Consider the following 44,878-nt stretch of genomic DNA (forward strand, 5'->3'; position numbering starts at 1 on the left):
GCGGTGTGGAACATCGACTCCTTCGACCAATGGGGCGTCGAACTCGGCAAGGTCCTCGCCAAGCGCGTCGAACCCGCCCTCACCGAGGGCGCGGACGTCCCCGGTCTCGACCCGTCCACGGCCGCGCTGGTGGCCGCCTACCGCAATCTTCGGGAAGTGAACTGACATGCAGATCGGTCTTGTGGGTCTCGGCAAGATGGGCGGCAACATGCGCGAGCGCCTGCGCAACGCCGGCCACACGGTCGTCGGCTACGACACCGACCCCGAGAAGTCCGACGTCGCCGGCCTGGCCGAACTGGTCAACGCGCTGGAGGCGCCCCGGACCGTCTGGGTCATGGTCCCGGCCGGCGGTGCCACCCAGCACGTCATCGACCAGCTGGCGGGCCTGCTCAAGCCGTACGACACGGTGGTCGACGGCGGCAACTCCCGCTGGACGGACGACGAGAGGCACGCCGAGGAGCTGGGCAAGCGCGGCATCGGCTTCGTCGACGCGGGTGTCTCGGGCGGCGTGTGGGGCCTGAAGAACGGCTACGCGCTGATGGTCGGCGGCGAGAAGGAGACCGTCGACCGGCTGCAACCGATCTTCGACGCGCTCAAGCCGGAGGGCCCCTACGGCTACGTCCACGCCGGCCGGGTGGGCGCCGGGCACTTCGCCAAGATGGTCCACAACGGCATCGAGTACGCCATGATGCAGGCCTACGCCGAGGGCTGGGAGCTGCTGGAGGCCGTGGACTCGGTGGACAACGTCCGCGAGGTGTTCCGGTCCTGGCAGGAGGGCACCGTCATCCGCTCCTGGCTGCTGGACCTCGCGGTCAACGCCCTCGACGAGGACGAGCACCTGGAGAACCTGCGCGGCTACGCCCAGGACTCCGGCGAGGGCCGCTGGACCGTGGAGGCGGCGATCGACAACTCCGTCCCGCTGCCCGCCATCACCGCCTCGCTGTTCTCCCGGTTCGCCTCGCGGCAGGACGACTCGCCGCAGATGAAGATGATCGCGGCGCTGCGCAACCAGTTCGGCGGGCATGCCGTCGAGTCCGCGAAGAAGGCGTAGGCGTGGGCGATCTGCTGCTGGTCCGCCACGGCGAGACGGAGTGGAGCCGGAGCGGACAGCACACCAGCTTCACCGACCTGCCGCTCACCCCGCGCGGTGAGAAGCAGGCGGCGTCGCTGGCGCCGCTCCTGGCGGACCGCTCCTTCGCCCTGGTCCTCACCAGCCCGCTCGGCCGTGCCGTGCGCACCGCCGAGCTGGCGGGGGTGACCGGGGCGGAGCGGGACGCGGACCTGCACGAGTGGTACTACGGCGCCTACGAGGGCGTCACCACCGAGGACATCCACCGCACCCGCCCCGGCTGGGACCTGTGGACCGACGGCGGCCCGCCCGGGCCCGACGGCGAGCCGGGCGAGTCCCCGCAGGAGGTCGGCGCCCGCGCCGACCGGGTGCTGTCCCGGGTGACGGACGCGCTGCCGGGCGGCGACGTGCTGCTGGTGGCGCACGGCCACTTCCTGCGCGTGCTGACCGCCCGCCGGCTGGGCCTGCCCCCGGCGGAGGGCCGGCTGTTCCGGCTGGAGACGGGCACGGTGTGCCGGCTGTCGACGGAGCACGGCCGTCCGGTCGTCGCGGAGTGGAACACCCGGCCGTGACCCCCTCTCGCCGGAGGCGCACCACCGCCTCCGGCGAGACGCCCTCCGTCGGGACCGGGCAGGCCCCTTCGCTGAGGGAGAAAAGCCCGCCCGGGCTGGGTAGGCCGGTTCTGACCTCGACGGACGCGACGGAAGAGGAGCGATGGCACAGCTGCGGCAAGAGGTCGGACCGGAGGCGGCGGGGCTGGATCCGCGGGCCCTGGACCGGCTGGACGGGCACCTCGCCCGCTTCGTGGACGCGGGACGTCTGCCGGGCTTCCTGCTGTCCGTGGCCCGCGGCGGGCGCGTCGCCCACCTGACCACCCACGGCCTGCGCGACATCGCGGCCGGGCTCCCCGTCGAGCCGGACACACTGTGGCGCGTCTACTCGATGACCAAGCCGGTCACCGCGGTCGCCGTGCTGCTGCTCGTGGAGGAGGGCCGGCTCTCCCTGGACGACCCGGTCGCCACCCACCTGCCGGCCTTCGCCAACCCCCGGGTGTACGTCGGCGGCTCCGGCCCCGACGTCACGACCCGCCCGGCCGACGGCCCGATCCGCATCCGGCACCTGCTGACCCACACGGCGGGCCTGACCTTCGGCTTCTACCACACCCACCCCGTCGACGCCCTGTACCGCGCGGCGGGTCTGGAGTCGTCGGTGCCGCCGGGGGCCGACCTGGCCGGGACGATCGAGGTGTACGCGAGCCTGCCGCTGCAGTTCGAGCCCGGCACCCAGTGGAACTACTCCGTGGCCGCCAACGTCCTGGGGCGGGTCGTCGAGGTGGTCTCCGGGCAGCCGCTCGACGCGTTCTGCGCCGAGCGGATCTTCGGTCCCCTCGGGATGACCGACGCGGGCTTCCACGTCACGGACGAGCAGGCCTCCCGGCTGTGCGAGATGTACGGGGAGAAGGAGGGCGGCGGCATCGAACCGGCCCCCGGACTGCCGTTGCGCGGCCGGCCCCGCTTCCTCTCCGGCAGCGGCGGCATGGTGTGCACGGCGTACGACTACCACCGCTTCATGGAACTGCTGCGCCGCCGGGGCGAGGTGGACGGTGTGCGCCTCCTGGCCCCGGCGACGGTGGACCTGATGACGCGCAACCACCTGCCCGGCGGCGCCGACCTGCGTGCCTTCGGCAGCCGCCCCGCCCACGACGAACCGGGCAACGACGGCATGGGCTTCGGCTTCAACTGCTCCGTGGTGATCGACCCCGCCCGCACCCGGGTCCCGTCCGGGCCCGGTGCCTACGGCTGGAGCGGGGTGGCCACGACGACCTTCTGGGTCGACCCGGGGCGCGACCTGACGGTGCAGTTCATGTCGCAGGTGCGGCCCAGGACCTCGCACACGCTCTTCCAGGACCTCAGGCGGCTCGTCCACGAGGCCCTGACGGACTGAACCGCCGACGGCCGCCCGTCCGACGGGTGCCCGTGTCACTCCTCCCGGTCGAGGCCGTGCGCGCGCACGGCCTCGCGGAAGCGGTCCAGGCAGCGCCCCCAGGGCCCGGACACGCCGAAGTCGAGCAGGAGGGGCAGGAGAGCCGCGGAGAAGTCGGTGCTGGACTCCAGCGGCAGCAGCGAGGGCAGGTTGTCGATGGCGATGAGGTCCAGCGGCGGGGTGTCGCGCAGTCGGCGGGCGGGCGCGTCCCAGTCGGTGGTCTCGTCGTAGACCGGCAGGACGTTCAGCGGTGAGCCGACGTCGCAGGTCACGTCGCACAGCGTGCGCAGGCGCCGGCCGGGGTCGTCGAGGTCCGGCTCGCGGACGAAGGGCGGGACGGGGGTGGTGGCGAGCACCGCGTTCACCATCACGTCGTGCCGGAGCAGCGCCGGGCGGTCCAGGTCCCGGGTCTCGGCCAGGTCCCAGCAGGTGGGGTCGGTGCCGGCCGCCGCGAAGGCCAGGCGGGCACCGCGACCGCTGCGCCCGAGCGCACCGACGACCAGTGCGGTGAACTCCTCGTCGCCGGCAGCGGGTTCCAGCCTCTCGTCGAGTTCCTTCTTCGTCGTGGGCGTCAGCGGCGCCCGCAGCCGCCCCCGGTGCTGCAGGACGGCCAGGGCGGCCCCCAGGTACCCGGCCCAGAAGCCGAAGGCCGCCAGGCGCCGCCCGGTGTCGTCGACCAGGTACTCCAGGTCGTACAGCGCCCCGCCCCCGGCGGTGAAGCGGCGCAGCAGCCCGGCCGCCTGGGGCTGGCCCTTGTAGGCGTGACCGAAGAAGACGTGCCGGTGGGTCAGCTCGGCCGGCTCGTCGGGCAGTTCCTTCAGTCCGAGCACGACGGCGTCCGGGGGCGCCGACACCCACGAGCCGGCGGGTGCCACCCGGCAGCCGGCCGCCGCGTAGTCCTCGATCGGGAAGACGCGCTGCGGGGACTCCTCAACGGTCAGTGCCGCACCGTTCCCGACGAGCCGCCGGGCGTCGTCGGGAACGATCGGTGTGCGTCGCTCGGTCGTGCGGGCCTCGTGGCGCAGCCACAGGTGGAGCTCGGTCATACCGGGTGGGCCTCCGGACGTGAGGTGCCGGCCGCGGCGAGGCCGGCGCTCAAGGGGCGGACGTCCACGAAGCGTACGCGGCCGGGCCGCCGGTCGCGTGCGGATCGAACCAGGTCGCCCGGCGTGCCCGGGCCCGCCCCTCCGGCCGGTCAGGAGGAGCTGACCACCGCGTCCAGGTGGGGCAGGTGGTGGTCCAGCCGTTCCCGCTTGGTGCGCAGGTAGGTGATGTTGCTCTCGCACGGCGGGATCAGCAGGGGCACCTGCTCGGCGACCGCGATGCCGTGGTCGACCAGTGCCTCCCGCTTGCGCGGGTTGTTGGACATCAGCCGGACCGAGCGCACGCCCAGGTCGTCGAGGATGCGGGCGGCCACCCCGTAGTCGCGGGCGTCGACCGGCAGCCCGAGGGCGAGGTTGGCCTCCACCGTGTCCAGGCCCTCCGCCTGCAGGGCCATGGCGCGGAGCTTGGCGAGCAGGCCGATGCCCCGGCCCTCGTGCCCTCGGAGGTAGACCACGACCCCGGCGCCCTCCGCGGCGACCGCGCGCAGGGCGGCGTCCAGCTGGTCGCCGCACTCGCAGTGCTGGGAGCCGAACGCGTCACCGGTCAGGCATTCCGAATGCAGACGGACCAGGACACCGTCCGCGCCTATCTCACCGTGGACGAGGGCCACCTGTTCGTCCCCGCGGTCGTGGTCGAGATAGCCGACGGCCTGGAATTTCCCGTAGACGGTGGGCAGGGGGGCATTCACGACGCGTTCCACGCCGGTCCGCTGCGGGGACTTCTTGCCGAGTACGCCCATTTTTTCTGTCATGATTCTCGAGTTCCTAAGCAGAGACGAAAGGCCGTGACGTGATGAGTGATCTGGTGCCGGCGGACACCACGGAAGACGTACGGATGCGGGGAGCCGGTGTCTCACGGCAGGTCGCGGTGCTTCCCGTGGGGAGCTTCGAGCAGCACGGTCCGTACCTCCCGCTGGCGACCGACACCCTCGTCGCCTGTGCCGTCGCGCGGGAGATAGCCGGCGCGTACCCGGTGCACCTCCTTCCTCCGGTGACGATCTCCTGCTCGCACGAGCACGCGGCCTGGCCGGGGACGGTGAGCATCTCGGCGGTGACCCTCCACGCGGTGGTGCGGGACATCGCGGCCTCGCTGCGCCGCTCCGGGGTCGAGGCCCTGGTGGTGGTCAACGGGCACGGCGGCAACTACGTGCTGGGCAACGTCGTCCAGGAGGCCTCCGCCCGCGGGGAGCGGATGGCCCTCTTCCCGGCCGCGGAGGACTGGGAGGCGGCGCGCCGGCGGGCGGGCGTGGTCACCTCGCTGCTGACCGACATGCACGCGGGGGAAATCGAGACGTCCGTCCTGCTGCACGCTCATCCCGAAATGCTCCGGCCCGGATATGAGACTTCCGATTTCGTCGCTGACGACCGTCGCCATCTCCTCACCCTCGGCATGTCCGGCTATACCGATTCCGGTGTCATCGGGCGGCCTTCACTGGGTTCGGCGGAAAAGGGGAAGGAACTCCTGGCGAGCCTGGCGGAATCCTTCGGGACGTATTTCTCGATGATGACCTCCGACGCGTAGCCGGCCGCCGGGACGCGACCGGGCACCGGGTCCGCCGCGGCGGACCGGGTCCCGGCACGCAGTCCCGCGCACCAGCGGCCGACGAGCACGACGACGCCGGGCAGGCTCGCCACGAGGCTCAGCACCCCGTAGACCACCGCGACGGCGAGCCCTCGGCCGGCACCCAGGCCGGCGGCGCCGAACGCCCAGGCGGTGACGCCCTCCCGCGGGCCCCAGCCGCCGACGTTCAGCGGCAGGCCCATCGCCAGCAGGGCGAGGACGGCGAGGGGCAGCAGGACGGCCACGGAGGCGGCGGTCCCGGCGACGCGGGCGGCGAGGACGAACATGGCGACGTAACCCGCCAGCACCACCACGGAGGAGACGACCACCGCGGGCCCGTTGCGCCGGGACAGCAGCCCTTCCCGGGCCCCGGCGAGCGTCGCCCGCAGCCGTCCGCCCCGGCGCGGGGACCCCGCGCGGTTCATGCGCAGGGCCAGCACGACGGCGAGCGCGCCGAGGGCGGCCAGGCCCGCGAGCGGGGCGGTGTGCCGGGCCTCGGCCAGGACCGGAGACGGCATGGTCAGCAGCACCACGGCCCCGGCGGCGAACAGGGCGACCTGCCCGGCCGCCCGCTCCAGGACGACGGCCTTCACACCCCGCCGTAGGTCGCCCTCGCTCTGCCCGTGCCGCACGGCCCGGTGCACGTCGCCGAGGATGCCGCCGGGCAGGGCGGCGTTCAGGAACAGTGCCCGGTAGTAGTCGGCCACGGCCGTCCCGAACGGCAGCCGGATCCGCAGCCCCCGGGCCACGGCCGTCCACCGCCAGGCGCTGCACACGGTGGTGACGAGCCCGATGCCGAGCGCGAGCATCACGGCCCCGGCGTCGATCCGCCGCAGACCGTCCAGGAAGACCCCGGTGCCCAGGCGCCAGAACAGCACGCCGAGGATGGCGACGCCCGCGGCGGTGCCGAGGTGCGTACGGACCCTGGGCGAGGCCAGACGCGCCAGGGCGGCACGGAGGGGCCGCGCCATCGCAGCGGCCCCGCCCGACGGCACCGCGCGTACTCCCGGGGCCGGTGCGGTCATGACGCTCCGCCCACCGGAGGGCACAGGGCCAGGAGGTCGGTGTGGTGGACGGTGACGCTCAACTCGCCCGCGGCGCACGCCTCCAGCCGGTCGGCCAGATACGCGTCGGCCCGCGCCTTCAGCCCGGGCCGTTCCTCGACGGCTGCGCCGACCCAGCCCCGAAGCCACTGCTCGGTCAGCGCGGCCTGCTCCGGCCCGAGCCGCCAGGGGCTCGGATGCAGCCGGACGGTCGCGCCGTGCTCGGAGAACGCCTCGGCCGCCGCCGTCACCGCGTCGGGGCCGAGCAGGCCGTCCCGGCGCTGGTGGTCGTTGAACGCCTGCGCGATCTCCTGGTCCAGCGGGTGCGCCGGCGTCAGCTCCACGCGTCCGGCGACGGACAGGGTCAGCAGGGCGGGGCACCCCGCTCCGGCACACGCGGCGGCGAGCGTTTCGATCTCCTCGCGCGTGAGGACGTCGAGCAGGGCGGACGCGGTGACCAGGGACGCCCCCTGGAGGGCGTCCGGGGTGAGGCGGGCGACGTCGCCGCGCCGCGTCTCCACCGAGACCCGGCTGCCGTCGGCGGCCGAGCGCGGGGAGGCCACGGCGGCGAAGTGCAGCAGGTAGGGGTCGCGGTCGTGCAGGATCCAGTGCTGCGCACCGTCGAGGCGGGGCGCGAGCCAACGGCCCATCGAGCCGGTGCCGCAGCCCAGGTCGTGGACGACGGCCCCGCCCGGCCCGCCGGGCGTGTCGGCGAGCCGGGTCCGCAGCGGGTCGAGCAGATCCTGCGCCCGTGCCGCTGCGTCGGCCGGTTCGCGCAACTGCAGCCACTCCGGCGCGTAGCGCGGCGGGTCGTCGGGGTCGGCCTCGCGCAGCTTCACAGTGGGCCGCGAGCCCGGCCTGCCGCTGGGGCCGGCGCCGGGGATGACCCCGCCGGGGGTCGTCCAGGGGACGGCGGGCAGGGGGCCGTGACCGGCCTCCGCCCGCGCGGGGCCCTCGCCGCCCGCGCTCTCGTCGTCCATCGCCTCGACCGCCTCCCCGGGGCCCGGCCGCGCCGGTATCGTCCCGCTGTTCCGGGTCGTCGTCGGGTTCGTCATGCGGCCCTCCGGGGCTCGGTCGGCAGCCGGCGCAGCACCGCCGCCAGGCTCTGTGCGGTGGTCGCCCAGCCGCCGAGGGCGGCGCGACGGCTGCGGGCCGCGGCCTTGAGCCGGCGCCGTACGTCCACCTCACCGAACCAGCCGCGCAGTTCGGCGGCGATCGCGGCGGGGTTCTCCGGCGGCACCAGGATGCCGGGCACCCCGCCGTCGGGAGCGCGGCCGACCGCCTCCGGCAGCCCGCCCACGTCCGTCGCCAGCACGGGGATGCCCCGGGCCAGCGCCTCGGTCACGGCCATGCCGTACGTCTCCGCGTAGGAGGTGAGGACCATCAGGTCGGCGGTGGCGTAACTCGCGTCGAGCGCGGCGCCGGTCCTCGGCCCGGCCAGCTCCAGCCGGTCCTCCAGCCCGTGGCGGGCGATCAGGGACCGCAGATGTGCGACGTACTCCGGGTCCTGGTTCAGCCCGCCGACGCACACGCAGCTCCACGGCAGGTCGGCCACCGCGGCCAGCGCCTCCACCAGCCGGTGCTGGCCCTTGCGCGGGGTGACGGCGGCCACGCACAGCAGCCGGGACACCCCGTCGGTGCCGGGTGCGAGCGGCGCGATGTCGGCACCGGGGGCCGCGACGTGCACCCGCTCGGGGGGCAGTCCGTGGTGCGCGACGAGCCGGCGGACGGCCCAGTCGCTGGTGGCGACCACCGCGGGCACCGCCCGCAGCACGGTCCGCTCCCGGGCGTCCAGTTCCGCGGCCACGACCGGGTCGAGACCGGTCTCGTCGCCGAGCGGCAGGTGGACGAGGACGGCCATGCGCAGCCGCTCCGTCTCCGGCACGACGATCTCCGGCACCCCGCAGGCCACGAGCCCGTCGAGCAGGACGACGGCCCCGTCGGGCAACGCGGCCAGCGTGCGGGCCAGTTCCGTACGGGCCTCGGCCCCGGGCCGGGGCCACTCACCGGCGACCGCGTGCTTGGTCGCCTGCCAGCCGAATCCGGGCAGGTCGAGGCAGACCCGGCGGTCGTAGGCGTTGCCGCCGCTGGGCGCCGCGGGGTCGTCGACGCCGCCCGGCAGCACGAAGTGCACGGTGCGCAGGGACATGGGGATGATCTCGGCGTTCTTCAGGGGGGCGTGCTGCACGGGAACATAATTCAGCCGCGCGGGCGCCGGCCCGCTCTGCCCGGGCCGTTCGACGGTCGTGTCGGTCACAGCGCACGCTCGTAACTCGCCCAGGCGATGTGCGACTCGTGCAGGGTGACCGCGAGGCCGGCGATGCCCTTGGCGCCCTCGCCCAGGGCCCCCTTGTGGATCCGCTCGGCGAGCCGGTCGGCGATGACCTTGGCGAGGAACTCCGTGGAGGTGTTGACCCCGGCGAAGTCCGGTTCGTTGTCGAGATTGCGGTAGTTCAGCTCGCTGACGACCGCTCCGAGTTCCTGGGTGGCGAGCCCGATGTCGACGACGATGTTGTCCTCGTCCAGCTGTTCGCGCCGGAACGTGGCGTCGACGAGGAACGTGGCCCCGTGCAGGCGCTGCGCCGGTCCGAAGACCTCGCCGCGGAAGCTGTGGGCGATCATGATGTGATCGCGGACGGTGATGCTGAACAACGGACGACCCTCCAGGTGCGGCGCGTCTGCTCCCCCGCTGATGGCTGCCGGGGATGCCGTGTAGTACGGCTCCTTCCCTTCCCCCGTTCAGTCTCCGCTACGTCTTTTTGCAAGGTCAGGCGCCGGTGTGCCGGTGACGTCCTGCACTTCCGTCACCCGTGCCGTATCGGATGCGGTGGCACAGCGCCGGGATCTCGCCCGAGGCCAGCTTCGGCAGCACGTCCGGCAGGTCCTCGAAGGCCGACTCCCCGGTGATCAGGGCGTCCAGGGCCGGGTCGGCGAGCAGGTCGAGCGCGAGGGCCAGACGGTCGGCGTAGGTGCGGCCGGGGCGGGCCGGGGAGACGGTGCCGACCTGGCTGGAGCGGATGGTCAGGCGCCGCGAGTGGAAGCCCTCGCCCAGCGGCAGGCTCACGGTCCGGTCGCCGTACCAACTCAGCTCGATGACGGTGCCCTCGGCGGCGAGGAGTTCCAGGGAGCGGGCCAGTCCCTGCTCGGTCGCGCTGGCGTGCACCACCAGGTCGCAGTCGCCGAGGGCGTCCTGTGGGGCCGCGAAGCCGACACCCAGCGCCTCGGCGATGCCGGCGCGGGACGGGTCGGCGTCGACCAGCTGAACGCGCACGCCGGGGAAGCGTCCGAGCAGGGCGGCGACCGAGCAGCCGACCATGCCGCCGCCGACCACCGCGATCCGGTCGCCGAGCAGGGGCGCCGCGTCCCACAGGGCGTTCACCGCGGTCTCCACCGTCCCCGCGAGCACGGCCCGTTCGGCGGGCACCCCGTCGGGCACGGGCGTCACGGCGCTCGCCGGCACGACGTACCGGCTCTGGTGCGGGAAGAGGCAGAACACCGTCCGGCCGGCGAGCGACGCGGGCCCCTCCTCGACCACGCCGACGCTGAGGTAGCCGTACTTGACCGGCCCCGGGAAGTCGCCCTCCTGGAACGGCGCCCGCATGGCCGTGTGCTGCCCGGCGGGCACGCCGCCGCGGAAGACGAGCGTCTCGGTGCCGCGGCTGACCCCGGAGTACAGCGCGCGGACCAGCACCTCGTCCGTGCCCGGCGTGGGCACCTCGACGTCCCGGACGACGCCCCGCCCGGGCGCGTCGATCCAGAACGCGCGTCCCGTCTGCTTCATCGAAGTCCTCCTGAACGATCGGCAACCGGCGTGCGTACCGAGGGGTGCACGGGCCGCGCACAAGGTAGCGGCCTTGATCGACTCTGTCACACGGCCGGAGGGTGTTCGGTGGCCCTGAACAACACGTACGACGCGAGGCTCGTCCAGCAGGAGACCGCCCTGGGGGCGGGTGTGCAGGTGCTGCTGCTGGCCCTGATCGGCACGGCGATCGGGATGGGCCCGGCGGGCTGGCTGAGCGGCCTCGCGTTCGCGTTCGCCACCTGGGCGGTGCTCTCGCGGGCGCTGCACCGGTCGGGTCTGCGCAGCTTCGGCGCGGCGAACCGGGTCACCCTCGGCCGGGCCACCCTCGTCGGCGGCGTCACCGCCCTCGTGGCGGACTCCTTCCGGAGTGCGCCGCCCGTGTCGCTGCTCGTCGGCCTGACCGCGGTGGCGCTGGTCCTGGACGGCGTCGACGGCAAGGTGGCCCGCCGCACCGGCACCTCGACCCCGCTGGGCGCGCGCTTCGACATGGAGGTGGACGCCTTCCTCATCCTGGTGCTGAGCGTGTACGTGTCGACGCGGCTCGGCCCGTGGGTGCTGCTGATCGGCGGCATGCGGTACGTCTTCGTCGCCGCCGCCCGGGTCTGGCCCTGGCTGACGGCGGCCCTCCCGCCGAGCACCGCACGCAAGACGGTCGCCGCGTTGCAGGGGGTGCTCCTGCTGCTGGCGGGCGCCGGACTGCTGCCGTACGCCGCGAACTTCGCGGTGGCCGCGCTGGCCCTGGCTCTGCTCGTCTGGTCGTTCGGGCGGGACGTGCTGTGGCTGTACCGCAGGCAGCGCGCCACGACCGCGCGGCGCGGGCACTCGCCGGCACCGCGCCCGGTCCCGGAACTGGTCGCGGGCTGAGCGTCACCTCCCGAACGGCCCAAGCGATTTGACAGCACGGTCCCCCACTCCCTAAATCTGTCGACATGACATCCATTTTCAAAACGGTGGAACGGTCGTGAGGGTCGCGTTCGTCGGCAAGGGCGGCAGCGGCAAGACCACGCTGTCGGCGCTCTTCTCCCGCCATCTGGCGTGCTCCGGTGCCCCGGTCCTCGCCATCGACGGCGACATCAACCAGCACCTGGCCGAGGCGCTCGGCGGCGAGGAGGTGGCGGCCCCTCCCCTCGGCGCGCACCTGACCGACATCAAGGACCTGCTGCGCGGCAGCAACCCGCGCATCCCGTCCGCCGAGGCGATGATCAAGACGACCCCGCCGGGCCGCGGCTCCCGCCTCCTGCGCCCGCTCGGCGACGACGCCCTGCACGCCCGCCATGTGGGCCGGGCCGGTGGCGTCCCGCTCATGGTCACGGGCGAGTTCGACGACGCGGACCTCGGCGTGGCCTGCTACCACTCCAAGCTCGGCGGGGTGGAGCTGTACCTGAGCCATCTGGTGGACGGCCCCGGCGAGTACGTCGTGGTGGACATGACCGCCGGCGCCGACGCCTTCGCCTCCGGCCTGTTCACCCGTTTCGACCTCACGTTCCTGGTGGCGGAACCGACCCGGAAGGGCGTGTCGGTCTACCGCCAGTACCGCGACCACGCCGAGCAGTTCGGCATCCGCATCGCCGTCGTCGGCAACAAGGTGACCTGCGAGGACGACCTGCTCTTCCTCAAGCAGCAGGTCGGGGACGACCTGCTGACGCACCTCGTGCAGTCCCCCTGGGTCCGCGCGGCGGAACAGGGCCGCACCGAACCGGGCCCCGACGCCCTGGTTTCCCTGGAACCGCACAACCTCCACGCCCTGCGCGTCCTGCGCGAGGCGGTCGACGCCGAGACCCGCGACTGGGACCGGCTGCACCGCCACGCGGTGGAGTTCCACCTGCGCAACGTCCGCGCGTGGGCGGACGCACGGACGGGCGAGGACCTGGCGGCCCAGGTCGACCCGGAGTACGTCCCGGGCCCGGCGGCGCTGGACTGAGAGCCGCGCTACTCGATCCCGGTGGCGTCGAGGAGCCGGACCACGTCCTTGCGCCGGTAACCGAGCAGCCGGGCACGGCCGGCGGCCATCAGCACCAGATGCGCGACGATCTCGGCCGCATGTCCGTCCTTGTGGGCCGCGCCGCACCACTCCTGGGGCTTGTCGACGCCCAGGCTGTTCATCACCAGCCCGTGCGTGCGGCGCACCTCCGCGACGGTACCGGCGACCGCGTCCACGAGCGTCCTGCCCGGCCGCTCACACTCCAGGGCGAACCATCCGCGGTCGACGGCGACGCAGCCCTCGGGTGGACGCGCCCGCAGCCCCGCGTACCGCTCGTCGCCGCTCGGCGCGTCCCCGAACTCCTCGTGCACCAGGGTGAACCGGTGGAACCCGGAGCGCGCCGGAGGCGGTGGCGGGCTGTACTCCCACCCCGCGTCCTCGTACAACTGCCGCTTCACCTCCTCGGCGTCGGCCAGCGTCACGGTGAACCCGTTCGCCTCGTTGCGCCCGGTCGTCGTGCCGTCCTGGTTCCGGTGGAAGTGCAGGCCCATGATGTGCTCCCGTCGCTGTGCCGGTGAGGGGACGGCGAGTCCCCTCACCAGCACGAACGGCCGACGGTGGGGGCGGGTGCCCGCTCCGGGACGCATCACCCGAACGTGTGGTCGCCGCTGCGGGGCGGCGGGCGTCAGCCCTTCTGCTCCACCCGCACCCAGTCCACCTCCGCCCGCACTCCCCCGCCGGCGATCCGGTCCACGCTCGACTGCGGCAGGCCCCAGTACGGGGTCGTGACCTTGTTCCAGCCGGCCGGGTACGCGCCGCCCAGGGCGAGGTTGAGGATGACGTACTGGTGGTGGTCGAAGACCCACTGGCCGCGGGTGGACTCCAGCTTGTTGCGGGTCGTCTCCTGGACCAGGCGGTCGTCGACAGAGAAGCGCATCGCCGTGGGGGTCCACTCGACCGCGTACGTGTGCCACTGGTCCGCCCGGCCGCCCCCGGGGTACGTCTGGCGGGCGCCGATGTTGCCGTCGGCCGAGTAGCCGGGGCCGTGCAGGGCGGTGCTGGTCCAGTCCGCGTAGCCGATGTTCTCCATGATGTCGGTCTCGCCGGAGGACGGCCAGCCGACCGAGGGGTCGTCGACGTCGCTGCCCAGGAGCCAGAACGCGGGCCAGAAGCCGTCGCCGACGGGGAGTTTCATGCGGGCGCTGACCTTGCCGTAGGTGAAGTCGAAGCGGGTGTGGGTGTCGATACGGCCGGAGGTGAAGTCGTAGGTGGCGCCGCCCGCCCGGGTGCAGCCCTTGCAGTACTTGGCCGACAGCACCAGCGCGCCGTTCTCGGTGCGCAGGGTGTCCGGTGAGTCGACGTACGCCTGCGCCTCGCCGTTGACCGGGCCCATCTCCGTGCCGGTGCGCACCACCCGCCACTTGGAGCGGTCGAGCCCGGAGGTGGTGAAGTCGTCGAAGAACGTGGTGCGGTAGGCGCCGGGCTGCTCGGCGGGCAGCGGCGGGTACGCGGCCGTCGCGCTGCCGCCGGTGCCCCAGACCTCGAACTCGTAGAGCGAGTAGCCGAACTGGGCCGTGGCGGGGGCGGGGTTGAAGAAGGAGCGGCGTTCCTTGCCGAGCATGCGGACGTAGCGGCCCGTGACGGGTTGCGGCAGGCGGATCGAGTCGTGCAGGCCGACCGCCTCCGCCGGTGACTTCACGTTGGCGCGGCGCGTGGCGACCTCGGCGGACGAGGGGCGGTACACCGTGCGCCAGGTGCGGTTGTCGTCGGAGACCTGGACTTCGTAGTCGACGGCGTAGGCCGCCTCCCAGTAGAGGTCGACCGTGTCGATGGTGGAGGTGGCGCCCAGGTCGACGGAGACCCAGCGGTCCGCGTTCCAGTCGCTCGACCAGCGGCTGATGTCGGCCTTGAGGTCGGCGGGCCGGCCGCCGTCCGTGACGTACGCCGGGGAGTTGCCCGCGTGCTGGTGGTAGTTGGCGTACGCCGGGTGGTGGAGCGCGAGGTTGGTGCGGGTCGTGGAGGCGGGGGCCGGTTCGCCGCCGTAGATCTTCATGGACCACAGCGAGTAGCCGTAGGGGGTGGCGCGTTCCACGCCGCGGAGGCGGACGTAGCGGGCGGTGACCTCCTGGGGGTGGGTGTGCGCGGTGACCGAGCCGCCGGTGCCGGCCGTCTCGGTGAAGAAGGGCGTCCACTCGGTGCCGTTCCTGGAGGACTCCAGGACGTAGCGCTTGCCGTAGGCGGCCTCCCAGTCCAGGACGACGCGGTCGACCCGGATCGTGGAGCCGAGGTCGACGCGGATCCAGGCGTTGTCGGCGAAGTCGCTGGACCAGCGGGTGCTGCCGTTGCCGTCGAAGGCGCGGCCCGGGGCGGTGTCGGGGTTCTCGCTGCCGGAGGCCGTGACGGCGGCCGGGTTCACGGCGTACGCGGCGGCCGCGCGGTCCGTGTCCCAGGCCGCGGCCGCGGCGGCGGACGGCGGGGCGGGGGCCGCGAAGGCCGGGCCCGCGGAGAGCAGGGTCAGCGCGGCGAGGGCGGTCAGGAGGGTGCGGGGCGTACGGGACGGCATGGCTGACTCCTCCGGTGGGGGACGTGCCTACAGGGGTGTACTGACGTGCACCTGACAGTCGCGGGAGGTGAAGCCGGGGTGGGCGTGGACTCCCGCGTTCCTCGCCCACCCCGGCGTCGGTGGTTCAGGCCGCCTTGCGCGCCTGATTCCGGTGGGAGCGGACCACGTCGGCGTACCGGTGGCCCGTGCCCTTGATCGTGCGGCGCTGCGTCGCGTAGTCGACGTGGACCAGGCCGAATCGCTTCTCGTAGCCGTAGGCCCACTCGAAGTTGTCCAGCAGGGACCAGGCGAAGTAGCCGGCCAGCGGGGCGCCCTTGCGGGCGGCCGAGGCGCAGGCCGCGAGGTGGCCCAGCAGGTAGTCCTGCCGTTCGGGGTCGTCGACGGTGCCGTCGGGGCGGACGACGTCGAGGAAGGCCGAGCCGTTCTCCGTGACGTACAGCCGGCGCGCCCCGTAGTCCTCGGTGAGGCGCAGCAGCAGCGTCTCGATGCCGCTCGCGTCGATCTCCCAGTCCATGCCGGTGCGCGGGACGCCCTCGCGGCGCACGGCACGGGCGAAGGGCGCCGGGCCCTCCGGGTCGTCGGCGACGGTCTGCGGGAAGTAGTAGTTCAGGCCCAGCCAGTCCAGCGGCGCCGCGATCACCGCCGAGTCGCCCGGCTGCTCCGGGAGTTCGACGCCGTAGACCTCGCGCATGTCCTCCGGGAAACCGCGGCCGTGCACCGGGTCGAGCCACCAGCGGTTGGTGTGGCCGTCCATGCGGCGGGCGGCGGCGAGGTCCTCCGGGCGGTCGGAGGCCGCGTGGATGGTGGAGAGGTTGTTGACGATGCCGACCTGGGCGCCCGGAACCGCCGCACGGATGGCCCGGGAGGCCAGACCGTGGCCGAGCAGCAGGTGGTAGGAGGCGCGCACGGCGGCGGTCAGGTCCGTCCAGCCGGGCGCCATCTTGCCCTCGAGGTGGCCGATCCAGGCCGAGCACAGCGGTTCGTTGAGGGTCGCCCAGTGGGTGACCCGGTCGCCGAGCCGCTCGGCGACGACCGAGGCGTACTCAGCGAACGCGTGGGCCGTGTCGCGCTCCGGCCAGCCTCCGCGGTCCTGGAGCGCCTGCGGCAGGTCCCAGTGGTACAGGGTGACGGACGGGGTGATGCCGGCCTCCAGCAGCCCGTCGATCAACTCGTCGTAGAAGGCCAGGCCCTTGGCGTTGACGGGGCCGTCGCCGCCGGGGACGACGCGGGGCCAGGCGACCGAGAGGCGGTAGGCGTTCACGCCGAGCCGGCGCATCAGGCCGATGTCCTCGCGCCAGCGGTGGTAGTGGTCGCAGGCGACGTCGCCGTGGTCGCCCCCGGCGGTCTTGCCGGGGGTGTGCGAGAAGGTGTCCCAGATCGACGGCGAGCGGCCGTCCTCCGCCACGGCTCCCTCTATCTGGTACGCCGAGGTGGCCGTGCCCCACAGGAAGTCGTGCGGGAGTGCGGCGAGGTCGATGGTCACGGAAGTCCCTTCGAGAACGGGCGAGTCGGTCACTTGACGGCCCCTGCCGTCAGACCGGCCACGAGGTAGCGCTGGAGCAGCAGGAAACCCGCGACCACGGGCACGCTGACGACCAGCGAGGCGGCCATGATCTGGTTCCAGTACACGTCGTTGAGGGTGGAGTAGCCCTGGAGGCCGACCGCCAGGGTGCGGGTGGTGTCGTTGGTCATCACCGAGGCGAACAGGACCTCGCCCCATGCGGTCATGAAGGCGTAGACGGCGACGGCGACGATGCCGGGGACCGCGGCCGGCACGACGACCCGGAACAGGGCGCCGAGCGGCCCGCACCCGTCGACCAGGGCCGCCTCGTCCAGGTCGCGCGGGACCGAGTCGAAGTAGCCGATCAGCATCCAGATCGAGAACGGCAGCGAGAACGTGAGGTAGGTGAGGATGAGCCCGCCGCGGGAGCCGAACAGGGCGATGCCGGTGGCGTTGCCGATGTTGACGTAGATGAGGAACAGGGGCAGCAGGAAGAGGATGCCCGGGAACATCTGCGTCGACAGGACGGTGACGGTGAAGACGCGTTTGCCGCGGAAGTCGTAGCGGCTGACGGCGTACGCCGAGAAGACCGCGATGACCACCGAGCAGACCGTCGCCGCGCCCGCCACGACCAGGGAGTTGACGAAGTAGCGCGCGAGCGGGACCGTCGACCAGATGTCGATGTAGGGGCGGATCGTCAGCTCGCTCGGCAGCCAGCGGAACTTCCCGGTGACGTCGGCCAGGGGCTTGAGCGAGCTGGAGACCATGACGTAGACCGGCACGAGCACGAAGCCCGTCAGCAGGGTGAGGAAGATCCGCCGGGACCACTGGAAGGACCGTGGCGGGGCCAGGGGGGAGCTCATGAGGCGGCCCTCCGTCCGCGCGAGGTCAGGGCCAGGTACGCGCCCGTCACCACCAGCAGGAACAGCAGCAGCAGGACGGACATGGCGGAGCCCGTGCCGAAGTTCCAGGTGACGAACGAGGCCTGGTAGATGTGCACCGAGATGAGGTCGGCGGCCGCCGGGGCGGTCCGGCCGAACAGCACGTACGGGGTGTTGAAGTCGTTGAACGTCCACAGGAACAGCACCAGGACCAGGACCTGGTTGACGGGCCGCAGCGACGGCAGGGTGATCCGGCGGATCTGCTGCCAGACGCCGGCGCCGTCCAGGGCGGCCGCCTCGTACAGCTCGCGCGGGATGTTCTGCAGTCCGGCCATGACGATGAGGAAGGCGAACGGCCAGCCCTTCCACACCGACACGACCAGCAGCGCGATGAAGCTGTTGTCCCCGATGAGCCAGAACGACGGCTTGTCGGTGAGGCCCAGCTGGTCGTGCAGGACGTGGTTCACCAGGCCGTTGTCGTGCTGGAACATGAAGACCCAGGTGATGACGGCCGCGTAGACGGGCAGCGCGTACGGGATGAGGAACAGGGCCCTCAGCAGGCCGCGGCCCCGGAAGGTGTCCTGCATGCAGATGGCCGCCGCGGTGCCGATGAACCAGCACAGGCCCACCGACAGCAGAGTGAAGGCGACGGTGACGAGGAAGGAGTGCAGCAGCGCCTCGCCGACGGGGGCGTCGAAGTCCACCGACACCTGGTAGTTGTCGAGGGCCGTCCAGGGGGCCGTGCTCCAGTCGCGGATGTAGAACTGGGTGAGCTCCTTGAAGCTCATGACGATGCCGATCACCATCGGCACCAGGTGGACGAGCAGTTCGAGCAGCAGCGCGGGCAGGAGCAGCAGGTAGGGCAGGCCGACGCGGTGGATCCGTCCGGGGCGGCGGCGGGGGCCGCGCGCCGCTCCGGACGGGCTCTTGCGGACCGGCGGCGTGCCGGCTTCAACCGTGGTGGTCATGTGCGTCAGGCCGCCGGCATCTGCTGCTGGGCCTTCTCCAGCGCCGCCTTGACCGAGGCGGCGGTGACCGCGCGTCCGGCGGCCGCGTCGGCGAACAGGTCCTTGATGGCGGTGCCGACGGCCGTCTCGAACTGCGACTCGTCGGCGACCTGCGGCAGCGCGGCCGCGCTCTTGGCGAGGGTGTCCTTGAGGACGGCGGTGGCGGGCGTGCCGAAGGCGCTGTCGGACTGGGCGGACTTCACCGGCGGTATGGAGCTGTAGGCCTTGTTGAGGATCTTCTGCTCGTCGTCGCTGGTCATGAACTTCACGAACCTGGTGGCGCCGTCGAGGTTGTCGGTGTTCTTGAAGACCGCCAGGTTGATGCCGGCGACCATCGAGTTGACCTGCTTGCCGGTGCCGGGCGTGCCGGACTGCACGGGCACGGGCGCGATGCCGTAGTCGTCCTCCTTCATGCCCTGGGAGGCGAGGTTGGCGGAGGCGGACTGCCACAGCAGCATCGCGGTCTTGCCCTTGGCGAAGTCGCTCACCGACTGGTTCTGCGCGTACTCGGCGTTGCCGGGCGCGATGACCTTGTCCTTCGCCATCAGGTCGACGTACTGCTTCACGGCGGTGACCACACCGTCGCTGGTGAAGTCGGCCTTGCCCTCGGGGGTGAAGAAGTCGGCGCCGTGCTGCTTGGCGAAGACGAACGCGTGGTGGATGTTCTCGGACGGGTTGGAGCCTTCCGCCCCCAGGCCCCACTTGCCGTCCTTGGAGACCTTCTTGCCGTCGGCGACCAGCTCGTCCCAGGTGGCCGGCGGCTTGGAGATGCCCGCCTCGGCGAACATCTTCTTGTTGTAGTAGAGCGCGTACGACATCGAGTACAGCGGGACCGCGGCCGGGTCCTTGCCCTCGGCGCCGGTCGAGCCGAGGGCCGAGTCGACGAACCGGTCCCGGCCGCCGATCTTGTCGAAGTTCTTGGCGTCCCAGGGCAGCAGGGCTCCGGTGGCCTGGAGCGAGGCGCTCCAGGTGTTGCCGATGTTCAGCACGTCGGGGCCCTGGCCGGAGGTGGTGGCGGTGAGGATCCGGTTGAGGAGGTCGGACCAGGGGACGACCTCCAGCTTGACCTTGATCCCGGTCTGCTTCTCGAACTTGTCGAGCTCGGGCTGAAGGACCTTCTTGTCGATCTCGATGCTGGCGCCCTGGTTGGAGGCCCAGTACGTCAGGGTCTTGGGTGAGTCGTTCGACCCGCCGCCCGTCGCGGAGCCGCCTCCGCAGGCCGTGGCCGCGAGGGCGAGTGACAAGGTGACGGCGCCTGCCGCCGCGGCTCGGATGCTGCGCATGGCTGCTCGTGTCCCTTCCGGGAAAGTACGGGGGGACATGTCCCCCGGCCGCCTCCCCGACCCGCAGGTGAGGCGTCATGGCTTAATTTAGGACGTGAGTTAATCCCCGGAAGCCGGTTCCGTCAAGGGTTTGGGCACAGTCTTCGAACTCTGGTCGCAGCCCTTGACGCATCTGTTGCGGGGATGAACCATTCAGCGGCGAGAGAGCGCTCCCCACACCCCACTCCGTTCACTTCCTGAACCAGGAGAGCCGCCCCATGCCTGCTGACTCCCCGTCCTCCCGTCCGACCCTGCCCGGCCGCCGCTCGGTGCTCGGGGCCGCCGCGGCCGCGTCCGCCCTGGCGGCGCTGCCCGGCACGGCGGCGGCCGCCCCGGCCGACCGCCGGCGGCCCGCCCGCGGAAAGCCGCGCGCCCTGGCCGGCGGCGGCGACCTCGGCCCGAACGTGCTGGTCTTCGACCCGTCCACGCCGGACATCCAGGGCCGGCTCGACGAGGTCTTCCGCCGGCAGGAGTCGGCCCAGTTCGGCACCGGCCGCTACCAGTTCCTGTTCAAGCCCGGCACCTACCACGGCCTCAACGCGCAGATCGGCTTCTACACGTCGATCTCGGGCCTCGGCCTCTCCCCCGACGACACCACCATCAACGGCGACATCACCGTGGACGCCGGCTGGTTCAACGGCAACGCCACGCAGAACTTCTGGCGTTCGGCGGAGAACCTGGCCGTCGTGCCCGTCAACGGCACCAACCGCTGGGCGGTGTCCCAGGCGGCGCCGTTCCGCCGGATGCACGTGCGCGGCAACCTCAACCTCGCTCCCAGCGGCTACGGCTGGTCCAGCGGCGGCTACATCGCCGACAGCCGGATCGACGGCCAGGTGCAGCCGTACTCGCAGCAGCAGTGGTACACCCGGGACAGCTCGATCGGCGGCTGGCTCAACGGCGTGTGGAACATGGTGTTCTCCGGCGTCGAGGGCGCCCCGGCGCAGGGCTTCCCGAACCCGCCGTACACGACGCTGGCGACCACGCCGGTCTCCCGCGAGAAGCCGTTCCTCTACCTCGGCGGCAACGAGTACCGGGTCTTCCTGCCCGAGAAGCGGACCAACGCCCGCGGCGTCACCTGGGGCAGCGGCACCCCCAGGGGGACCTCGCTGCCCCTGTCGCAGTTCTACGTCGCCAAGCCGGGCGTGTCCGCGGCCACCCTCAACCAGGCCCTCGCGCAGGGACTCCACCTGCTGCTGACGCCGGGCGTCTACCACCTGAACGAGACGATCCGGGTGGACCGCGCCGGCACCGTCGTGCTCGGCCTCGGCTATGCGACGCTCATCCCCGACAACGGCGTCACCGCGCTGCGGGTCGCCGACGTCGACGGCGTGCGGCTGGCCGGGTTCCTCGTCGACGCCGGGCCGGTCAACTCCGCCACCCTGCTGGAGATCGGCCCGCGCGGCGCCTCCCGGGACCACTCCGCGAACCCCACCACCGTGCAGGACGTGTTCGTGCGCATCGGCGGCGCGGGCCCCGGCAAGGCCACCACCAGCATGGTCGTCAACAGCCGCCACACCATCGTCGACCACACCTGGGTCTGGCGCGCCGACCATGGCGAGGGCGTCGGCTGGGAGACCAACCGCGCGGACTACGGCGTGGTCGTCAACGGCCACGACGTCCTGGCAACCGGCCTGTTCGTGGAGCACTTCAACAAGTACGACGTGCAGTGGTTCGGCGAGCGCGGCCGCACGATCTTCTACCAGAACGAGAAGGCGTACGACGCGCCGAACCAGGCCGCGATCCAGAACGGCTCCGTCAAGGGGTACGCGGCCTACCGGGTCGGGGACGCCGTGACCACCCATGAGGGCTGGGGTCTGGGCAGCTACTGCTACTACAACGTCGATCCGACGATCGTCCAGCACCACGGGTTCGCGGCGCCGAACCGGCCCGGGGTGCGCTTCCACGACCTCCTCGTGGTCTCCCTGGGCGGCAACGGGCAGTACGAGCGCGTCATCAACGACACGGGGTCGCCGACGTCGGGCACGTCCACCGTGCCGTCGACGGTGGTGTCCTACCCGTGACGGGGCGGCCCCTCCCTCCTCCTGAGCGGAGGGAGGGGCCGCGGCGGCGCCGGACGCCCGGCCTTCGGGCCGGGCGTCGGGACACGTGGCGGTTCCCCGGGACCGCCGTCGACTCGTCGCCTTCCCGTGGCCGCCCTACACGCGGTCGGCCGCGATCAGGACGTACTGGAAGGAGCCGTCCCGGTACGACTCGATGAACGCCTCCTCGATCCCGGTGACCAGTGACGAGGTGGCCCTCAGCTCCCAGTACGGCAGGGTGTCCGGGGTGAGGTCGACGATGGTCTGCGGGACGAGCCGGTTGTCGGCCATGGCGCGCAGGTACTCCCGGCGCGAGTGGATGTTGCACTCGAAGTGGGCGTTGATCTGGGACACCCACTTCGACGGCTGGCCGTAGCGGGGGTTCCAGCAGCCGGTGATCGTCACGTACCGGCCGCCGACCTTCAGGAAGCGGGAGTGTTCGGCGAACAGGTCGTGCAGGTCGACGTACATGGTCGACTCGTTGTTCCACGACGCGGTGATGCTGCCCTTGTCGAAGGGTGTGTCGAGCATGTTGCACACGCGGGAGCGGACGTGGTCGTCGATGCCCAGTTCCCGCGCGCGCCGGTTGCCGAAGTCGGCCTGGGTGGCGGACAGCGTGACGCCTTCGACGTTGCAGCCGAAGCGCTGGTGGGCCATCACCATGCTTCCGCCGCGCCCGCAGCCGGCGTCGACCACGGTGTCGCCCGACCGGACGGTACCGAGGTGGTCCAGGAGCAACTCGGCCTGCGCGGACTCCAGTCGGTGCAGTTCCGCGACGAGCTTCTTCTCGTACTCGTCGTGCGCGGGGTCACCGAGTGCGTCGTGGTCCACGGCGCCGATGCCGTAGTGGTGGTGGTACAGCCCGTCGACGTCACCGAGACGGAGGTTGACCGGTCGCGCCTCGTTGTTCCAGTACTGGGCGATGTCCCTCTGGTAGGGCGTGGCCGGGGCCGGGATCTTCGCGGTGGTGGCGGGCGCGGTCATTTCAGTGGTCACAGAGTGGTCCGTTTCGTTACCAGAAGTCGGGCAGGGTGTAGCGGTAGGTGTTGGTGCGGTGCCAGTCGTGGTTGCCGTCGACCCAGGCGGCCACGCCCCGCAGGAAGCGCAGCACGGTGGGCACGGGACAGGCCCGGGCGAGGTCGGCCGCGGCCGCCTCGAAGGCGTGCATCAATTCGTTGTGGACGTCGATGGCCTTCAGGTATGCGTCGCGGTCGGAGAGCTGCTCGCGTTCCGCGATGACCACCGGCAGGTTGAGGTGGCGGCCCGGGCTGTTCAGTTCCTTGGTGTACGAGTACAGGTCGTTGACGATGGTGGTCGCGTTGCCCGCCAGGGCGATGACCCGCTGCATGTCGGGGCGCGCGTGCAGGTCGGCGGGCAGTTCGTAGCCGCCGATGGTGTCGGTGATGGTGGGGCAGGGCCGGAAGTTGTTGAACTGGCGCATCGCCAGGTACTCCCACACCTGCGGGACGTGATCCGTCTCGGCCCAGGCCGCTTCGGCGAGGTAGCCCAGGTGCAGCCGGGACATGTCGTGCCGGTAGCGGTCGGCCTGGGAGGGTGTGGCGGCGCCGACGAAGTAGTCCATCGCGCTGCGATAGGCCCGGCGGGGGGCGTCCGAGGTGAGCGACTCCTCCCACGCAGGCGTGTACTCCGCCGTGGTGTGGAAGTGGTCGATCGCGGTGTGCGCCAGCAGAAGGCGCCCGCCGAGACCGACGGGTGATCCACCGTGGTCCTCGCAGTAGCAGTCGTCCAGGGCGTTCTCGGCGACCATCAGCCGGGTGGCGAGCATGAGATGGTCGACCGTGGGGGCGTCGGGGTGGCAGCCGACCATGTAGCGGCCGACGGAGAATCCGTCGAACTGCCCCTCCCACTCCTCGGGGTAGAGCTGGACCTCGTCCTCGGCCCAGCGCTTGATCCGTCGGCTCACCTCCTCGACCCGTACGGGGTCGGGCTCCGGGATGGGGTGGTGGTAGAGGCCGGGGACGGCTTGCCCCTCGGTGGGCGGCGTGCTCACCGGGGGTGCCGGATGCGGCAGAGGGAGCCCGCCTCGGACCGGGAACACGGCACTCGTGCCGGGTCCGGTGGGTCCGCGCAGGACTCGTCGAAGGGCTGAGGGTGTGTCCTCGGACGTGCGGCCGGAGGGGGCCGCCGGCAGCGGGGGCGGTGCGTGGACCGCGACGGGCGGGTGCAGTGCCGCCAGGAAGTCGGAGGCGGGCGGCCGGGCCGCGGCCGGGGACTCCGGCAGGTCGGCGCGCGGTGTCGGCCGCTGTGGGTGAGGGGTCGGTCCGAGGGGCCCGGAGTCGGGCATCGGCGGCTCCTTGGTGCGGTGAGGTGGGCACTGTGCTGTGCGGCAGGCCGGTGGACGCGCGGCCTGAGGGGCGGTTGCCGGCTTCAGTGCGGCTGGGGGGCGATCTGCACGTTCTCCAGCACACCGAGGGCGTCGGGCAGGAGGACCGCGGCGGAGAAGTAGGTGGTGACCAGATAGGAGATGATCGCCTGCTCGTTGATGCCCATGAACCGCACGGACAGGCCCGGTTCGTACTCGTCGGCCAGGCCGGTCTGCCGCAGGCCGATGACGCCCTGGCTGTCTTCGCCCGTGCGCATGGCGATGATCGAGCTGGTCTGCTCCCTGCTGATGGGGATCTTGTTGCACGGCAGGATGGGGACCCCGCGCCAGGCGGGGACCTGTTGTCCGCCGAGGTCGACATGGTCGGGGTGGAGACCGTAGGCGTTGAAGCCACGGCCGATGGCCGCGATGGTCCTGGGGTGGGCGAGGAAGAGTCTCGTGCCGCGTCGACGGCAGAGCAGATCGTCCATGTCGTCCGGTGTCGGCGGTCCGGAGCGGGGCTGGATGCGCTGCTTGAAGTCGGCGTTGTGCAGCAGACCGAACTCGCGGTTGTTGACCAGTTCGTGCTCCTGGCGCTCACGCAGGGCCTCGACGGTCAGCCGCAGTTGCTGCTCGGTCTGGTTCATCGGCCCGTTGTAGAGGTCGGCGACCCGGGTGTGGATCCTCAGCACGGTCTGGGCCAGTGAGAGCTCGTACTCCCGCGGCTTCACCTCGTAATCGACGAAGGTGCCCGGCAGTTCGGCCTCGCCGACATGGCCGGCCGATACGGCGATCTCCGCTTCCCCGTGCTTGTTCTGCCGCTGCCGGCTGCGCGAGCAGAACTCGTCGACATGGCGTTGCAACTGGGGCGCGGCTGCTTGGACGGCGGCGAAGTCGGAGCGCGTGAGCGTGAGCAGGGTGCCCGCGGTCTGCGCGGTGAACGTGCAGTCGTGACGGGCGTCGGGGTCCAGCAGGGTGGCGCTCGCTGCGAAGTGCTCACCGTCGGCGAGCATCGCGACGGTGCTCTCCTCGCCGTACTTGCCTGCGGAGGTCTGGCTGATACGGCCGTGCGCGATCAGGTGGATCCGGTCGGCGGGGCTGCCGCGCTCGGCGAGGACCTCGCCCACCGCGAAGTCGTGCTGTGTGCATCGCTCCGCCAGGGCGGTGAGGACGTCGGGGTCCTCCAGGCCGCGGAGGAGGGCCAGTTCGCCGAGCTCTCCGGGGATCACCCTGACCGTGGCGCCCTCCTGCACGAACTCGATGCGTCCGTCGCCGACGGTGTGGCGCAGCCGTCGGTTGACCCGGTAGGCGCCTCCCTCGGTCTCGACCCAGGGCAGCATCCGCAGCAGCCACCGCGAGGTGATCTCCTGCATCTGCGGGATGGACTTCGTGGTCGTGGCGAGGTTGCGAGCGGCGGCGGTGCTCAGTGACTGCTGCGGCACTGGGGTCCGAGTTTCCGGACTGCTGTCGACGGTCATCGGAAGGAGCTGCTCCTTGTGCGACGGGCGCCCGGCAGACCAGGCCGCCAACCGGGAGACAGGGAGAGTGGGCAACGAGCACGGGGCGGGGGACTCCGCCCATCACCAAGCTAAAGGCCGACGTGCTTGCACCCACCCGGTAGTCGGCGGGCTTACCTCGAAGCAGTGACAATCGGTCGCCATGGGTTTAGCCGCCCGTGAGCTGCCGTCGCCCGCCCCGCGTCGATGCGGACTGATCAGCCGCTTCGACGCGGCTGATCAGCCCGCCATGAACGGGGAGACCGCGACGGAGGACGCACCGGTGGCGGCGCGCCGGGCGGCCGGCCCAGGAGGTCGGTGAAGAGGAAGAACCCGGAGGTGCCGTGGTCCCGGCTCCTCACCACACCCCACTCGGCGGCCGCCCACCGATCAGCGCGTGGACAACCCTGCGCGTCGATGCACCTGGCGCGCCGGTGTCACGGCCGGAGCCGGGGCGTAGCCGGTGGGCCGGGCGGTGAACGTGCCGCGACCCTGGGTGCGGCCGCGCAACCGGCCGGCGTAACCGAACAGTTCGGCGAGCGGCACGGTGGCGGTGACGACCGCGACCGTGCCCGCCCGGGTGGCCGAACCGGTCACCCGGCCCCGCCGGGCGGCGAGGTCGCCCAGCACCGCGCCGACCGCGTCGACGGGCACGGTGACCGTCACCTCGACGACCGGCTCCAGCAGGACCATCGCGCAGGAGCGCAGGGCCTGGCGCAGTCCGAGCCGGCCGGCCGTGCGGAACGCCGTCTCCGAGGAGTCCTTGACGTGGGTCGCCCCGTCCGTCAGCGTCACGCGCAGCCCGGTCACCGGGTGCCCGCCGAGCGGCCCCTCGCCGAGCGCGTCCCGGCAGCCGGCCTCGACCGCCCGGACGTACTCCTGCGGCACGCGTCCGCCGGTCACGGTGGAACGGAACACGAAGTCACGGTCGCAGGGCTCCACATCGAGGACCACGTGGGCGAACTGGCCCGCCCCGCCGTCCTGTTTGACGTGCCGGAACACCATGCCGGTCACTCCGCGGCCGACGGTCTCGCGGTGGCTGACCCGAGGCCGGCCGACAGCGACCTCCAGCGCCAGCTCGCGCCGCAGCTTCTCCACCGCCACCTCCAGGTGCAGTTCCCCCATGCCGGACAGCAGGGTCTGCCCGGTCTCGGGATCGGTCCGCACGGCCAGCGAGGGGTCCTCCTCGGTCAGCCGCGCCAGTCCCGACGCCAGCCGGCCGGTCTCGCCCGCCCTGCGGGCTTCGACGGCGACCGACACCACCGGTTCGGGCACGCCGGGCGGTTCCAGCACGAGCGGCGCGTCCGGCGCGCACAGCGTCGAGCCGGCGCGCGCGGACCTCGGCCCGACGACGGCCACGATGTCGCCGGCGACGGCACGCTCCAGGGGGGTGTGCCGGTCGGCCCGGACCCGCAGGATCCGCCCGATCCGCTCGGAGCGGCCCGCCGTCGCGTCCCACAGGATGTCCCCCTTCTCCAGGGTCCCCGAGTAGATCCGCAGGTAGGTGAGCCGCCCCGTCGGGGTGGCGTGCACCTTGAACGCGAGCGCGGCCACGGGCGCCGCCGGGTCGGCGGGCCGTCGCTGCCCCTCACCGGCGTGCGTGCCCGTGACGGGCGGCACGTCCAGCGGGGAGGGCAGGTACGCCCCCACGGCGTCCAGCAGTGGTTCGACACCGCGGTTGCGGTAGGCCGATCCGCACAGCACGACCACGCCGTCGCCGTCCCGCGTCAGGTCCCGCAGCGCCGAGCGCAGGGTGCCCTCGGTGAGCGCGCCCGTCGCGCAGAACTCCTCCAGCGCGTCCGGGTGGAGCTCCGCCACGGCCTCCTCCAGCCTCCGGCGGCGCGCGGCGGCCTCCCGCCGCATGCCGTCCGGCACGGGCGCCTCCTCGACGGTGCCGCCGGCGCGCCACAGCAGTGCGCGCATGCGCACGAGGTCGACGACGCCGGTGAAGGCCTCCTGCGCACCCATGGGCAACTGCACGAGCAGCGGGGCCGGGTGCAGTCGCTCCCGGATCGAGGAGACGACGGCGTCGAGGTCGGCGCCGGCGCGGTCCATCTTGTTCACGAACGCGATCCGCGGGACGCCGTGCCGGTCGGCCTGCCGCCACACCGATTCGCTCTGCGGCTCGACGCCGGCCACCGCGTCGAACACCGCCACCGCACCGTCGAGCACGCGCAGCGCGCGCTCCACCTCGTCGGCGAAGTCGACGTGGCCGGGGGTGTCGATGAGGTTGATCCGGTACCCGTCCCAGACGCAGCTCACGGCGGCGGCGAAGATGGTGATGCCCCGGTCCCGCTCCTGCGGGTCGAAGTCCGTGACGGTGGTGCCGTCGTGGACCTCGCCGCGCTTGTGCGTGGTTCCGGTGGCGAACAGGATCCGTTCGGTGACGGTGGTCTTGCCGGCGTCGACGTGGGCGAGGATGCCGAGGTTGCGGACGGCGGCGAGCGGGTTGCGGTGGTTGCGCACGGCCCAGGGCCTTTCGGTGCGAATCGGGAGGACGACAGCGCGATTCGCCGGGTGAGCAGGCCGGTGCCGACCTGACGTAACGTCAGGTACTGGTGTCCGGCCCGGGGTTCGTCCCGGTCAGCCGGTGCCGCCGCGCAGCGGGCACCGGGGCGACCGGGACACGAGCATCACCTCGTGGCGCGGCAGGGAGACGGTGGCGGTGTGGTCACGCACGGCCGTCCCCCTTCGTTCGTCGCGTCGGTGCACCGGGCCGGGTCGTGGGCGGCGCGGGTACGTGCGTGAGTGTAGGGAGGGACGCGGGCCGGGGGCGAGGGATTATCGGGGCGGCACGGCCGCTCGCGGAAGGCGTCCGCCTGCTCGGCGGCGTCCGGGCCGTGCCGTGGCCCCGGACTCACCGCTGCGGGGGGTTGAGAGCCGTCAGGTCGTCCGGGAGCAGCTCCGGGTGGAAGGCGGCCAGGGCGGCGCCGCCGAGCCACCAGCCGCGGTGCACCAGGGCCCGGCATAGACCGGTGTCGAGACGGTCGAAGACGGTCGGCACGAGGGCGAGGTGCCGCCCCTCGTGGAGGGGTTGCTCGGTGAAGGCCGCGCGCCAGCGGCCGAGGGCGTCGGAGCGGTCCGCGGGGAAGTGGGTGGAGAGCTGGACCAGGACGCCTCGCCGGGCGCCGTGCGGGACGGCTTCGTCCGGGCCCACGGCCCGGGCCCGCTCGAACCGCTCGACGACGGCCCGGGTGCGCAGCGTGGTGCTCTGCCGGTACAGCAGCGAGTTGGCGCGGGCCAGGTCGCGGACCACGGGGACACGGCCGTAGACGCCGGGGCGCAGCAGCCCGCCGGCGTTGAGGACGCACAGGAAGGTGTGGCGGTAGCGGTCCCCGTCGACGGCTTCCAGGCCGGTGTTGTCGTACGTGCCGCCGTCGAGCAGGGCGGGCGGGTGGGTGGCGCACGGGAAGGGGCGCGGGTCCAGGACGACGGGCGGGAACGCGCCGGGCACGGCGGCGGAGGCCGACACGGCCCGGCTCAGCCGCAGTCCGGTGCCCGCGGTGGGTGCCAGGCCGATGGTGTAGTCGCCGTACACGTCGCGTTCGAAGGTGAAGCGGGCGCCGGTGGTCTGGTTGGCGGCGTTGACGATCCAGCGCACCTGCGCGTCCAGCCGCTCCAGTTCCGTCCCGCGCAGGAACCACTCGTCCAGGCGCCGGGCCAGCAGGTCCGTGCGGGTCGTGGGGCCGAGGGTGCGCCACAGTCCGCCGACGAGTGCGTGCTTCAGGGAGTGGTGGGAGACGCGGTCCACGACCGGTGCGACGAGGATCTCGTCGACGGCCCGTGCGGTGAACCCCGCCTCGCGCAGGGCCGGCCAGGCGGTGGCCAGGCACCCGTTGGCGACCGAACCGCCGGACACGGACGAGGAGTACCGCAGCCGGGACAGCAGCCCGGCGTCGGCCAGCAGCCGGACGAAGCCCAGCGCGGCGAGGGTGGCGCGGAATCCGCCGCCGGACAGGGCGAGGGCGACCGGCCGCGTCGTGGCGGGCGGTTCGGCGGGGCGCAGACTGTCGCCGCAGGGGCGCGCCGTCAGGCCGGTGCCCACGGCGGGTGAGTCCACGGTCCACCGCGGATCAGCGGCGGGCAGGGCGCCGGCCGGGTCGGCGGGCGGGGCCGGGGCGTGCCGGAAGGTGGTCATGGCCGGTCCCCGATCGTGATGAGGAGGGCCTGCGCGGCGGGGTCCCGGACGTCGACACCGAAGGAGCGGCCCTCGCCGAGCCGTGCCAGCTCCTCCTCGGCGAAGGGGATGTGGTTGGTCAGGTGGACGAGGTACTCCTCGTCCGGGTCCCGGGAGCCGACGAGCATGCGCAGGGTCTCCTCGTCGGGGTGGTGGTGGCGGACGCCGTCGGCGGAGATCACGTAGTGGTCGGCCCGTACCTGCTCGAAGAAGTCCGTGTCGACGTTGCGGCCGCTGCCGTGGTGCGGGAGCTTCAGCAGGTCGAGGTGGAGGGGTTCGGCGCTGTCGAGCAGCCCGAGTTCGCGCAGTCCGGCCAGGACGCGGTCGCCGCGGGCGTCACCGGTGAGCAGGGCGGTGCGGCCCTCGTGGCGCAGCAGGAGGACGATGCTGGACAGGTTGGGCACCGAGCCGTCGGTGTACCCGGCGGTGATGACCTCGGGGTCCTCGCGCGCCTTGGCCTCGCGCCAGCGTTCCTCGAGCTCCCGTACGGCCTGCTCGTCGGGGGCGACGACCGTGACGTCCAGGTCGGCGAGTTCGGCCTCCGCGCCCTCGGTGAGCGGGCCGCCGAAGGGGACGTTGCCCTCCAGGTGCAGCGGGCCCGCCGCGTCGCGGATGTCGCGGCCCTGCAAGTAACTGGCCCCGACGGCGGCGTCGGTGGCGGCGCGTTCCATCAACGGCCGCACGGATGCGCTCAGTCCGGGGGCGCGCCGGTCGACGAGTTCCTCCACGGAGTTGAACCACAGCGCGTCCACCGCGTACGGCAGGGCCTCCCCGTCCTGCTGGGCCTGCCGCATGTCCCTGAAGAGCCGTACCAGCCCGCCGGCGTGGTCGTCGTCGACGTGGGAGAGGCAGACCACGTCGACGTGCGGCGGGTCGCCGAGCTGCCGCAGCCGTCCGCGGAGGGTGGCCCGGTAGACACCGCCGGGGCCGCCGTCGACGAGCATCACCCGCTCACCGGAGGGGCCCCAGTGGACGAGGAAGCAGTCGCCGTGCCGGGCGTCGAGGAAATCGAAGGTGAGCATGTCGGCTCCTGACGGGTGGGGCGGGGCGTCACACGGACTGGATGGCGCGCAGCACGTCGACCAGTCCGTGGCCCTGGAAGTGGCGTTCGCGGGCGAGGTCGGTCGCCGTGGCGCACAGGATGTCCTTGACGCGTTCGGGGCGGCCGAGCAGTTCCCGGTGGCGGGCCAGCAGCATGGCCGCGGCGCCGCTGACGTGGGCCGCGGCCTGGCTGGTGCCGTGCATGGCGGCGATGCCCTCGCCGGGGATGGGGCCGTCGATGTCCTCCCCCGGGGCGACCAGGTCGGGCTTGGGCCTGCCGTCGCCGGTGGGGCCCCGGCTGGAGAAGTAACTGACGCCGTGGCGGTGGGGGTTGCTGCGGTGGGTGGAGCCGACGGTGATGACGGACTCCGCGTTGCCGGGGTCGGAGATGCTGATGTCGCGGTAGTCGGCGCCGAGGGTCCGCGCGGTGCCGGCGAAGCCGGAGTTGCCCGCGGCGGTGACGACGACGACGCCCGACCGCGTCAGGCGGTCGCACTCGACGCACACCGGCGTCCACCCGGTGGAGTGGCCGGCGACGTCGTGCGGCACCGACAGGCTGATGTTGACCCCGGCGACGATGAACCGCCCGGCCTGCTCGTTGAGGTGCCGGATCGCCTGCAGCGCGGTGACGATGGAGAACTCGTCGCCTGCGCCCGCGTCGTCCAGGACCCGGAAGTCGTAGAGCCGGATGCGCGGGCAGATGCCCCGGAACTCCAGCTCCGGCCACCAGCCACCGATGATCCCGGCGATGTGGGTGCCGTGCTGGTCGCCGGGCGGGGGCCGGGGCGGCTGCCCGGGGGACGGCGTGGTGTCGAGGGACGGCAGCGCGGCCGCCCAGTTGACGAGTCCGCCCACGAGCACGTCGGCGCCGAGTGTGCGCCGCACGTCGGTGAAGTCGAAGGCGCGGGCGATGCGGGACTCGAGCTGCTCGGGCACCGGCCCGGTGGTGTCCCAGTCGTGGAAGGCGGGGTGGCGCGGGTCGATGCCGCTGTCGACGACCGCCCAGCCGATGGAGGCGGTGTCGACGGAGAAGACCTGTTCGGCGGCGTCGGCCTTGATGGTGCGGCGCGACCGGACGACCGCGACGGTCGCCGGCCGGTTCGTCGTGACGGAGACGACCGGGTACTTCTGCCGCCGGTCGGCGCCCCGGCCGCCGGGGGCGTGGGGCCTGCGCACGGGTGTGCCGTCGATGACGACGGCGTCCAGCATGTCGACGAGGACGGCGGTGACGGCTTCGTGCCCGTCGAGGTCCGGCCGGGAGCCGTCGACGACACGGTGCAGCAGCCGCAGCAGCCAGGTGACGTGCCGTCCGCGCTCCTGCCGGCGCTCCATGCTGTCGTGGATCTCGCTGGTGGCCGGGGTCCTGACGTGTCCGGCGAGGGCCGCCTCGATGCCCTCCGTGCCGCTGTCGAGGGCGAGTTCACGGGCGACGCGCACGGCACCGGCGAGGCTGGTCAGAGGCAGCATGTCGCTGACGAGTTCCTTCAGGGTGAGCTGCGCCGCGACGAAGCTGCCGGCGGCGATGGGACGGCACGCGCGGGTCAGGGCGCGGCTCTGGAGACGGTCCAGCACCTGCTCCACGCCGAACTCCTCGCGGATCGCGAGGATCAGGTCCCGCCGCGGCTGCTCCGCCCCGGAGGCGTCGCCCCGGTCGTCCGGCGGCTGGGAGAACGCCAGCCACACGTCGAAGTGGACCGGGCAGTAGGTGGCCCACAGGACGGGTACGGGACCCTCCCCGTAGAACACCGCTGAGAGGTCGGCTCGGTCCATGAGGATTCCCGGTGTGCCGGTGTGCGGCCCTGCGCGAGGGAGTGGAGGACGGTGGAGACCGTCGAGGGCCTGATTCCATCGTCGGTCCGGATCATGGCCGCTGCAACCGCGTCCGGGACGCACGACAGCCCGGGCGGGCCGGGATGATTCCCGGCCCGCCCGGGCTGGTCCGTGTCCGAGGGGGGACTTGAACCCCCACGCCCGATAAAGGGCACTAGCACCTCAAGCTAGCGCGTCTGCCATTCCGCCACCCGGACGAGGTGTCCGCCGCCTTGCAGGGGTGCTCCCCGCGGCGACACGGACAACCATACCAAGCTTTCGGAGCGCCTTTCACCTGCGTTTCCGTCCGCCGGGCGGGGGTCCGGGACCTCGCGGCCCGATGCCTCTAGGGTCGCACCATGAGTGACTGGATGGTGACGCAGAGCCCCTCGCGCGGGCGCCGCCCCCGCGCCCTGTCACCGCTCCGGGAGCATCTGCGGGACACGTTCTGGTTCGCCCCCACCGCGGCCATGGTGTGCGTCTTCGTCGTCTGGGCCGGGGCGCAGCTGCTCGACACGGCCCTCGTCGAGGCGCTGCGGGAGGACCGGGACTTCGACACCCTCGACGAGCTGCTGCGGTTCGCGGACGACGCGAAGGCCGTGGTGAACGCGGTCAGCTCCGCGATGATGACCTTCATCGGTGTGGTCTTCAGCATCTCGCTGGTGGCGGTGCAGATGGCGAGCGGGCAGTTCACCCCGCGGGTGGTGCGGCTGTTCGTCCGGAGCCGGATCACCAAGGCGACCTTCGCCGTGTTCCTGGCGACCTTCGTGCTGACCCTGCTGGTCCTGACCTCCTTCGACAGTGTCGACGACCCCCGTGCAGCCACGTCGGTGCCCCTGGTGCAGTCGGTCCTCACGCTGTGCATGGTCGCGCTGAGCCTGCTCCTGTTCGTCCTCTACGTGAACAGCACCCTGCGGCTGATGCGGATCAGCCAGGTGATCGCCCGGATCGCCACGGAGTCCTTCCGGGTGGTGGCCTCGATGCCGGTGCCGGTGCCCGTGGAGGACGATGACCCGGCCGGGCTCGGTCCCGAGGTCGCGTGGGTGCCGCACGAGGGCCGGGCCGGGGTGCTGCGCGACGTCCACATCGCGCGGCTGGTGCGGGTGGCCCGCAAGCACGGGGTGGTGCTGCGGCTCATCCCGCGCATCGGGGACTTCGTGGTGCCCGGGATGCCGGTGCTGGCGGTCCACGGCGGGCCGGTCCCGCCGCGCAGGGCGCTGCGCGGCGCGGTCTCCGTGGGGGTGGAGCGGACCTACCACCAGGATCTCGGTTTCGGCCTGCGGCAACTGGCGGACATCGCGCTGCGCGCCCTGTCGTCCGCGATCAACGATCCGACCACGGCGGTGCAGGCCCTGGACCGGGTCGTGCAGGTCCTGGCCGCCCTGAGCCGGCGGCCGCTGGACGCCGCCCGGCACCGGGACCGCGCCGGCGCGGTGCGGCTGGTGCAGCCCCTGCCGGGGTGGACCGAGCTGGTGGACCTCGGGTTCAGTGAGGTGCGGGGCTGTGCGACGGGAAGTCCGCAGGTGTGCCGCCGGCTGCTGGCCGGCCTGGACGACCTGCTCCTGCTCGCACCGCCGGATCGACGCGAGCCGCTGCTGCGCCACCGCGAACTGCTGCGGCAGGCCGTCGACCTGACCGCTTCCGCACCGGCGGACCGCGCGTTCGCCCTGCACCCGGACCGGCAGGGGATCGGCTGACCGGGACCCGGGGCATGCGCGCCCCGGGGCCCGGCCCGAGGGCCCCTCGTCAGGGAAGCAGCCGGTACTCCGGGAAGTTCCCGGGCGGCCGCTCCCCCGCCGGGCCCCGCGTCACCGCGCGGACCAGCAGCTCACCGCCGACGAACGCGCCGCGCCAGGAGGCGCCGAGTCCGCCGAACAGCTCGTCCCGGTCGCCCCGGGAGCGGGGCGTCCCGTGGCCGACCTTGAACGCCCTGATGTGCGGGGCGAGTCGGTCGTAGGTGGCCCGGTCGTCGGTGGACAGTGTGGCGACGAGCGCGCCGTTGGAGGCGTTCATCGCGGCCAGCAGCTCCGCCTCGGTGTCGACCAGGACGACGGTGTCGACCGGGCCGAACGGCTCCGCGTGGTGCAGCGGCGAGGACGGCGGCGGGTGGAGCAGCGTGACGGGCTGGACGTAGGCGGAGGTGTCCTGGCCGGGCAGGAAGCGGGCCTCGGCGGGGTCGCCGCGGTGCAGCGGCACGGCGCCGCGCTCGATCGCCTCGGCGACCTGGTCGCGCAGTTCCTTGGCCTTGGCCGCGTTGATCAGCGGCCCGAGGTCCGGCTCGGGCAGCGGGTCGTCCGGCTGTTCGACGGCGAGCGGGTGCCCGACCCGCAGCGTGCGCACCGCCGGGAGGTACGCCGCCAGTAACGCGTCGAACAGGTCCCGCTGGACGACGAAGCGCGGGTAGGCCGTGCAGCGCTGCTTGCCGTAGTCGAACAGCTGGGGGACGAGGGCGGCGAGGGCGTCGAAGTCCGAGAAGTTCCAGATGCCCCAGGTGTTGAGCCCTTCCTGCTCCAGTACGTGGCGTTTGCCGAGGTCGGCGACGGCGGTGGCGACGGCGGCGCCGGTGTCGCGTCCGCCGACGAAGGAGACGCAGCCGATCTCGGGGGCCCGGACGAGCGCCTTCGACAGGTCGCTCCCGCTGCCGCTGAGCAGGGTCACGGGCAGTCCTTCGCGGGCGGCCAGCGCCGACGCCAGGGTCAGGCAGGCGACCCCGCCGTCGGTGGGCGTCTTCGCGACGACCGCGTTGCCCGCCAGTGCCTGCACCAGCAGGGCGTGGACGAGGACGCTCATCGGGTAGTTCCAGCTGGCGATGTTGGAGACCGGCCCGTCCAGCGGGGCCCGGCCGTCGATCATGGGCTCGATGCCGTCGACGTACCAGCGCACTCCGTCGATGGCGCGGTCGACGTCCGCCTGGGCGAGCCGCCAGGGTTTGCCGATCTCCCACACCAGCAGCAGTGCGAGCAGCCGCCGGTGTTCGGTGAGGGCGTCGAGGGTGGCCGTGACGCGGGCGCGGCGTTCGGGCAGGGGGACGTGCCGCCAGGCGCGGTGCTGGTCCAGGGCGGCGCGCACGGCCCGGTGCGCGGTGGTGCCGTCCAGCCGCGGCGGGCCCGCGACCGGGCTGCCGTCGACGGGGCTGACGGCGGGCAGGACGCGGCCGTCGGGCCGCCAGCCGGCGTTCCAGAGGGTGAGGACGCGGTCGTCCCGGAAGGCTTCGGGGGCGACGGCCAGACAGCGCTGCCACGCGTCGGACCAGGCCGTGCCCGGCTTCAGGATGAGGGTGGGGGTCATGCGAGGGCTCCGCTCTCGGTGCACGGTGGTTCAGGCCGTTCGCTGCCGGTCTTCGAGCAGCTCGAGCACGAGCTTCGCGGTCTCGGTCGGGGTGCCGCCCACCCGTACTCCGGCCGCCTCCAGGGCCTCCTTCTTCGCCTGGGCCGTGCCGGACGAGCCGGAGACGATGGCTCCCGCGTGGCCCATGGTCCTGCCCTCGGGTGCGGTGAATCCGGCGATGTAGCCGACGACGGGCTTGGTGACGTGCTCGCGGATGTAGGCCGCCGCCCGTTCCTCGGCGTCGCCGCCGATCTCGCCGATGAGGACGACCAGATCGGTGTCGGGATCGTCCTGGAACGCCGCGAGGCAGTCGATGTGCGTGGTGCCGACGACGGGGTCGCCGCCGATGCCGACGCACGTCGAGAAGCCGACGTCGCGCAGTTCGTGCATGAGTTGGTACGTCAGCGTGCCCGACTTGGAGACGAGCCCGATACGGCCCGGACCGGCGATGTCGGGCGGGATGATGCCGGCGTTGGACTGGCCCGGGCTGATGAGGCCCGGGCAGTTGGGGCCGACGAGACGCGTGCCGCTCCGGCCGGCGTACGCGGTGAAGGCGACGGTGTCGTGCACGGGGATGCCCTCGGTGATGACGACCGCGAGGCCGATGCCGGCGTCGGCGGCCTCGACGACGGCCGCCTTGGCGAAGGCGGGTGGGACGAAGACGACGGTGACGTCCGCGCCGGTCGCGTGCATCCCCTCGGCGACGGAACCGAAGACGGGCACGGCGACCGAGGCGCCTCCCCTGCCGTCCGGCCCCTCGGGGACGGTGAACTCGACGGTGCGGCCGGCCTTGCGGGGGTTGACGCCGCCGACGACGTTCGTGCCGGCCGCCAGCATCCGCCGGGTGTGCTTCATGCCCTCGCCGCCGGTCATGCCCTGGACGAGGACCTTGCTCTCCTTGGACAGGTAGATGGCCATGGCGTTCCCTCTTCTCAGGCGGTGGCGGCGAGTTCGGCGGCACGGGCGGCGGCGCCGTCCATGGTGGTGACCTGCTCGACGAGGGGGTGCGCGCACCGGTCGAGAACGGCCCGGCCCCGGGCGGCGTTGTTGCCGTCGAGCCGTACGACGAGCGGTTTGGTCAGCCGGACGGTGTCCAGTGCCCGGACGATGCCGTCGGCGACCGCGTCGCAGGCGGTGATCCCGCCGAAGACGTTGACGAAGACGGAGGTGACGGCCGGGTCGGAGAGGACCACCGACAGTCCGTCCGCCATGACCTGGGCGCCCGCTCCGCCGCCGATGTCGAGGAAGTTGGCCGGGCGGGCGCCGCAGGCCGCCACCACGTCCAGGGTCGACATCACGAGTCCGGCGCCGTTGCCGATAATGCCGACCTCGCCGTCCAGCTTGACGTAGTTGAGGCCCTTGGCGGCGGCCGCGGCCTCCGGACCGTCGCCCTGCCCGGTGTCCTCCGCGCCCCAACGGGCCTGCCGGAAGCGGGCGTTGTCGTCGAGGGTGACCTTGCCGTCGAGGGCGAGGATCCGCCCCTGCCGGGTGCGCACGAGCGGGTTGACCTCGACCAGGAGGGCGTCCTCGCGGACCAGGACCTGCCAGAGGCGGACGAGCACGTCGGCGGTCTGCGGCGGCAGTCCGGCCGCTTCCGCGATCCGGGCCGCCGTGGCGGAGGTGACTCCGGTGGCCGGGTCGACGGGGATGCGGGCCACGGCTTCGGGCCGGGAGGCGGCCACCTCCTCGATGTCCATGCCTCCCTCGGCGGAGGCGATCGCGAGGAACCGGCCGGCCGCGCGGTCCAGCACGTAGGAGACGTAGAACTCGGCCTCGATGTCCACGGGCCGGGCGAGCATGACGGTGCCGACCGGGTGGCCCTTGATGTCCATGCCGAGGATCTGACGGGCGGTGAGCTCCGCCGCGGCCGGGTCGGCGGCGAGCTTCACCCCGCCCGCCTTGCCGCGGCCGCCGGTCTTCACCTGGGCCTTCACGACGACCCGGCCGCCGAGCCGGCGGGCGATCTCGCGGGCCTCCCTGGCCGAGTCCGTGACCTCGGCCCGCGGCACCACGATGCCGTGTTCCTCGAAGAGTTCCCTTGCCTGGTGCTCGTACAGGTCCATTCCGGCTCCTGACTCGAAAGTGCCGCACGCCCCCTGGACACCACCCACCGGATGCGGGATAACAAGCTTCATACAGTATTCGTCGACTGTATGCAATGTACCGCGAGCCGCCCCAACCCCCTACGAAGGGACAGGACTTCGCCATGCCCGACGACACCCAGGACGTGATCTCCGGTGGTCATCTCGTAGCCAAGGCGCTGAAGGCCGAGGGGGTCGACCGCATCTACACGCTGTGCGGCGGCCACATCATCGACATCTACGACGGCTGCGTCGACGAGGGCATCGAGGTCGTCGACGTCCGCCACGAGCAGGTCGCCGCCCACGCCGCCGACGGCTACGCGCGCCTCACCGGCAGGCCCGGCTGCGCCGTGGTCACCGCGGGCCCGGGGACGACCGACGCCGTCACCGGTGTTGCCAACGCCTTCCGCGCGGAGTCCCCGATGCTGCTGATCGGCGGCCAAGGGGCCCTCACCCAGCACAAGATGGGGTCCCTGCAGGATCTGCCGCACGTCGACATGATGACGCCGATCACCAAGTTCGCGGCGGCCGTGCCCGACACGGCGCGCGCGGCGGACATGGTGTCCATGGCGTTCCGCGAGTGCTACCACGGCGCGCCCGGCCCCTCCTTCCTGGAGATCCCGCGCGACGTGCTGGACGCCAAGGTCCCGGTGTCGAAGGCCCGGGTGCCGCGCGCCGGGGCCTACCGGGCCTCCACCCGCTCGGCCGGCGATCCCGAGGCGATCGAGAAGCTCGCCGACCTGCTGGTGCACGCCGAGAAGCCGGCCATCCTGCTCGGCAGCCAGGTCTGGACGACCCGGGGCACCGAAGCCGCCGTCGAGCTGGTGCGCGCCCTGAACGTCCCCGCGTACATGAACGGCGCCGGCCGCGGCACCCTGCCGCCCGGCGACCCGCACCACTTCCAGCTCTCCCGGCGGTACGCCTTCTCCCACGCCGACGTCATCGTCATCGTCGGCACCCCCTTCGACTTCCGCATGGGCTACGGCAAGCGGCTGTCGCCGGACGCGACCGTCGTGCAGATCGACCTCGACTACCGCACGGTCGGCAAGAACCGCGACATCGACCTCGGCATCGTCGGCGACGCCGGACTGGTGCTGAAGTCGGTGGCCGAGGCGGCCTCCGGACGCGTCAACGACGGCGCCTCCAGGCGCAAGGAGTGGCTGGACGAACTGCGCGCGGCCGAGCAGACCGCCTTGGAGAAGCGGCTGCCGAGCCTGAGGTCCGACGCCTCGCCCATCCACCCGTACCGACTGGTCGGCGAGATCAACGACTTCCTCACCGAGGACTCGATCTACATCGGCGACGGCGGCGACATCGTCACCTTCTCCGGGCAGGTCGTGCAGCCCAAGTCGCCCGGCCACTGGATGGACCCCGGCCCTCTCGGCACGCTCGGTGTCGGCGTCCCCTTCGTCCTCGCGGCCAAGCAGGCGCGGCCCGACAAGGAGGTCGTCGCGCTGTTCGGCGACGGCGCGTTCTCGCTCACGGGCTGGGACTTCGAGACCCTCGTCCGCTACGACCTGCCCTTCGTCGGCATCGTCGGCAACAACTCCTCGATGAACCAGATCCGTTACGGCCAGGCCGCCAAGTACGGCAAGGAGCGCGAGCGGGTCGGCAACACCCTCGGCGACGTCCACTACGACAAGTTCGCGCAGATGCTCGGCGGTCACGGCGAGGAGGTCCGCGACCCCGCCGACATCGGCCCCGCCCTCCGGCGCGCCCGCGAGTCCGGCAAGCCGTCACTGATCAACGTCTGGGTCGACCCCGACGCGTACGCCCCCGGAACCATGAACCAGACCATGTACAAGTGAGGTGCCCTCGATGACAGGAACCAAGGCCCTCGACGGCGTCCGCGTCCTGGACATGACCCACGTCCAGTCCGGACCGTCGGCGACCCAGCTGCTCGCCTGGCTCGGCGCGGACGTCGTCAAACTGGAGGCGCCGACCGGCGACATCACGCGCAAGCAGCTGCGCGACCTGCCGGACGTCGACTCCCTCTACTTCACGATGCTCAACTGCAACAAGCGGAGCATCACCCTCAACACCAAGACCGAACGCGGCCAGGAGATCCTCACCGAGCTGATCCGCCGCTCCGACGTGATGGTGGAGAACTTCGGCCCGGGCGCCGTCGACCGGATGGGCTTCACCTGGGACCGCATCCAGGAGATCAACCCGCGCATCGTCTACGCCTCCATCAAGGGCTTCGGCGAGGGCCCGTACACCGGTTTCAAGGCGTACGAGGTCGTCGCGCAGGCCATGGGCGGGTCGATGTCGACCACCGGCTTCGAGGACGGACCGCCGCTGGCGACGGGCGCCCAGATCGGCGACTCGGGCACGGGCGTGCACGCCGTGGCGGGCATCCTCGCCGCGCTCTACCAGCGGGAGCACACCGGGCGCGGGCAGCGGGTCAACGTGGCCATGCAGCACGCCGTGCTGAACCTCTGCCGGGTCAAGCTGCGGGACCAGCAGCGCCTGGCGCACGGGCCGCTCGCCGAGTACCCCAACGAGGACTTCGGCGACGAGGTCCCCCGGTCCGGGAACGCCTCCGGCGGCGGCCAGCCCGGCTGGGCGGTCAAGTGCGCGCCGGGCGGGCCGAACGACTACGTGTACGTCATCGTGCAGCCGGTCGGCTGGCGCCCGATCAGCGCGCTCATCGGCCGGCCCGAACTGGCCGACGACCCCGAGTGGGCCACGCCCGAGGCGCGGCTGCCCAAGCTCGGCAAGCTGTTCCAGCTGATCGAGGAGTGGTCCTCGACGCTGCCCAAGTGGGAGGTGCTGGAGCGGCTCAACGCGCACGACATCCCGTGCGGGCCGATCCTGTCGACCCGGGAGATCATCGAGGACCGGTCCCTGGTGGCCAACGAGATGGTCGTCACCGTGCCCCACCCCGAGCGCGGCGAGTTCGTCACCGTCGGCAGCCCCCTGAAGCTGTCGGACTCCCCGGTGGAGGTGACCGCCTCACCGCTCCTCGGCGAGCACAACGAAGAGGTCTACGTCGGCGAACTCGGCCTCGGCGATGAGGAAGTGCGCCTGCTCAAGTCGAACGGGGTGATCTGACGTGATGACCGAAGACCGCCTCGCCCGCGTGCGGTCCGTGCTGGACTCCGTACGGGCGGAGGGCCGGACCGCGCTGACCGCGCCCGAGGGCAAGGTGATCGCCGACGCGTACGGCATCGCCGTCCCCGGCGAGGAACTGGCCACCGACGTCGAGGAGGCCGTGGCGTACGCGGCGCGCTTCGGCGGGCCGGTCGTGATGAAGATCGTCTCGCCGGACATCCTGCACAAGACCGACGCCGGCGGTGTGGTCGTCGGGGTCGAGGGGGCGGCGGACGTACGGGCCGCGTTCCACCGCATCGTCGAGAACGCGCGTGCCTACGACGCGGACGCGCGCATCGCGGGTGTGCAGGTGCAGGAGCTGCTGCCGCAGGGCCGGGAGGTCATCGTCGGGGCGGTGACCGACCCGACGTTCGGGAAGGTGGCGGCCTTCGGGCTCGGCGGGGTGCTCGTCGAGGTGCTCAAGGACGTCACCTTCCGGCTGGCGCCGGTGGACGCCGACGAGGCGCTGTCGATGCTGGACTCCATCCGCTCGGCGGAGATCTTGCGCGGGGTGCGCGGCCAGGCGGGCGTGGACCGGTGGGCCGTCGCCGAGCAGATCCGGCGTGTGTCCCAACTCGTCGCGGACTTCCCCGAGATCGCCGAGGTGGACCTCAATCCGGTGATCGCGACGGCGGAGGGGGCCGTCGCGGCCGACATCCGGGTGATCCTCGCCGAGTCGCAGCCGGCGCCGCGCCGGACGTACACGCGCGAGGAGATCCTCACCTCGATGCGCCGGCTGATGCAGCCCGGCTCGGTGGCCGTGATCGGTGCCTCCAACGAGCAGGGGAAGATCGGCAATTCGGTGATGCGCAACCTCCTGGACGGGGGGTTCGCGGGCGAGATCCACCCGGTGAACCCCAAGGCCGATGACATCCTGGGCCGCAGGGCGTACAAGAGTGTCACGGACGTTCCCGGTGAGGTGGATGTGGCGGTCTTCGCGATCCCCGCCAGGTTCGTGGCCTCGGCCCTGGAGGAGGTGGGACGCAAGAAGATCCCGAACGCCGTGCTGATCCCCTCGGGGTTCGCCGAGACCGGCGAGCACGAACTCCAGGCGGAGATCGTGTCGATCGCCGAGCGGCACGGCGTGCGGCTGCTGGGGCCGAACATCTACGGCTACTACTCGACCTGGCAGGACCTGTGCGCCACGTTCTGCACGCCGTACGACGTCAAGGGCGGGGTGGCGCTGACCTCGCAGTCGGGCGGCATCGGGATGGCCATCCTCGGTTTCGCGCGGACGACGAAGACGGGTGTGTCGGCGATCGTCGGGCTCGGCAACAAGTCGGACCTGGACGAGGACGACCTGCTGACCTGGTTCGGCGAGGACCCGCACACCGACTGCATCGCGATGCACCTGGAGGACCTCAAGGACGGGCGCGCCTTCGTCGAGGCCGCCCGGGCGACCGTCCCGAAGAAGCCGGTGATCGTGTTGAAGGCCGGGCGGACGGCGGCCGGTGCCAAGGCGGCCGGCTCGCACACCGGCGCCCTGGCCGGCGACGACGCCGTGTACGACGACATCCTGCGGCAGGCCGGGGTGATCCGGGCCCCGGGGCTGAACGACATGCTGGAGTACGCGCGCGCGTTGCCGGTGCTTCCCGCACCCCAGGGCGGCAACGTCGTGATCATCACGGGCGCGGGCGGCAGCGGGGTGCTGCTCTCCGACGCGGTGACGGACAACGGTCTGTCCCTGATGGAGATCCCGCCCGACCTGGACGAGGCGTTCCGTGAGTTCATCCCGCCCTTCGGGGCCGCGGGCAACCCGGTGGACATCACCGGGGGTGAACCGCCGTCGACGTACGAGGCGACGATCCGGCTGGGGCTGGAGGATCCGCGCATCCACGCGCTGGTGCTCGGCTACTGGCACACGATCGTCACTCCCCCGATGGTCTTCGCCGAGCTCACCGCGCGCGTGGTGGCCGAGTTCCGGGAGCGCGGGATCGAGAAGCCCGTGGTGGCGTCGCTCGCGGGCGACGTGGAGGTCGAGGAGGCCTGCCAGTACCTCTTCGAACGCGGGGTCGTGGCGTACCCGTACACGACCGAGAAGCCGGTGGCCGTGCTCGGTGCGAAGTACCGCTGGGCGCGGGAGGCGGGGCTGCTGGGGGGCGGTATATGAGGTGAGGCAGCGGGGGGCCGGCCGACGGTGCGCGTCGGCCGGCCCCGGGACCCGCACGCGCACGAAAGGCATGGGACAGGGGGCGCTGGCCAGATCTTTCGACGCAAGGGGTGCGACACGACATGACAACGACCGATCTGCCCACCACGGTTCCCCACCGGGAGGTCACCGACGCGAACGGCCGCGTCTACCGGCTCGGTGAGACCGACATCGACATCATGGGGCGCAAGCGCAAGTGGATGGTGATCCTGCCCTGGATCGGCATGATGGGCATCTCCTCCGCCGAGTACGCGTTCGCGTCCGCCGAGGACACGCTGCACGAGGCACACCACTGGTCCAGCGGCAGCATCTACTGGATGATGACCACCTGGATCTTCTGCCAGGCCGCGGTCGCCTTCCCCGCCGGGCGGCTGCGCGAGAACGGAAAGCTGCCCGCGCGCTGGGCGATGATGCTGGGTTCGGCCGGCACGCTGCTGGGTTATCTGTCGCTGGCGTTCGCGCCGCATGTCGCGCTCGCCTTCATCGGGTTCGGCGTCTTCAGCGGCATGGGCGCGGGCATGGTGTACGCGACGTGCGTCAACATGGTCGGCAAGTGGTACCCGGAGCGCAGGGGCGGCAAGACCGGCTTCGTCAACGGCGGCTTCGCCTACGGCTCGGTGCCCTTCGTCTTCATCTTCCACGGCTACATGGACGGCTCCAACTTCCGCTGGGTGCTGGTCTCGGCGGGTGTGTTCCTGGCCGCGATCGTGGCTGTCGCCGGCTTCTACTTCCGGGACCCGCCGAAGAACTGGTGGCCGGCCTCCGTCGACCCGCTGAACCCGCCGGACGATCCGCGCGCCCGGCGCTCGCTGGAGAAGAACCCCCCGGCCACCAAGCAGTACAGCCCGCTGGAGGCCTGGCGGACCGGCCGGGTGGCGCTGATGTGGTTCTGTCTCGCCTGCACCTCCGGCGTGAACATCTTCGGCATCGCCTTCCAGGTCGACATCGGTGAGGAGGCGGGCTTCGCGGCGGGCGTCGTGGCCACCGCGATGTCGCTGAAGGCGATCGTCAACGGCACCGGCCGCGGCGTCATCGGCTGGCTGTCCGACCTGTACGGCCGCAAGCAGTGCCTGCTCTACGTGTGCGCGATCCTGGGTCTCGCCCAGTTCGGCATCATCTGGTCGGCCGAGATCGGGAACCTGCCGCTGTTCCTGTTCTTCTCCGCCGTCTCCGGCTTCGGCGGCGGGGCCATCTTCCCGATGTTCGCGGCGATGACGGCGGACTACTTCGGCGAGAACAACAACGCCACCAACTACGGCATGGTCTACAGCTCCAAGCTCGTCTCCGGACTGGGCGCGGGCATGGGAGCCGTGGTCGTCGGCGCCTGGGGCTACAACGGTGCCTTCACCCTGGCCGGCTGCATCTCGCTGTTCGCCGGCTGCGTGGCGCTGTTCCTGCACCCGCCGGGACGGTCCAAGGACCGGCGCGTGACGCCCAATCCGCGTCCGCTCGGGGAGGAGTGACCCGGCGAGGCCGGGTCGGCACGGTCCGGGGGGGGGCCCCCCCGCCGGCCGGGGGGGGGGGCCCCCCCCCGGGGGGCGGCGCGCCGGGCCGCGGCGCGCGCGGGCCCGCGGGTGGGTGGTGGGT

35 protein-coding genes, 1 tRNA gene and 1 pseudogene are annotated in these 44,878 nt (G+C 72.4%); 13 read left to right on the forward strand and 24 right to left on the reverse strand.

Translation table 11 applies throughout. The features are described from left to right. The 4 genes from ACH4C6_RS17040 to ACH4C6_RS17055 form a co-directional block, all read left to right on the forward strand. Positions 1 to 165 (forward strand): hypothetical protein (locus tag ACH4C6_RS17040; protein WP_398109918.1); only part of this gene is annotated, 165 nt, incomplete at its 5' end. Between the two features lies 1 nt (position 166). Next, positions 167 to 1,051 carry a phosphogluconate dehydrogenase (NAD(+)-dependent, decarboxylating) gene (gnd, locus tag ACH4C6_RS17045; RefSeq protein WP_398109373.1) on the forward strand — a complete coding sequence of 295 codons (885 nt, stop codon included), beginning with the start codon at positions 167 to 169 and terminating at the stop codon, positions 1,049 to 1,051. Between the two features lie 2 nt (positions 1,052 to 1,053). Further along, the gene (locus ACH4C6_RS17050) at positions 1,054 to 1,641 is read left to right on the forward strand and encodes a histidine phosphatase family protein (protein WP_398109374.1); all 588 of its coding nucleotides are present in this window, start codon (positions 1,054 to 1,056) and stop codon (positions 1,639 to 1,641) included. Positions 1,642 to 1,783: 142 nt separating this feature from the next. Then, a complete protein-coding gene (locus tag ACH4C6_RS17055) occupies positions 1,784 to 3,013 on the forward strand; it encodes a serine hydrolase domain-containing protein (RefSeq protein WP_398109375.1) in 1,230 nt (409 codons plus the stop codon). 35 nt (positions 3,014 to 3,048) lie between these two features. On the opposite strand, the gene ACH4C6_RS17060 is transcribed toward ACH4C6_RS17055, so the two are convergent. Further along, the gene (locus ACH4C6_RS17060) at positions 3,049 to 4,098 is read right to left on the reverse strand and encodes a saccharopine dehydrogenase (protein WP_398109376.1); all 1,050 of its coding nucleotides are present in this window, start codon (positions 4,096 to 4,098) and stop codon (positions 3,049 to 3,051) included. A 149-nt stretch (positions 4,099 to 4,247) separates the two neighbouring features. Continuing rightward, positions 4,248 to 4,907, reverse strand: coding sequence for a GTP cyclohydrolase II (gene ribA, locus ACH4C6_RS17065; RefSeq protein WP_398109377.1), 660 nt, complete (start codon positions 4,905 to 4,907; stop codon positions 4,248 to 4,250). 41 nt (positions 4,908 to 4,948) lie between these two features. Here ribA and ACH4C6_RS17070 point away from each other — a divergent pair, with 41 nt between their 5' ends. Continuing rightward, entirely contained in the window at positions 4,949 to 5,677 is a 729-nt protein-coding gene (locus ACH4C6_RS17070) for a creatininase family protein (RefSeq protein ID WP_398109378.1), read from the forward strand. Between the two features lie 155 nt (positions 5,678 to 5,832). On the opposite strand, the pseudogene ACH4C6_RS17075 reads toward ACH4C6_RS17070, so the two are convergent. The 5 genes and pseudogenes from ACH4C6_RS17075 to ACH4C6_RS17095 all read right to left on the reverse strand — a co-directional run. Further along, a pseudogene (locus ACH4C6_RS17075) lies at positions 5,833 to 6,741 on the reverse strand (lysylphosphatidylglycerol synthase transmembrane domain-containing protein); the annotation flags it as partial. Continuing rightward, positions 6,738 to 7,814 (reverse strand): methyltransferase domain-containing protein, encoded by a 1,077-nt coding sequence (locus ACH4C6_RS17080; protein WP_398109379.1) that lies wholly within the window; start codon positions 7,812 to 7,814, stop codon positions 6,738 to 6,740. The pseudogene ACH4C6_RS17075 and the gene ACH4C6_RS17080, both read right to left, overlap by 4 nt. Further along, entirely contained in the window at positions 7,811 to 9,016 is a 1,206-nt protein-coding gene (locus ACH4C6_RS17085) for a glycosyltransferase family 4 protein (RefSeq protein ID WP_398109380.1), read from the reverse strand. The genes ACH4C6_RS17080 and ACH4C6_RS17085 overlap by 4 nt, the downstream gene beginning before the upstream one ends. After that, positions 9,013 to 9,411 carry a 6-pyruvoyl tetrahydropterin synthase family protein gene (locus tag ACH4C6_RS17090; RefSeq protein WP_384859740.1) on the reverse strand — a complete coding sequence of 133 codons (399 nt, stop codon included), beginning with the start codon at positions 9,409 to 9,411 and terminating at the stop codon, positions 9,013 to 9,015. Before ACH4C6_RS17090 ends, ACH4C6_RS17085 begins: the two co-directional genes overlap by 4 nt. Positions 9,412 to 9,526: 115 nt before the next feature. Continuing rightward, positions 9,527 to 10,540, reverse strand: a complete 1,014-nt coding sequence (locus tag ACH4C6_RS17095) for a zinc-binding alcohol dehydrogenase (RefSeq protein WP_398109381.1) — start codon at positions 10,538 to 10,540, stop codon at positions 9,527 to 9,529. A gap of 108 nt (positions 10,541 to 10,648) precedes the next feature. On the opposite strand from ACH4C6_RS17095, the gene ACH4C6_RS17100 reads away from it, so the two are divergent. Both ACH4C6_RS17100 and ACH4C6_RS17105 read left to right on the forward strand, forming a co-directional pair. Continuing rightward, positions 10,649 to 11,425: a CDP-alcohol phosphatidyltransferase family protein gene (locus ACH4C6_RS17100; RefSeq protein WP_398109382.1), complete on the forward strand. Its 777-nt coding sequence runs from the start codon at positions 10,649 to 10,651 to the stop codon at positions 11,423 to 11,425. 97 nt (positions 11,426 to 11,522) lie between these two features. Then, on the forward strand, positions 11,523 to 12,482 hold the full coding sequence (locus ACH4C6_RS17105; RefSeq protein ID WP_398109383.1) for an ATP-binding protein: 960 nt from the start codon (positions 11,523 to 11,525) through the stop codon (positions 12,480 to 12,482). Between the two features lie 8 nt (positions 12,483 to 12,490). Here the strand turns inward: ACH4C6_RS17105 and ACH4C6_RS17110 are convergent, their stop codons facing one another. The 6 genes from ACH4C6_RS17110 to ACH4C6_RS17135 form a co-directional block, all read right to left on the reverse strand. Beyond that, positions 12,491 to 13,033: a hypothetical protein gene (locus ACH4C6_RS17110; RefSeq protein WP_398109919.1), complete on the reverse strand. Its 543-nt coding sequence runs from the start codon at positions 13,031 to 13,033 to the stop codon at positions 12,491 to 12,493. A gap of 134 nt (positions 13,034 to 13,167) precedes the next feature. Next, a complete protein-coding gene (locus ACH4C6_RS17115) occupies positions 13,168 to 15,045 on the reverse strand; it encodes a discoidin domain-containing protein (protein ID WP_398109384.1) in 1,878 nt (625 codons plus the stop codon). A gap of 124 nt (positions 15,046 to 15,169) precedes the next feature. Continuing rightward, entirely contained in the window at positions 15,170 to 16,528 is a 1,359-nt protein-coding gene (locus ACH4C6_RS17120; protein WP_398109385.1) for a GH1 family beta-glucosidase, read from the reverse strand. Positions 16,529 to 16,557: 29 nt separating this feature from the next. Beyond that, positions 16,558 to 17,397 (reverse strand): carbohydrate ABC transporter permease, encoded by an 840-nt coding sequence (locus ACH4C6_RS17125; protein WP_333934407.1) that lies wholly within the window; start codon positions 17,395 to 17,397, stop codon positions 16,558 to 16,560. A gap of 8 nt (positions 17,398 to 17,405) precedes the next feature. Continuing rightward, positions 17,406 to 18,395, reverse strand: coding sequence for a carbohydrate ABC transporter permease (locus tag ACH4C6_RS17130; RefSeq protein ID WP_398109386.1), 990 nt, complete (start codon positions 18,393 to 18,395; stop codon positions 17,406 to 17,408). Positions 18,396 to 18,400: 5 nt separating this feature from the next. Then, a complete protein-coding gene (locus ACH4C6_RS17135) occupies positions 18,401 to 19,717 on the reverse strand; it encodes an ABC transporter substrate-binding protein (RefSeq protein ID WP_398109387.1) in 1,317 nt (438 codons plus the stop codon). Between the two features lie 257 nt (positions 19,718 to 19,974). Between ACH4C6_RS17135 and ACH4C6_RS17140 the strand changes: the two genes are divergently transcribed. Further along, a complete protein-coding gene (locus ACH4C6_RS17140; RefSeq protein WP_398109388.1) occupies positions 19,975 to 21,777 on the forward strand; it encodes a coagulation factor 5/8 type domain-containing protein in 1,803 nt (600 codons plus the stop codon). A gap of 135 nt (positions 21,778 to 21,912) precedes the next feature. Here the strand turns inward: ACH4C6_RS17140 and ACH4C6_RS17145 are convergent, their stop codons facing one another. The 8 genes from ACH4C6_RS17145 to ACH4C6_RS17180 all read right to left on the reverse strand — a co-directional run bounded on the left by ACH4C6_RS17145 (position 21,913) and on the right by ACH4C6_RS17180 (position 32,859). Beyond that, positions 21,913 to 22,779: a geranyl diphosphate 2-C-methyltransferase gene (locus ACH4C6_RS17145; RefSeq protein WP_398109920.1), complete on the reverse strand. Its 867-nt coding sequence runs from the start codon at positions 22,777 to 22,779 to the stop codon at positions 21,913 to 21,915. Positions 22,780 to 22,807: 28 nt separating this feature from the next. Further along, positions 22,808 to 24,100, reverse strand: a complete 1,293-nt coding sequence (locus ACH4C6_RS17150; RefSeq protein WP_398109389.1) for a family 2 encapsulin nanocompartment cargo protein terpene cyclase — start codon at positions 24,098 to 24,100, stop codon at positions 22,808 to 22,810. An 83-nt stretch (positions 24,101 to 24,183) separates the two neighbouring features. Next, positions 24,184 to 25,596 carry a family 2B encapsulin nanocompartment shell protein gene (locus tag ACH4C6_RS17155; RefSeq protein ID WP_398109390.1) on the reverse strand — a complete coding sequence of 471 codons (1,413 nt, stop codon included), beginning with the start codon at positions 25,594 to 25,596 and terminating at the stop codon, positions 24,184 to 24,186. A 408-nt stretch (positions 25,597 to 26,004) separates the two neighbouring features. Next, on the reverse strand, positions 26,005 to 28,080 hold the full coding sequence (fusA, locus tag ACH4C6_RS17160) for an elongation factor G (protein WP_398109391.1): 2,076 nt from the start codon (positions 28,078 to 28,080) through the stop codon (positions 26,005 to 26,007). A 391-nt stretch (positions 28,081 to 28,471) separates the two neighbouring features. After that, a complete protein-coding gene (locus ACH4C6_RS17165) occupies positions 28,472 to 29,752 on the reverse strand; it encodes a patatin-like phospholipase family protein (protein ID WP_398109392.1) in 1,281 nt (426 codons plus the stop codon). Next, complete coding sequence (locus ACH4C6_RS17170) at positions 29,749 to 30,813, reverse strand: ComEC/Rec2 family competence protein (protein WP_398109393.1); 1,065 nt, start codon at positions 30,811 to 30,813, stop codon at positions 29,749 to 29,751. The genes ACH4C6_RS17165 and ACH4C6_RS17170 overlap by 4 nt, the downstream gene beginning before the upstream one ends. A gap of 28 nt (positions 30,814 to 30,841) precedes the next feature. Then, the gene (locus ACH4C6_RS17175; RefSeq protein WP_398109394.1) at positions 30,842 to 32,602 is read right to left on the reverse strand and encodes a S8 family serine peptidase; all 1,761 of its coding nucleotides are present in this window, start codon (positions 32,600 to 32,602) and stop codon (positions 30,842 to 30,844) included. Between the two features lie 172 nt (positions 32,603 to 32,774). Continuing rightward, positions 32,775 to 32,859 (reverse strand) — tRNA-Leu (locus ACH4C6_RS17180). Between the two features lie 141 nt (positions 32,860 to 33,000). On the opposite strand from ACH4C6_RS17180, the gene ACH4C6_RS17185 reads away from it, so the two are divergent. Beyond that, positions 33,001 to 34,338 (forward strand): DUF2254 domain-containing protein, encoded by a 1,338-nt coding sequence (locus ACH4C6_RS17185; RefSeq protein WP_398109395.1) that lies wholly within the window; start codon positions 33,001 to 33,003, stop codon positions 34,336 to 34,338. Positions 34,339 to 34,387: 49 nt separating this feature from the next. Here ACH4C6_RS17185 and ACH4C6_RS17190 read toward each other — a convergent pair whose 3' ends face one another. From ACH4C6_RS17190 to sucC, 3 genes are read right to left on the reverse strand one after another with little or no spacing between them, the layout of a single operon-like run. Then, a complete protein-coding gene (locus tag ACH4C6_RS17190) occupies positions 34,388 to 35,929 on the reverse strand; it encodes an aldehyde dehydrogenase family protein (protein WP_398109396.1) in 1,542 nt (513 codons plus the stop codon). 30 nt (positions 35,930 to 35,959) lie between these two features. Further along, on the reverse strand, positions 35,960 to 36,886 hold the full coding sequence (gene sucD / locus ACH4C6_RS17195) for a succinate--CoA ligase subunit alpha (protein ID WP_398109397.1): 927 nt from the start codon (positions 36,884 to 36,886) through the stop codon (positions 35,960 to 35,962). Between the two features lie 14 nt (positions 36,887 to 36,900). Continuing rightward, positions 36,901 to 38,031 carry an ADP-forming succinate--CoA ligase subunit beta gene (gene sucC, locus ACH4C6_RS17200; protein ID WP_398109398.1) on the reverse strand — a complete coding sequence of 377 codons (1,131 nt, stop codon included), beginning with the start codon at positions 38,029 to 38,031 and terminating at the stop codon, positions 36,901 to 36,903. Positions 38,032 to 38,174: 143 nt separating this feature from the next. Between sucC and ACH4C6_RS17205 the strand changes: the two genes are divergently transcribed. The 4 genes from ACH4C6_RS17205 (at position 38,175) to ACH4C6_RS17220 (ending at position 44,754) form a co-directional block, all read left to right on the forward strand. Beyond that, entirely contained in the window at positions 38,175 to 39,857 is a 1,683-nt protein-coding gene (locus ACH4C6_RS17205) for a thiamine pyrophosphate-binding protein (protein ID WP_398109399.1), read from the forward strand. 10 nt (positions 39,858 to 39,867) lie between these two features. Then, complete coding sequence (gene frc, locus ACH4C6_RS17210) at positions 39,868 to 41,103, forward strand: formyl-CoA transferase (protein WP_398109400.1); 1,236 nt, start codon at positions 39,868 to 39,870, stop codon at positions 41,101 to 41,103. Positions 41,104 to 41,107: 4 nt separating this feature from the next. Next, entirely contained in the window at positions 41,108 to 43,252 is a 2,145-nt protein-coding gene (locus ACH4C6_RS17215; protein ID WP_398109401.1) for an acetate--CoA ligase family protein, read from the forward strand. A 122-nt stretch (positions 43,253 to 43,374) separates the two neighbouring features. Further along, positions 43,375 to 44,754: an OFA family MFS transporter gene (locus tag ACH4C6_RS17220; protein ID WP_398109402.1), complete on the forward strand. Its 1,380-nt coding sequence runs from the start codon at positions 43,375 to 43,377 to the stop codon at positions 44,752 to 44,754. Positions 44,755 to 44,878 lie beyond the last annotated feature (124 nt).

The organism is Streptomyces sp. NPDC017943, from assembly GCF_044328425.1.
Classification (GTDB): domain Bacteria; phylum Actinomycetota; class Actinomycetes; order Streptomycetales; family Streptomycetaceae; genus Streptomyces; species Streptomyces djakartensis_A.

Bases quoted from the DNA above. Each gene is read 5' to 3' on its own strand.
- gnd (WP_398109373.1), top strand. From the start codon at position 167: ATGCAGATCGGTCTTGTGGGTCTCGGCAAGATGGGCGGCAACATGCGC.
- ACH4C6_RS17055 (WP_398109375.1), top strand. From the start codon at position 1,784: ATGGCACAGCTGCGGCAAGAGGTCGGACCGGAGGCGGCGGGGCTGGAT.
- ACH4C6_RS17060 (WP_398109376.1), bottom strand. From the start codon at position 4,098: ATGACCGAGCTCCACCTGTGGCTGCGCCACGAGGCCCGCACGACCGAG.
- ribA (WP_398109377.1), bottom strand. From the start codon at position 4,907: ATGACAGAAAAAATGGGCGTACTCGGCAAGAAGTCCCCGCAGCGGACC.
- ACH4C6_RS17070 (WP_398109378.1), top strand. From the start codon at position 4,949: ATGAGTGATCTGGTGCCGGCGGACACCACGGAAGACGTACGGATGCGG.
- ACH4C6_RS17080 (WP_398109379.1), bottom strand. From the start codon at position 7,814: ATGACGAACCCGACGACGACCCGGAACAGCGGGACGATACCGGCGCGG.
- ACH4C6_RS17095 (WP_398109381.1), bottom strand. From the start codon at position 10,540: ATGAAGCAGACGGGACGCGCGTTCTGGATCGACGCGCCCGGGCGGGGC.
- ACH4C6_RS17110 (WP_398109919.1), bottom strand. From the start codon at position 13,033: ATGGGCCTGCACTTCCACCGGAACCAGGACGGCACGACGACCGGGCGC.
- ACH4C6_RS17115 (WP_398109384.1), bottom strand. From the start codon at position 15,045: ATGCCGTCCCGTACGCCCCGCACCCTCCTGACCGCCCTCGCCGCGCTG.
- ACH4C6_RS17130 (WP_398109386.1), bottom strand. From the start codon at position 18,395: ATGACCACCACGGTTGAAGCCGGCACGCCGCCGGTCCGCAAGAGCCCG.
- ACH4C6_RS17135 (WP_398109387.1), bottom strand. From the start codon at position 19,717: ATGCGCAGCATCCGAGCCGCGGCGGCAGGCGCCGTCACCTTGTCACTC.
- ACH4C6_RS17140 (WP_398109388.1), top strand. From the start codon at position 19,975: ATGCCTGCTGACTCCCCGTCCTCCCGTCCGACCCTGCCCGGCCGCCGC.
- ACH4C6_RS17145 (WP_398109920.1), bottom strand. From the start codon at position 22,779: ATGACCGCGCCCGCCACCACCGCGAAGATCCCGGCCCCGGCCACGCCC.
- ACH4C6_RS17150 (WP_398109389.1), bottom strand. From the start codon at position 24,100: ATGCCCGACTCCGGGCCCCTCGGACCGACCCCTCACCCACAGCGGCCG.
- ACH4C6_RS17155 (WP_398109390.1), bottom strand. From the start codon at position 25,596: ATGACCGTCGACAGCAGTCCGGAAACTCGGACCCCAGTGCCGCAGCAG.
- ACH4C6_RS17165 (WP_398109392.1), bottom strand. From the start codon at position 29,752: ATGACCACCTTCCGGCACGCCCCGGCCCCGCCCGCCGACCCGGCCGGC.
- ACH4C6_RS17170 (WP_398109393.1), bottom strand. From the start codon at position 30,813: ATGCTCACCTTCGATTTCCTCGACGCCCGGCACGGCGACTGCTTCCTC.
- ACH4C6_RS17175 (WP_398109394.1), bottom strand. From the start codon at position 32,602: ATGGACCGAGCCGACCTCTCAGCGGTGTTCTACGGGGAGGGTCCCGTA.
- ACH4C6_RS17185 (WP_398109395.1), top strand. From the start codon at position 33,001: ATGAGTGACTGGATGGTGACGCAGAGCCCCTCGCGCGGGCGCCGCCCC.
- ACH4C6_RS17190 (WP_398109396.1), bottom strand. From the start codon at position 35,929: ATGACCCCCACCCTCATCCTGAAGCCGGGCACGGCCTGGTCCGACGCG.
- sucD (WP_398109397.1), bottom strand. From the start codon at position 36,886: ATGGCCATCTACCTGTCCAAGGAGAGCAAGGTCCTCGTCCAGGGCATG.
- sucC (WP_398109398.1), bottom strand. From the start codon at position 38,031: ATGGACCTGTACGAGCACCAGGCAAGGGAACTCTTCGAGGAACACGGC.
- ACH4C6_RS17205 (WP_398109399.1), top strand. From the start codon at position 38,175: ATGCCCGACGACACCCAGGACGTGATCTCCGGTGGTCATCTCGTAGCC.
- frc (WP_398109400.1), top strand. From the start codon at position 39,868: ATGACAGGAACCAAGGCCCTCGACGGCGTCCGCGTCCTGGACATGACC.
- ACH4C6_RS17215 (WP_398109401.1), top strand. From the start codon at position 41,108: ATGACCGAAGACCGCCTCGCCCGCGTGCGGTCCGTGCTGGACTCCGTA.
- ACH4C6_RS17220 (WP_398109402.1), top strand. From the start codon at position 43,375: ATGACAACGACCGATCTGCCCACCACGGTTCCCCACCGGGAGGTCACC.